Source organism: Micromonospora sp. WMMD961, from assembly GCF_029626145.1.
Classification (GTDB): Bacteria; Actinomycetota; Actinomycetes; order Mycobacteriales; family Micromonosporaceae; genus Micromonospora.
Map to the genome: position 1 here is coordinate 1,466,245 of NZ_JARUBJ010000002.1, position 56,027 is coordinate 1,522,271.

Below are 56,027 nucleotides of genomic sequence, written 5' to 3' on the forward strand. Positions count from 1 at the left end.
GCACATCGCCCGCTGTCGTTGTCGCGAGCCAGGCGCCCGCCGCACCGGGGGCAGTTCGCATGTGTCACCGGCGGCTCCGTCCGTCTCGCCTCATCGAGCCTATTCATTGAACAGGCTGCGTGGAGGGTTGGTATACGTGAGACGCATATCCGGGGTGACAGCAGTTGCTCAAGCCGGGCGTACCAACCGCAACGTCTCGATGACCACGCCCCATCGCTCTGGTGAGTTCAGCGGTTTCCCGTCCGCCACGACCACGCCGGCAGCGCGCAGCACCTCCAGGTGACCCGCGTACGCCGGATGCGCCGCCAACTCGTCCTTGGTGTGCGGGAACGCGATGATCGGCAGTCCCGCTCCCAGTGATTCGTTGAGGACGCCGAGCGCCAGTGTGTCGTTGATGCCCAGCGCCCACTTCGTCACCGTGTTGAACGTGACCGGCGCGGCCACCACCACGTCAGCCGGAGGATGCGGCTCGGGGTCGCCGGGCATGCGCCACTCGACGCGTACCAGATAACCGGTTTTGTTCTGGAGCGCCTCCCGGTCGAGCCACGGCGCGGCGGTCGGGCTGACGATCATGCACACCTGCCACCCGTCGGCGATCAGTAGATCGACCAACTCGTGGATGTGTTCCGCCGGGCCCGCGGCGCAGACGACCAGATACAGCACCGGACGTTCCGTCATGCCCGCAGTCTGCCCGACTCGGCGGAGGCGTGGTCGAGCGCATACCGATTCCGCATGCCGCCCACGATCACCGTGACATGCCGTATCGCCTGGTCAAGCGCGAGAGTCGACGCATGGCCCGGGGCGGGTGCTCGGTCCTGGAGTTGCGCCGGCCCCCGTAACGGCGCAGCTTTCCCCGCCCGCCCCGGTGCCACTCAACTCGTCACCATCCTGGAGCCGCCATGCCCACCCTGACCGCCGCCTGGGCTTCGGTCGACGATCGGGCCGCCGGTGACTTCTGGTGCACACTCGAAGACCGCCAGCCCGGCCTGCTTCCGCACCGGGACGCGCCGCTGTTCTTCACCGCGTTGGGCCGCCTCGCGGTCGGCGGCGACGACCCGGCGAACCGGGCGGCGCTGCTCAGGGTGCTCGGCCGCGCGTACCGTCACTTCGACCTGCTCCCGCACGCCACCACCATCGGCGACGCGCTGCTCGCGACAGTCGCCCGCCACGTCCACCCACTGTGGACGCCGCAGCTCGCCGCCACCGCCGAGCGCGCCCTGCGCCGATCCACAGACGCCGTGCGCCGCGCCGCCAGACAGGCCGGCGACGGCTCGGCCTGGTGGCACGTCCAGGTGATCGGCCACGACCGGCCGTCTCCCGACATCGCCATCCTGACGGTACGTCCCTGGCGGCGACTGCCCTTCCAGCCAGGTCAGGCCGTGCCGGTCTGCACACCCCGCCTGCCCGGGCACTGGCGCTGGCTCTCACCAGCCAACGCCCCACGCGCCGATGGCACCGTCGAGCTGCACGTCCGCGCCGTGCCCGGCGGCACCGTCTCCCACGACCTGGTTCATCGGGTACGCCCCGGCGAGCTGCTCTGGCTCGGCCCGCCCGTCGACACCGGGCTGAGCCTCGACCCGGCGAGCACCAACGATCTGCTGCTCGTCGCCGGTGGCACCGGCCTGGCACCACTGCGCGCCCTGGTCGAGCAGGTCGCCGCCGCACCGGACGGTCGACGGGTGACGCTTGTCGTCGGCGCGCGCACGTTCACCGACCTGTACGACGCGATCGCACTCGACAAGCTGCAATGCGCCCACGACTGGCTGACCATCGTGCCGGCGCTCTCCGACGACCTCTGCGCCGAGCCGGCCGAGCGGGGCGACGCCCTAAGCATCGCTCTCGATCAGTATCAGCCTGGCCAGGACATCTACCTCTGCGGCCCGCCCGCGATGCTGGCCAATGCGCGGCTACGGCTGTGTACCCTCGGCATCCCCGTCGCGCGCATCCACCTGCCCAGGGCGCCAGAGGGTCGGGAATAGTTCGCCGAGAAGCGTGATGCCGGTGAGGCATCAAGATGACTCACCAGCATCACGCTCGTCAGGACCAAGCCTGCCGGACCCGGGTCACACCCCCCGGCGCGCGGTCAGGTGTTCGTGTCGCCGAACTCGCGTACCCCGTCGACGTCAAGCGTGATCCGCCCGTTCTCGGTCCACTGGCCGGTGGCGGCGAGCCAACTCGGGTCGTCGCGCTCGTCGATGGTGCTCCAGCTGTGCCGGTGATGCCGTAGCTGGATCGGCCCTGTCGACTGGCCCGGCGCGAGCGTCCCACCGGTGAAGGTCAGCTCCACCCAACCGGGGACGGCAGTGCCCGGCGGGGGATACGGCGGCGCCGGTGTCGACATCGCCGACGGCGGCCCGCCCGGTGGGACGAAGAACTGCACGGTCTGGCGGATCCGGTCGCAGCCCAGCGCCGCCCAGTCGCAGTTCGGCACCAGCGAGGTGTTGCCGCCCTCGAAGCGCAGGTGGTAGCGCACCTGCACAGTGCTCAGGTCGAGCGGCCCGGTGCCCGTGTTGGTGACCCGCAGGAGGTGCTGGATCTGGTTGTTCGTCGGGGACCAGTCGAGATTGAGGTAGCTGACCGTCGCGCGGCCGCTGGCCGTGCGCACTGTGGTGGCGGCCGAGGAGTCGGAGTAGCCGCCGAGCGCGCGGGCGGCAACCGCGATGCGGTACGTCGTGCCGGGCGCCAGGTCGGTCAGCGTGATCGTGGTGTCCACTGTGGTGCCGAGCCAGCGGTACGTGTTGGGGCCCAGTGGCACCTGCACCTCGTAGTTGATGGGCTGACCGGTGCCCTGCCCGTCGACCCAGGTGGACGGCGCCCAGGTGAGCGTGAGCTGGTGAGGTTCGTTGACCACCACCGTCGGGCTGCCAGGGGTGCTGATCGCCGGGCCGTCGTCGGCATGGGCGACGCTGACGGCGAGCAGGCTCGCCAGCGCGGCGACGGCTACGACGGCGATGGCGCGGCGAGGGGACATGAGGCGAATGCTAGGGCCGTGCCCGCAAAACCGATAGTCAACAGTCAATATGTGGTTCGCCGGCAACTGGTCCGACACGGCGTACGCCATCTGCGCCACGGCGTAGCGACGAGTGTTACGTGTGGCCGCCCCGGCGCTTCGGGGGCGGCCACACCGGCTGACTGGTCGGCTCAGGAGCTGCCTTGCCGCTGGATCCGCCCGTCGCCCGAGACCTTGGCCCGGCCCAGGTCGCGTTCGGTGCCGGCCGGGCCGGTCGCGGTACGGCGGTGCCGTTGGTCGGGCGAGTGCTCCACGGTCGAGCCCTGGCGGCCCGGAGCGCCGCTGCCCGGATGCCGCCGCCCACGTGCCGATTCGCCGCCGCTGTCGTGTTTGTTCTGCTTGTGGCTACCCATGGATCGCGCGTACCCGGTCACTGTGCGGCTAGTCCTGAGCCTTCGTCAGCGCCACGGGAGCGAGCGGACTCACGGATTCCAGTAGACGAGGACGCTGGCCTGGTCGAAGCGTCGATCCCTCAGGTCGGCACGCTGGATCACCCAGTGGATGCTCGCGCCGCCCTGTCTGCCGCCGTGGAACTCGGCCAGCAGAACCCAGTCACCATGGTCCGGTGGCCCACCACCGCGCACCGGCCCGTCGTGGCCGGACCAGCCCGAGGGGTTGGCGCCCAACCAGGCGGGGTTGAAGCCGTTGCAGTCAGTGCCGTAGCCGCCCAACAGTAGCGGCGTCCAGCCTCGACGGGAGAACGGGCCGTCCGGCACTTTGCCAAGGACGTCCTGCCACACCTTGGTCATCTCTTCGAACGGGGGATCTCCCGGCAGCGGCGGTGACCACGGGGGCCCCGGGATCGTCTTGACGTAGGGAAGCGAGATGTCGACCGTGAGGTGCAGATCGCCCTGGGGGATCTTCGCGTAGACCTCGGCACACTCCTCGTCGTCCGGGGTGAAGCCCGGCGGATACTGTTCTCGCTCATCGACGGCGACGCCCGCCGGCACGTACATCACCTCGCCGTAGCCGTCTTCTTCGGGCCAGCCGAACAGCAGCAGTTGGCCGTCGGCCGGTAGCGGAAGGTCGGTCAGGTCCGCCGGAAGGGCAGCGCAGTCGATGGTGGCGATCAAGGGAAACCTGGGGTCCTCGGCGTCGGCCGGGAGCATGACCGGCCCACGGAGGGCGCCCACGACCGGCCCGTCACCCTGCTGTGTCAGGAGCGCAGACGGGCGGGCGAGCTCCAGCCAGCGCTCCACGTCGGCGGCGGGGATGTCGCGGCGCAGCGCCTCGGCGCGGACCTGATCGAGGATCTTCACGTTTCGGGAAAGCATGGGAGCACCGTAGGTCAACCGTGCGACGTTCACGGACCCGCCGGATATTGGCCGTCCGGAAGGCAGGCGCCCCTGCGATCGATACCGCGATTTGCCGTCCGCGGGCGGCGTGTGGGAGCACCCGGCCATAGCGTCCGAACCATGGAGTTCCGCGAGCGCGCGATCTTGAGGGAGGCGGCCGTGCAGGCGACGCAAGGTGTGGTGTTACCGGGCGAGCGAACCCCGGTCACTGTGCACACCGACCGCTGGCGGGCTGGGCTACCGCCGGGCGCGTGGCCCGCCGGCCTTCCGGCGAACGGCCAGCTCTGGCGGCGCGACGTCTTCGCGGTCGCCGACGCCTACCGGGCCGGGTCCGCGAGCCCACGGCAACTGCTGACCGCCGTGCTGGTCTGGGCCTACGGACCCATCGGGTACGGCCCGTGGCGTGCCGCCAGGTCACTCGACGCCGACCCGGACGGCAACCGCCTGGCGTACGCGCTGGAAGGGGTGGCCACGCCAGCACCCGACGAGGCCGCGCTGGGTACGGCGTACCGCCGCTTCCGCGACCCCGACCACGCTCGTCTGCCGTGGTTGGGGCCGGGCCTGTGCACGAAGGTCCTCTACTTTGCTGGCTACCGGCGCGGGGTGGGCGGTGTGCAGCCGTTGATCCTCGACCGTGTCGTGGCCAGCCATCTCCCCGCTGAGGCGGGGGTCGGCCGCGGCAACGGGTGGTCATCCGAGGAGTGGCTGGCCTACCTGCGGTGGGCGGCCGAGCAGGCTCGGGTCAGGGAAGTGGAGCCGGACGCGGTGGAGATGGCGGTCGTGCCCGACCGGTGAGAGGGCTATCGGGCGGCGCGGAGACGGGTGTCCAGCGCGTCGAGGTCGTCAACGAACCAGATCTGCCCACCCTGGTTCGACTCGTGCACCAGGGCGCGCAACGCGGAGCTCTCCGCAAGCTGCGCCGAGATGTCGCCGACGACGGCCAACCGCACCCGGTAGTTGACGAACTTCTGCATCACGTCGCCGGCGAAGCGGGTGCCCAGCGAGAAGAAGCGCTGGTCGAGCCGGTTGGCCGGGACGGCCACCACCTGGGCGCCGAGGAACGCCGCGCCGATCAGGTCCAGCGCGTCCTGCTCGGTGGCCAGTGGTGGGCCGTCGGGGTCGCAGACCAGCACCGGCACGCCGCCGCGTTCGTGGATCTGGTCAGGCATCGGAGACCTCCCGGTCGAGCAGGCCGTTGTCGGCGTTGAGGACGGCGTCGAGCAGGTGCAGCAACTCGGCGGTGGCGGCCGGGCCACCCAGGATGATGATTTTCATGCGGTGGCGTTCCTCGTCGTGCACCGTCTGCACCCTCAGCGGCCGGGCCTGGTCGTGGCCGGTGTTGGCGCTGGTGAGCACGAGCGTGCCGAGCCGGTCGGCGGCGGCTCGGTCTACACCATCGATCTGCACGATGCTCGACACCTCCGCCTGGCCCCTGCCCGGGCTGACGGCCGGAGCCTGCCCGGTCAGGGCGTCGAGATCGCTGGCGGCGATCCGATACTGCTTACCGATCCGCACCGCCCGCAGCCGGCCCGAGCGGATGTAACCCCGCACGGTGCGCACGTGCAGGCCGAGCCGGTCCGCGACCTGCTCGACCGAGTACATGTCTTCCTTCATCACTCCCTAAACTACCCCTTGCGTGCCTAACAAGCGAGGATAGGGTCTGATTCGTTTACGACATCAGCTCCATAGGCTTCCCGACCCGGGTGCGCCACCTGCGGCTGCTCGAACAACCCGCCCGCCCCTGTCGGACGGTTCCAGTACCGTCTGGAAACCATGGACGCGCGGCGCGGCGACGCGATCATCGGACGGGACCACCCCGCGGGTCTGCTGCGCGCCGAGATGGACCGGGCGGCGACCAGCCACGGCGGTCTCGTCCTGGTCACCGGCGAGCCGGGCATCGGCAAGACGACCCTCGTCACGGCCGCAGCCCGGGAGGCCCGGCAGCGTGGCGCGCTGGTCCTCGGCGCCGCCTGCTGGGATTCCGACAGCGCCCCCGGCTACTGGCCGTGGGTGCAGGTGCTTCGCGGCCTGCGACGCTCCGCCGACGACTGGGCAGTGGCGCGGCAGTCCGCGGAGCCGGCCCTCGCGGCCCTGCTCGGCGAGGCCGACACCAGTGGCGAGCAGGCTGGCCGCGCCGCCAGTTGGGCCGGCGTCGACACCGGCGGGGAGGTCGTCGACCGGGAGGCGTTCGCGCTGTTCGACGCGGTGACCGCCGCGCTGGTCGCGGTCTCCCAGCACCGGCCGGTCGTGGTGGTCCTCGACGATCTGCACTGGGCCGACCCCGCCTCACTGCGGCTGCTCAGCTTCGCCGCCCAGCACACCTGGTTCGAGCGGCTACTGCTGATCGGCACCTACCGTGACGCCGAGGTCGAGTCGGGAGAGCATCCGCTGCGCTCGCTGCTGATGCCGCTGGTCGCGAAGGCCACCAGCATCACCCTCACCGGGCTGGCCCGCGACGAGGTGGCCGCGTTGATGACCCGGACCGCCGGGCGGCAACCCGACGCCGGCCTCGTCGACGAAGTACACCGCCGCACCGGCGGGAACCCGTTCTTCATCGAGCAGACCGCGCGGTTGTGGCACGCCGACGACGCGGCCGACACCATCGCCCCCGGCGTACGGGAGGCGGTGCGCCGCCGTCTGGCCCAACTGCCACCGGCCGTGGCCGAGGCGCTCACCGTCGCCGCCGTACTCGGTCGCGAACTCCACCGTCAGGTCCTGGCGGCCTGCGTGGCGGCCCCGGTGGCGCAGGTCGACCGGCTGCTCGACCGGGCGGTGACGGCTCGGCTGATGGTCGCCCGGGGCGGCGGCCGGTTCGCCTTCGCCCACGACCTGGTCCGCGAGACCCTCTACGACGGGTTGTCCGACGACGATCGGCAGGCCCGGCATGGCGCGGTCGTTCGGGCGGTCGACCACGTGCGGGAACTCAGCGATCAGCTGATCCCCGCCGACCTGGCCCGCCACGCCTATCTGGCCGGCCCCGCACTCGACCGGGCCCGGGTGGCCACGTTGCTGGTCGCCGCCGGGCGGGACGCGTTCACCCGACTGGCCGCCGACGAGGCGGCGGTGCACTTCCGTCGGGCGTTGGAGGTGGTCGAAGACCCGGTGCAGCGAGTCCGGGTCCTCATCGAGTTCGGGGAGGCGCAATACCACCACGCCTCCCGGGACGAGGCCACCCAACTGCTCACCGAGGCGGGGGCGCTGGCCCGCACACTCGACGATCCGGTGCTGCTGGCCCGAGTCGCCCTCATCGTGAACCGCGCGCGGCAGGTGGAGATCGCCCACTCGGTCGAGGCGGCCGAGCTGGTCCGCGAGGCGTACCGGCGGTTGATCGGCGAACCGGCCGCCGGCGCGTCGGTCGGCACGCTGGTCGCCGACCTGATCACCGCCACCGAGACGATCGCCCGTCGAGGGCAGGACGACGAGGCGCTCACCTTCAGCCTCTGGGCCCGCCACGACACCACCTGGGGTCTGGGCACCGCGAAGGCCCGCGCCGCGCTGACCGCGGAAATCCGCGATGTGGCCCGCCGCACGGGAGACCGGGAAACCGAGCTGTGGGCCACCTCGCTGCGCTGGGTGGCACTGCTGGAGCTGGGCGACCCCCGCTTCAACGAGGAGTTCACCACCTTCGTCGGCGCGGACCGGGAGGGCGACCTCACCCGACACCGGATGGCAGCAGCCGTCGACAGCGGGATCATCGCGGCCTTCCGGGGCGACTTCGCCGAGGCCGACAAGAGGTTCGGCGACATCATCGACGTCGCCGATCCGAGCCATGCCGAGTTCGGGTTCATGGGCCACCACCTGCGCTGGTCGCGGCTGCTGCTCCAGGGCCGGTTCGCCGAAGCCGAGACCCTGCTGGACGGGCTCACCCCGATCGACTACCCCTACCACGAGTTGCTACGGGCGATCACCGCCGCCGAGCGGGGTGACGACGAGACGGCGATCCGACTGACCGCCGGGATCGAGGCCGCCACCATCCGGTACCCCCGCCCGGTGTCACCGCTGTGGTTACGGTTACGTGCCCAGGTCGCCGCCGCGTCCGCCGACCCGCAGCGCTGCGACACCGCGCGAGCCGCACTCGCCCCGCACCGTGGCGAATGGATGGTGGGCCTCTTCGGCTGCGACATCAGTGGCCCAGTCGACCACTGGCTGGCGCTGATCGACTCCGCCCAGGAGCGCTGGGACGACGCCATCGCCGGCTTCACCGCCGCCCGTGACTCCGCCGACCGGCTGGGCTCCCGGTCCTGGTCGGTTCTCGCCCGCGCCGGCATGCTGAACGCCCTGGCCGGCCGAGGCCACCCGGGCGACGCCGCGACGGTGGCCGGGCTGCGTGCGACCACCGCACAGGAGGCAACCGCTCTCGGCATGACGCAGGTGCTGCACCGGATCGCCGAACCGGCGCCCACCGGCGCGGCCGAGCAGACCGCCACCGCACGCCGGACCGCCGCGCCGGGGCAGGCTGTCCCGCCGGCCAACACCGGGCCAGGCCAGGCTTTCGCGCCCGGTCAGGTCGCGCCGGTCGCGCCAGCGATCGAGGGGTACGAGTTTCGGCGCGACGGGCCGGTCTGGCAACTCGCGTACGCGGGGGTCGTCGTGCACCTGCCCGACGCCAAGGGCCTGCACGACCTGCACCTGCTGATCAGTCGACCGGGCAGCGACGTACCCGCCGTGGAGTTGCTCGACCCGGCGGCCGGGCCGGAGCTGGTCGCGGCCCGGCAACTGGGTGCCGACCCGGTCCTCGACGACGAGGCGAAGGCCCGCTACCGGCGGCACCTGGCCCGCCTCGACGAGGAGATCGACCGGGCCGCCGCGCGCGACGACGACCGGAAGGTGGCCGTGCTGGACGCGGAGCGGGGTGCGCTGCTCGACGAGTTGCGTGCCGCGGCGGGGCTGGCCGGTCGCAGCCGCCGCCTGGGCGACGAGGCCGAGCGGGCCCGCAAGACGGTGACCGCGCGGATCCGGGACACGCTGCGCAAGCTCGACGGGCGGCACCCGACCCTCGCCGGCCACCTGCGCGAGTCCGTCTCGACCGGCAGCACCTGCCGCTATCTACCGCCCGAGCCGCTGCGCTGGCGGCTCTGACAATACGACGGGCACCGCCACAGCCGTGACGGTGCCCGTCGTTCTGACCAGTGTCAGCGGCGGTTGTACCTGTACATCGTCAGGGTGCCGAAAACGGCCAGGAAACCGGCGCTCCACACCAGCAGCCACATCGTGGCGGACGGGTCCGACTCGCCGCTCATCGCGCCGCGGATCGCGGCCACCAACTGCGTCACCGGGTTGACCTTGACGAACGCCTGGAGCCAGCCGGGCATGGTGCTCGGGTCGACGAAGACGTTGCTCAGGAACGTCAGCGGGAACAGCACCATCATGCTGACTCCCATCACCGACTTCTCGCTGCGCAGGATCAGCCCGAAGAACGTCCACACCCAGGAGAACGCGAACGAGAAGACCACCAGCAGCCCGATCCCGACGGCCGCGCCGACGACCCCGCCAGCGGGCCGGAACCCGAGCGCCAGCCCCAGGCCCAGGATCACCAGCGCGGCGAGAATGTAACGCAGCACGTCGCCGAAGATCATGCCGACCAGGGCGGACGGCCGCCAGACGGGCAGCGTCCGGAACCGGTCGAAGATTCCCTTCTCGATGTCGGTGTTGAGGCCGATACCGGTGTACATGGTGATCATCACGACGCTGGTCACCATGATGCCGGGCAGGAAGAACTGCAGGTATTCGCGCGGGCTGCCGGCGAGGGCGCCACCGAACAGGTACGTGAACATCAGCACCATGATGATCGGGAACGCGGTCACGTCGAAGAGCTGCTCCGGCACGTGCTTGATCTTCAGCATGGCGCGCCAGCCGAAGGTGAGTGACGCGCCCAGCGCGCTGGGCCGGGGCGGTCGGGCGCCGGGCGCGAGCACCGTCGCCAGCGCCTCGGCGGACGGGACGTAGACGGACGGGGCCCGTTCGGTGGTGGTGGTCGTGGTGTCGCTCATCGGGCTGCCTCCAGCTCGTCGTCGCGTTCGTCGGCGGGCACGGCGGGGTGGTCGGTCAGGGCCAGGAAGACCTCGTCCAGGCTCGGCTGGCCGAGGGAGAAGTTGTCCACGACGATGCCGGCGCGGGCCAGGTCGCTGAGCACGCGAGCGGCCTGCGCGCTGGCGTCGAGGTCGGTGCCGGCCTCACCGACCCGGGCGGTCAACGCGACCGGGTCGGCGGCGAGCTGCACCGGCACACCGAGCGCCTCGCGGAGCACCCGCTCCGCCTCGGGCCGCTGGCCCGGATCGCGTAGTCGCAGGTGGACGGTGCCGGAGCCGACCGACGACTTCAACTCCCCCGGGGTGCCCTCCGCGATCACCCGGCCGTGGTCTACGACCGCGATCCGCCCGGCGAGCTGGTCGGCCTCGTCGAGGTACTGGGTGGTCAGCAGCACCGTCGTGCCGTGCGACACCACCGCCCGGACGATCTCCCACACCTGGTTGCGGCTGCGCGGGTCGAGACCGGTCGTCGGCTCGTCGAGGAAGAGCAGATCCGGGGTGTTCAGGATGCTGGCGGCGATGTCGATGCGCCGCCGCATCCCACCGGAGTACTTCTTCACCTGCCGGTCGCTCGCGTCGGTCAGACCGAACGCGGCGAGCAGGGCCGCCGCGCGCTCCCGGGCGGCCGGCTTGCGCAGGCCGAGCAGGCGGGCCAGGAGCACCAGGTTCTCCGTGCCGGTCAGGTCCTCGTCGACCGAGGCGTACTGGCCGGTGAGGCTGACCCGGGAACGGACCTTGTCGGCCTCGGTGACCACGTCGTGACCGAAGACCCGGGCCGAGCCACCGTCGGGCCGCAGCAACGTGGCGAGCACCCGGACCGCTGTGGTCTTGCCCGCGCCGTTCGGCCCGAGCAGGCCGTAGACGGTGCCGGCCGGCACCCGCAGGTCGATCCCGGCCAGCGCCCGGGTGTCCCCGAACGAGCGGGTGAGCCCCTCCGCCTCGATGGCCAGCCCGGTGGTGCGTCTACTCATTGTTCTTACCTTCCGTCGGACGTGTTCAGGAGACGTAGGGCCGAGCCGCCCGGCCGTCGCGCAGGGCCAGACCCCACCAGCGGAGCTGGTCGAGCAGGACACCCGCGTCGCGGCGCAGCTCGTCGGTGCACTGCACGGTCGGCTCTCCGGCGAGCAGGTCGATCCCGACGACGTCGCGCACCGTCATCGCGTGCAGCGCGGTGAAGACCGTGCGCAACTGGTCGACGGCGTGCAGGCCGGTGGACCGACAGCCGTACGACACGAAGCCGACCGGTTTGGCCTGCCACTCGTCGTACGCGTAGTCGATTGCTTGTTTCAAGGGTGCCGGAAAGCTGTGGTTGTACTCGGGGGTGACCACGACGAACGCGTCCGCCCGGCCCACCTCGCTGACGAACGCCCGGACGGACGCGGTCGGCTCGGCGGGATAGCTGGCCGGGAAGTCGTAGTCGGTCAGGTCAACGACCGTCACCGCCAGGTCGTCGTGCCGCGCGGCCTGGTCGACGAACCAACCGGCGACCCGGTCGCCGGCCCGCCCTTCCCGGGTGCTGCCGACGATCACGGCGATCCGCAACTGTGTCATCGCCACCCCCCTTCCATCCTGAAGGCGCGAGATGACGAAACGCGCCCGCTAGATCAGATCTAGCGGGCCCGGATCGGGGCGGAATGTCGGCGCCGTCGGCTTGACTGGGGTCGACGAACAGGGGGCGGGATGGCACAGGTACGCATCGAGCCGTGGCACGAGGACGACCTCGACCTGCTGCGGCAGCTCAACTCACCGGACACCCGCAAGCACACCGGTGGCCCGGAGACCGACGAGCAGGTGCTCGCCCGGCACGACCGGTACGTGCACTTTGCCGACAGTGGGCAGGGTTGCATGTTCACGCTGGTGCTGCCAGACGGGGCGCGGGCGGGCAGCGTCGGCTACTGGGCCCGCGAGTGGCGCGAGCAACCGGTGTACGAGCTGGGCTGGGCGGTGCTGCCCGCGTACCGGGGAAAGGGCCTGGCCACCGCCGCGGTGCTCGCGGCCCTCGACGCGGCCCGCACCCGGCGGGACCGGCGCTACGCGCACGCCTACCCCTCGGTCGACAATCTCGCCTCGAACGCGGTCTGCCGCAAGGCGGGGTTCACGCTGCTCGGCGAAACCGGTTTCGAATACCCGCCGGGGCGGATGATGCGGGCCAACGACTGGCAGCTCGACCTGACCGCCCCACCGGCCGGGAGCTGAGGCCGGCGGGGCGGCCGGTGACAGGTCACCAGGTGGTGTCGAGGCGGTGCCGTTGCTCGGCGGTCAGCTCCAGGTCGACCGCTGCCAGGCTCTCCTCCAGTTGCGCCACCGACGAGGCGCCCACCAGCGGGATGCACGGCAGCTCGCCGCCGAGCAGCCAGGCGAGCACCACCTGGTTGACCGTCGCGCCGGTCTGCCCGGCCACCTCCCGCAGCGCGGCCAGTCGCCGGGGCGCGCTCGGCAGGTCGTACGCCGAGCTGAGCGGCTTGTCCGCCCGGGTGAACGCCCCCTTGAGCAGCGGTGAGTACGCCACCAGGGTCAGCTCCGGCTCGGCACGCAGGTAGCTGAGCAGGTCACCGCCGACGCCGCCCGGCTCGCCATCCGGGTCCAGTTCGCTGACCAGGTCCGTGCGGCTCGGCAGGTAACTGCGGTGGTACTGGAGCACCTCGTACCCCGGCAGGCCGGCGGCGGCGGCCAACGCGCGGGCCCGCTCCACCCGCCAGGCCCGGTGGTTGCTGGCCCCCAGCAGACCTACCGTGCCCTCGGCGACCAGTTCGGCGAAGCCCTCCACGGTCTCCTGGAGTGGCACGGTCCGGTCCTCGATGTGCGCGTACAGCAGGTCCAGCCGCTGCACCCCGAGCCGTTCCCGGCTGCGCTGCGCGGACTCGCGGATCACCTTGGCGGACAGCCCTTCGGCGTTGTCCAGGTAGCTCGTCCCCGGGGCCAACGGGCGGGCGCCCAGCTTGGTGGCGATGACGATCTCGGTGCCCACGCCCCGGCTGCGCCGCCACCGGCCGAGCAGCTCCTCGCTCTGCCCGCCCTGCCCACCGTCCACCCAGAACGCGTAGTTGTCCGACGTGTCGATGAACGTGCCGCCGGCCTCGACGTACCGGTCCAGGATTGCGTACGAGGTGGCCTCGTCGGTGGCGCTGCCGAAGAGCATCGCGCCGAGGCTGAGCACGCTGACCTCGCGCCGGGTCGCCGGATCGGTGCCGATCGTGCGGTGCCGCATGGGATCTCCTCTCACGCGCCCTACCGATGGGCGCACAGATCACCCTGCAAGCTGGAGCGCGCTCCAGGTCAAGCGCGGACTTTCGCGGCCCGGGGCCGTAACTGCCGCGAGCGCCGCACCGCACGGGTGCGGTACGGCGCTCGCCGGGACATGACCCGCCGGACGGCGGGCTCGGGTCAGTTGGGCAGGTAGGCGAAGGTGTCCGGGTTCGGGCCCTGCCGCCCGGCCTCGCCCTGGTTCAACGCGGTGATCCGCTCCATCGCCACGTCGTCCAGCTCGAAGTCGAAGATCCGGGTGTTCTCCTCGATCCGCTTCGGGGTGGTCGACTTCGGGAAGATGATGTCGCCGCGCTGCACGTGCCAGCGGAGCACCACCTGCGCCGGGGTCCGGCCGATCTGCTCGGCGAGGTCGACCACCGTCGGGTCGTTGAGCACCTTGCCCTGCGCGATGGGCGACCAGGCCTCGGTGAGGATGTTGTGCGCCTGACCGTAGGCGCGAACCTCGTCGTTGGTGAAGTACGGGTGCGCCTCGATCTGGTTCACCGCCGGCACGACGTTCGCCTCGGCGGCCAGCCGCTCCAGGTGCGCGACCTGGAAGTTCGACACGCCGATCGAGCGGGCCCGGCCGTCGCGCTGGAACTCCTCCAGCGTCTTCCAGGTCGAGACGTAGTCGCCGTCGTACAGGGTCGGCAGCGGCCAGTGGATCAGGAACAGGTCGATGTAGTCCATCTTCAGCGCCGCGAGCGTCGAGTCGAACGCCCGGCGGGCGTCGTCGGGGCGGTGGAAGGCGTTGCTCAGCTTGCTGGTCACGTAGACCGCGCTCCGGCCGAGGCCGGACACGCGTACCGCCTCGCCGACCTCGGCCTCGTTGCCGTACATCTCGGCGGTGTCGATGTGCCGGTAGCCCGTCTCCAGGGCGGTGGTCACCGCGGCGACGGTGTCCTTCGGCTCGATCTGGAACACCCCGAAGCCGAGCTGCGGAATGGTGGTGCCGTCGTTCAGGCTGATGTCGGGAATGGTGTTGGCCACTACGGCTCCTTCGCGTCATCGTCGTTGCCTGTCATCCATACCCGGGTGGCCTGTCGAATCACCGCACATCGGGAGGTGACGAGCGCAACGTCGGAATGGTTCACCCGGTCGTGTCGAAGAGCACCGGCCAGGGCCGCGCCGCCGGTGCCGACGTCGCGGCCGGCGTGGCGGGCTCGGCGTCGGCCAACACCTCGGCGGCGAGCTGCCCGAACATCGAGGCCGCCGGGTGCGCCGACCGGTCCGGCCAGGCCGCCGAGGTGCGTTTCGCCAGTGGCGCGTCGACGATCGGCCGCCAGGCGATCCGGGGCTCGCGACGGGCGACCGCCGCCGGTTCCACGGCCACCCCACCCCCGGCCAGCACCAACCCGAAGAGGAACTCCGGGTTACGGGCCGGGCGCACCCGGGCCGGTCGCCAACCGTGCTGTCGGCACACCGCCAGCAGGTGGTCGTGCCAGCCGGGCGCGGTGGCCCGGGGGACGGCCACCAGATCCAGACCGGCCAGCGCCGCGAGCGCCACCTCCCGACCGCGGGCCAGCGGCGAGGTGCGCGGCAGCAACACCCCCAGGGGTACGTCCACCGAGGCGCCGAAGCGCAGCCCGTCCGCCGCCACCGGGTGATGCACCAGCCCCACGTCCAGGGTCCGCTCGGCGAGCATGCGTACCTGCTCGGCAGTGGCCAGCTCGTGCAGCTCCACGTCCAGGCCCGGCGCCCGGGTGGTGAGCCCGTCCAGCAGCGCCCGCAGCGTCACCGCGGGCGTCTCCGGCGGCACCCCGGCCCGGAGGACGCCCAGCTCACCGGCGCGGACCTGGCCCATCAGGTTGCGCAGCCGACCCTCACCGGCGAGCAACTCCTCCGCCTCACCGAGCAGCAGCTCACCGGCGGTGGTGAGGCGTACCTGGCGGCGGGACCGGTCGAACAACTCGACCGTCAACTCCCGTTCCAGCCGCTGGATCGACTGGCTCAGCGGCGGCTGGGCCATCCCGAGCAGGTCGGCGGCCCGCCCGAAGTGCAACTCGTGTGCGACGACCACGAAGTGCCGCAGGTGCCGGAGCAGATCCACGGCCGCGACCCTACGCCAGCGCTGGTGCCGGGCCGCTGGATAGCGTGCTGCCGTGGACGTGGACGAACGCATCGAGGGCATCTTCGCCACCGCCGGGGTGACCGCCAGCCTGCACGCCGTCGACCTGGACGCCGTGGACCTGCACGCCGCCGACCTGGACGCGGCCGGCCGGGCGGGCGCTGCCCGGGAGGTCGGGGTGCGGGCCGACGAGCAGGTGGTGATCGCCTCGATCTTCAAGGTCCTGCTGGTGCTGGAGTTCGCCCGGCAGGTCGAGGCCGGCCAACTCGACCCGACCGAACGGGTAGTGGTCACCGCCGCCGACCGGCTCGGCGGGTGGGGACTGGCCGGCTGCACCGACGACGCCGAGGTGTCGCTGCGCGACCTCGCGTACTTCGCCATGTCGGTCAGCGACAACACGGCCGCCGACCTGCTGCTGCGCCGGGTCGGTGCGGATCTGCTCCCGATGCTCGCCGCCGAGCTGGGGCTGACCCGTACCCGCGTCCGGGGCGGCCCGCGCGAGCTGGTCGAGCTGATGCTCGCCGACGTGGGTGCCCGGACCGAGGCGGACTTCGCCCGGATCTTCCCCACGTTGCCGCCGGATCGGATCCGGGCGATGCGGGTCTTCGACCCCGAGCAGACCACCTCCAGCACCCCCCGGGAGATCACCCGGCTGCTCACCCTGATCTGGCGGGACGCGGCCGGGCCGGCGGCCGCCTGCGCGATGGTCCGCACCTGGATGGCCCGGCAGATCTTCTGGACCCGGCTGGCCGCCGGGTTCCCGCCCGGTGTCCGGGTCGCCGGTAAGACCGGCACCCTGCCCGGCCTGCACCTGGAGGCCGGGGTCGCGGAGTACCCCGACGGCGGCCGGTACGCGATAGCCGTCTTCGCCCGTGCCGACCAGTTGGCGTCGCGGCGGATCGACGTGGACCTGGCGATGGGAGAGGCCGCCCGGACCGCCGTGGAGGCGCTGCGCCGCGACTGATTTCGTGCCCGTCGGGCGCTGGCGCACGACCACTGGGCAGGCCCGATATGCGGCGGCGTATCGGAGCTGATCGCCCTCGATCTTGGACCGGGGCCGGGTCGCGCTGGTTGGCTCGTGCCGACCAATCGCCCGACCACGGGGAGTACACCCGCATGCCCAGCCTCGACCGTCGACGCTTCCTGCGCGACACCGCCGCCACCACCGCACTGGTCACCGCCGGAGGGCTCGCCGCCGGCCCGATCACCCCGACCCAGGCCGCGCCGCCCGCCACCACACCCGCCCCGACAACTCGCCGCAAGGGCGCGGTCAGCTTCCGCTGGTGGGGTACGGCCGGCTGGCGCGTCGACATCTCCGATCGCACGGTCCTCGTCGACCCGTTCCTCAGCCGGATCGACACCGGGCTGTTCAGAGGCGCGTTCAACCCGGCCAAGGCGTTGACAGTGCGCGCCGACGTGATCGACCCGCGCGTCGACCGGGCCATGACGGTGCTGGTCACGCACACCCACTGGGACCACTTCATGGACGTGCCGTACATCGCGAAGCGCACCGGCGCGCGGGTCTTCGGCACGCTGACCGCGTACCACCTGGGATTGGCGTACGGGCTGCCGTCGACGCAGCTCAGCGCCGTGAAGGGGGGCGAGGTGCTGGACTTCGGCGACCACTCCGTCGAGGTGGTCGGCTCGCTGCACAGCCGCAACGCGTCGTACTCGGTGGCCTTTCCCGGGGTGCGGGTGAGCCAGCCCGCGCAGCCGACGACCATCGCGGACCTGCCGGAGGGCGACACACTCGGCTACCTGCTGCGGGTCGACGGCGGCCCGTCGGTCTACTTCACCGGGGCCAGCGACGTCGCCGAACGGAACCTCACCGGCCTCGCGCCCGACGTGGCGATGGTGGCCATGCAGAGCGCCACCACGACCGGCGACTACCTGCCCCGCCTGCTGGCCGGGCTGGACTACCCGAAGGTCGTGGTGCCGGTGCACTACGACAACTTCGAGACGGAGTTGAAGAACCCACCGCCGGTAGCCGAGACCGACCGCACCCGGTTGAACGAGATGATCGCGGCGATCCGCCGGATCTCGCCGCGCAGCCGGGTGCTGGTGCCCGAGTACGAGACCGCATACCACTTCTAAGCAGCGCCGGTGGGGGTCGCGGGGACGCCACCCCCACCGGGGTCAACCGGCGGACAGCTCGGCCAGGGCCCGCACCGACTTCCAGTTGCGGGTGGTCGCCAGGACGCCGAGTTTCTTCTCCAGGTACGCGTTGGTGAACTTCGACCGGCCGTAGCCGCCGTCGACGTAGTGCAGGTAGACCTCCCGGCCGGTCACCGTGAACGACACGTTCTCCCCACCGGGCACGGTCAGCGCATCCGCAGCGGACTTCGCCGGCGCGGTCGCCAGGAAGGCCACCAGCAACCGCGTCGGGTCGTCCTCCCGGTCGGCGTACGGGTTGCCGCCGGCCACCGCCGCCAACTCCCGGCCACTGCGCACCAGCACCGGCACTGTCAACGCCAGCTCGTCGGTGAGCGCCCGCCCGATCCCGGCGGCCAGCTTCTCCGCGTCGCGCACGGCGCTGTCGAAGGCCACGTTGCCGCTCTGCAGGTACGTCTTCACGTCCTCGTGCCCGAGCTCGGTGACGATCCTGCGCAGGTCGGCCATCGCCAGCCGGGTGGCGCCGCCGACGTTGACCCCGCGCAACAGTGCGACGTACCGGGTCATTGCTCCTCCTCGGGTGGCGGCCAACCGGCTCAGCGTAGGCCGCCCGGCCCCACCAGGCCCGTCTCGTAGGCGACGATGACCAGTTGCGCGCGGTCCCGGACTCCCAGCTTGGTCAGCAGCCGACCGACGTGGGTCTTGACAGTGGCCTGGCTGAGACTGAGGTGCGTGGCCAACTCCGCGTTGGACAGACCCCGGGCGATCAACGCGAGCACCTCGCGTTCCCGTTCGGTCACCCCGTCCAGGTGACGGGGCAGCGGCCGGGTCGGCTCCGGTCGCCGGGCGAACTCGTCGATCAGCCGGCGGGTCACCGTCGGCGCGAGCAGCCCCTCACCGGCGGCGACCACCCGGATGCCGGTCAGCAGGTCCGCTGGTGGGGTGTCCTTGAGCAGGAACCCGCTGGCTCCGGCGCGCAGCGCACCGTAGACGTACTCGTCCAGGTCGAACGTGGTCAGGATGATGACCCGGGTGCCGGCCGTCGCCGGGGCGGCGCAGATCCGTCGGGTCGCCTCGATGCCGTCCATCTCCGGCATCCGTACGTCCATCAGCACCACGTCCGGCCGGTGCTGGCCGGTCATCGCGACGGCTTGCACACCGGTGCCCGCCTCGCCGACAGTGGTGCAGTCCGGGGCGAGATCGACCAGCAACCGGAAGCTGCCGCGCAGCAGCGCCTGGTCGTCGGCGATCAGCACGCGGATCACGCGGCCACCCGGTAGGGCAGGCTCGCCGTCACCGCGAAACCGCCGTCCGAGCGTGGCCCGGCGCGGAACTCCCCACCGTGCAACGCCACCCGTTCCCGCATACCGATCAACCCGTGCCCCTGCCCACCGGTCCCGACCGGACGCCGGCCGTCGTCGGTCACCTCCACCCGTACCTCGCCGGGCGTGACGGTCACCGTAGCCCGGCAGGCGGCCGGGGCCGCGTGCTTGACCACGTTGGTCACCGCCTCCTGCACGATCCGGTACGCCGCCAGGCCCACCGACTCCGGGACCACGATGCCCGGTGCCTCCCGCCGGACGTCGAGGCGTACGTCGACACCGCCGATCGCCGCCTGCCGCGCCAGCGCGGGCAACTCGTCCAACCCGGGTGTCGGCGCGTACGAGGTGCCCTCCCGCAGGACGCCCAGCACCCGACGGACGTCGGCCAGGGCGTCGCGGCCGGTCTGCTCGATCACCCGCAGGGCGGCGCCCGCCTCGCGGGGGTCCGCCTCGGCGACGTGATTGGCGACGGCCGCCTTCACCACGATGAGGCTCAGCGTGTGGGCGACCACGTCGTGCAGCTCGCGCGCCACCCGCAGTCGTTCCTCCGCGGTGGCCTGCCGGACCAGGTGGTCACTCTGCCGCGCGGCGAGGGCCCGTCGTTCCCGGACCAGCCACCCGATCACCCAGGCAGGCGCGATCATGACGACGGCGTAGACGACCGCACCGGTGCGCGACCAGAGATCGCCCGCCGTCAGCACCAGGGCGACGCTCACCAGCGCGAGACAACACACTGCGCAGAGCATCGACCGGCGGGTGGTCGTCGACACCGCGACCGTGTAGAAGGACAGGCCGATGGCGAGCGCCGGCGCGGCGGCGGCGAAGTTCGGGACCACCCCGGTGATCAGGGCGACGGTGGCGACTGAGCTGATCACGGCGGCCACCGTCATCGGCCACCGGCGGCGTACCGCCAGCGGCAGCCCGAGGGCCATCCCGACGAGCACGGACACCCAGAGCGGTTCGCGTACGCCCCCGTGCAGCGGTGACTCCAGTGCCGCGTACGGGCAGAGCAGCCCACCGACCGCCACCGCCAGCATGGCATCCACGATGTACAGATCCACTGGCCGCAGCCGTCGGGTCAGTAGGAGAGCGGTCACCTGTCCGACCGTAACGGCCGGCTGGCCGGGCCGCGTCCACCCACGGGCGGTCATCCCGGAGGACGACGTGCCGGCAGCTCCGGGCCTTCGACTCCACCCGGGGGAGGGGCGGAAACTGTCCGCGCCGGCACGACGCGCGGCACCTGCCCCAGTCGGCACTGTGGTGGTCATGACCACACACACGGTGACCCTGACGGGGCTGCGCGCGGTGTACGGCACCGGAACCCGGCGGGTGACGGCGCTGGACGGCGTGACGACGAGCTTCGCGAGTGGGACGTTCACGGCGGTGATGGGCCCCTCCGGCTCGGGAAAGTCCACCCTGCTGCACTGCGCGGCGGGGTTGGACAGCCCGACCGAGGGGACCGTCACGATCGACGGCGTCCGCCTCGACGAACTCGGCGAGGACGACGTGACCCGGCTGCGGCGGGACCGGATCGGGTTCGTGTTCCAGGCGTTCAACCTGGTGTCCACGCTGAGCGCCGCGCAGAACGTCGAGTTGCCGTTGCGGCTGGCCGGTCGCCGCCCACCGGCCCGGGACGTCACCGCCGCCCTCGACGCGGTGGGACTGGCCGACCGGGCCGGGCACCGGCCGAGCGAGTTGTCCGGCGGTGAGCAGCAGCGCGTCGCAGTGGCGCGAGCGTTGATCACCCGCCCGGCGGTGGTCTTCGCCGACGAGCCGACCGGGGCGCTGGACAGCGGGGCGTCCCGGCAGGTGCTCCGGCTGCTGCGCGCGCTCGTCGACGACCACGGCCAGACCGTGGTGATGGTGACCCACGAACCCAGCGCCGCCGCGTACGCCGATCGGGTCCTCCTGCTCGCCGACGGCCGCGTCGTCGACGAGTTGGCCGGCGAGATCTCCGCGGCGGTCGTCGCCGCGCGGATCGCCGAGCGGGAGGCGGACGCGGCGGGCTCGTCGCGGCACTCCGTCGAGACGGCCGGGGAGCGGTCATGCTGAGCGTCCGGCGGTCGACCAGCGCATTCGTGGCCGTCGCCATCGGGGTCGCGCTGGTCGCGACCGCCACCCTGCTGCTCGCCTCCGGACGCCCGCAGGTGCCGGACCGGCTGGCACGGGCCGCGGTGGTGGTGCAGAGCCCCGAAGCGGGCGCCTCGGCCGACCAGTTCGTCCCGACCCGGCCGTGGTCCGCCACCACGGCGGCGGGACTCGTCGGCAGGCTGGCCGGTCTGCCGGGCGTCGTGGCGGCGGTACCGGACCGGACCTTCTACGCCCAACCGCTCGTCGACGGCAGACCCTCCGCCGCCGACAGCCGGCGGGAGGACGCCCAGCAGGGACACGGCTGGTCCAGCGCACAGCTCGGTGGATTGCGCCTCACCGCCGGCGAGCCGCCGCGCAGGACCGGCGAGGTGGTGGTCGACCGCGCGCTCGGACTGCGCACCGGCGCGCCGGTCACAGTGCTGACGGCGGCGGGGCCGGAGGCGTACACCGTCACCGGTCTGGTCGACGGGCCCGGCGTCCATGTCGCGGACGAGGTCGCCGCCACGCTCGCCCCCGGCGTCCGGGCCATCGGGCTGGTCCTCGCGGCGGACGCCGACCCGGAGCGGGTCGCCGCGACGGCTCGCGGTGTCGTCGGCGGCGACGGTCGGGTGCTGACCGGCGAGGAGCGCGGCGCGTTGGAGCCGCGCAACGACGCCCGGACCCGGTGGATCGGCATGCAGGTGCTCACCGCCACGGCAGCCCTCGCCGGCTTCGTCACGGTGTTCGTGGTCTCCTCGACCTTCGCGTTCACCATCACGCAGCGCCGCCGCGAGCTGGGCCTGCTGCGCGCCGTCGGCGCCACCGGACGTCAGGTCCGCCGCATGGTGTACGCCGAGGCGCTCGTCGTCGGCGTCAGCGCCGGGCTGGTCGGTCTGCTGGTCGGCGTGGTGCTCGCCCCGGGGCTGGGTCGACTGCTTGTCGACGTCGGCTACGAACCGGCGACCTTCCGGGTCCGCTACGCCCTCTGGCCGGTCGCGGTCTCGCTCGCGGCCGGGCCGGTGATCGCGTTGTTGGCGGTCTGGTCGGCGTCGCGCCGGGCGGCGCGGGTCCGCCCGTTGGAGGCGCTCCGCGAGGCCGCTGTCGAGCAGCGACCGATCGGGCGGGCCCGAGTCGCCACCGGGGCGCTGCTCGTCGCGGCGGGAATCGCCCTGAGCGTCGGCACGGCGACCGCCGACGAGGCCCGCGTGGCGGCGTCGTACGCCCTGTACGCGGTGATGGCCCTGGTGGCCGGTGCCACAGTGCTCTCTCCGGTGGTGGTCGGGCCGGTGGTGCGGCTGCTGCGGTTGCCGGTGCGACAGCCCGGTGGGGCGATCGGGATGCTGGTCCGGGCCGGGGCGTTGACCGCCACCCGGCGGACCGCCTCGATCGCCGCGCCGGTGCTGCTCACTGTCGCCTTCGCGGTGCTGGTGTCCGGGATGGTGCGGACCACCACCGCCGCGTACGCGGCGGGTCGGGCGGACAACGTGAACGCCGGCTGGATCGTCGTACCGGACCGGGCGCCCGGTCTGTCGGACGCGGCGGTCGCCGCGACCGGCGGGACCGCCCTCCTGCCGACCACCGTGTTCCGCACCGATCCCGCGACGCAGACGGTGAACCGGCCGCTGACCGCGCTCGGTGTCGACCCGACGGGTTTCGCTGCCGCGAACCGGGCGCTCACCGTCGTCGCCGGCTCCCTGCAGGACCTGCGTGGCGACGACACGGTGGTGGTCACCGCCTCGGCGAACCTGCCGCCGTCCGCGCCGTACGAGCTGGTCTTCGCCGACGGGACGGCGGTGTCGCTGCGCGTCGTCGCTGTCGTCACCGACAGTTCGCTCCCCGGCGACCTGCTCGTGCCCCGGGCCGTGGTGCGGGCGCACGACCCGTCCGCGTTGACCTCCACGGTGTACGTCCGGGACCGGATCGATCCGCCGGTCGGCGCGCGGATCGTCGACGTCGCCACCTGGGCGGCCGAGGCGGACGCCGCCGAGGACCGTCTCGTCTGGCTGTTCACGCTGCTGCTGATCGGTGTGTCGGCCGGCTACGGGGCCATCGCGGTGGCCAACACGCTGCTGCTGTCAGCCGCCGGCCGGGTCGCGGACCTGCGGCTGATCCGGTTGGCCGGGGCGACCCGACGGCAGGTCGTCTGGTTGGTCACCGCCGAGTCCGCCCTGGTGGTGCTGATCGGCGCGCTGCTCGGTGGCGCGGTCGCGTTCGTCGGTCTGCTCAGCATCCGCGCCGGCCTGGCCGAACAGGTCGGCGCGTCGGTCGACCTGGTGGTGCCCTGGTCGGTGGTCGCCGGTGTGGTGGGGCTGTGCCTGCTGCTAGCCGTGCTGGCGAGCGTGTTGCCGACGTGGCGGTCGCTGCGGCACCGCCCCGCGCGGGCCCCGGTCGGCGTCGTCGGATGACCCGTCCGCTCATTCGACGACCGGCAGCACGACCTCGTTGCGGCGCAGGAACCACGGCTTCCACGGCAGGTCGAAGCGTGCGTACCGGACGGCGCCGGTGGGTTGCAGCCCGGCCGCGGTCACCGACCGGCCGAGCATGGTGGCCCGTTGGCCGAACGTCTGCTCGGTCCACCGCCCGGAGAAGCGCATCGCCGCCGCCAGTTGTGCCGCAACCTCGCGGACCCGTACCCGGGCGTCCACCGGCTCGGGCACGGTCGCGGCGGTGAGGGTGGCCGGCAGGACGAACTGGATCAGGTACGCGCCCGGCCAGTCGCCCTCGATCTGGACCACCGGAACGGTCATGGCGATCTTCTCCGAGCCGCTGACCGCCGAGGTTGTCGGCTCGGCCGCGCCGACCGGGTGGCGGGCCCGGTTGGCGCCGCCGAGGTAGCCGGCCAGCGGTCGGAACGCCTCGATCGGCGCCCGGGTGAACGAGGCCTGGACCTGCATCTCGGCCACCAGGTGCGCGGGGTAGCGACGCAGCTCGAACCCGGGGTGTCGGGACACCACCCGGTACGGCTGCTGTTCGGTCATCGTGCGGCTCCCACTGTCTGCTGGGACCGACGCTACCGCCCGTCCGGCTCCCGCTCGGCCGAAGTCGACTGCTCCGGCTCCGCGGTCACCGCCCGCGCGGTCAGCCGCCAGTACTGCCGCTTGTCCTCGTCGCGCAGCACGACCCCGAGCAGGCCCAACTCCCGCCGCAACTCGCGGGCGTCGTCGCGGCGGTCCCGGTCGATCGCCCGTTCGCGGGCCCGCAGCAGCGCGTCCGCGCCGGCCGGCAACCCGGGCAGGTCGGGCACCCACAGCCGGTACGCCGACCGGTGCGGGTCGTCGTCCGCCCAACCCCAGCCGTGTGTCCGGAACGCCGCCGCCAACTGCCCGGCCGGCAGGTCCGTCGGCTCCCGGACCAGTTCCGCGCCGTCGCCGTCGAGCAGCACCAGGTGCTTGTCGGCGAGGAAGACGACCCGGGTGTCGACCCGGGCGACGGCCCGCTCCTGGTCGGAGCGGCGGAGCCGGACCTGTGCCGGGTCGACGGTGACGATCAGCCGTTCGGCGGTGCCGATCCCGGCGATGACCAGGCCGGCGAGGACTCCCACGGCGACGGTGCCGGCGGTGGCCTGCGGCTCGGGCAGCCGGTCCAGCCACTCGACCAGGTCGCCGAACGGCACCCAGGGCAGCCGGTTGAGCCAGCCCGTCGCCGCCGCGAGGAGCCACCCGGCGCCCGCGCCGAGGAGCGGGAAGCCACCCCACAGGATTGCCAGCTCCAGCGGGCCGCCGCTGACCACGGTGCGGGGTCGGTAGCCGGCCGTGTCCATGGTCAGGACACCTCGCGGCGCAGCGTCCGGAACAGCCCGGCGGCCAGCGGCAGCACCATCCAGACCAGCAGGGACACCGCCATTCGTCCCCACTGCTCGCCGGTGACGTGGCTGGTGAACAACGGCTCCATGGTCCGGCTGGTGTCCAGCCAGCCGGCCGCACCGCGCAGGGGTCGGACCAGTTCGCCGAGCACCGACCAGAGGGTCGGCAGCAGCAGGTAGCCGACGATGGCCAACGGCGGGTTGAGCAGCAGCAGGCCGAAGGCGGCACCCATCAGCACGCCGGCGACCTGGACGATCGCCCCGTTCACGATCAGCGTCGCGTCGACCTGCCAGGTGCCCGCACCGCCGGTGGCGGACGCCACGAGCGTCCCGACGCTGGCGACGGCCACTGTGACCAGCACAGAGGCGAGCGCGGCCAGCACCACCGCGATCAGCTTCGCGGCCACCACCCGCTCCCGCCGGGGCACCAGCGCGTACGTGGTGAGGGCGGTGCGCTGGGACCACTCGCTGGTGATCGACAGGATGCCCAGCACCGGCAGGAGCACGTTGACGGGCAACAGGGAGGTGACGAAGAAGGTGAAGAAGGTCTGTTCGGAGTCCTCGGCGTAGATCAACAGGAGGGTGACGATCGCGACGACGACCAGGCCGATGGTGATCAGCAGCCAACGGCCGGCCCGGGTGTCGACGAGCTTGCGCAGCTCCACACCGGTGAGCCGGAGCAGCGACGGGCGGCGTACCGGGGCACGGTGGTGGGGCGCGACAGCGGTGGCGGGCGCGGTGGCGGTGGTCATCGGACGGCCTCCTTGGTGGATTCGCCGGCGGTCAGGGTGAGGAAGAGCTGTTCGAGGCCACCGCCGCCGGCGGGGCGCAGCTCGGCCAGCGCGACACCGGCGTCGGCGGCGGCCTGACCGACCGCTTCCGCGTCGGCCTGCACGAGCAGGCCGTCAGGGCTGTCGGCAGCGGTCAGGTTGGCGGCGTCCAGCGCCCGGCGCAGCGCCGCGCCGTCGCGGGCCCGGACCACGGTCCCGCCGCCGGCCAGCAGCTCGTTCTTGTCGCCCTGGGCCACGATCCGGCCACCCCCGATCACCACCAGCCGGTCCGCGACCGCCTCCACCTCGCGCAGCAGGTGGGAGGAGAGCAGCACCGTGCCGCCCCGGTCGGCGAAGTCGCGCAGCAGCCCGCGCATCCAGAAGATGCCCTCCGGGTCCAGGCCGTTGGCCGGCTCGTCGAGGATCAACACCCGGGGGTCACCGAGCATCGCCTGCGCCAGGCCGAGCCGCTGCCGCATGCCCAACGAGTACGCCCGTACCCGCCGCTTCGCCGCCACCGCGTTCAACCCGACCAGGTCGAGCTTCGCGGCGACCTCGCGCTTGTCCAGACCCATGGTGTACGCGGACAGCGTCAACGCCTCGCGGCCGGTGCGCCCGGCGTGCTGGGCGGAGGCGTCCAGCAGCACACCGACCTCCCGCCCCGGGTTGGGCAGCTCCCGGTACGGGTGCCCGGAGACGGTGGCGCGGCCGGCCGTCGGTGCGGTGAGCCCGCAGATCATGCGCATGGTGGTCGACTTGCCGGCGCCGTTCGGGCCGAGGAAGCCGGTGACGGTTCCCGGCTCGCACCGGAACGACACGTCCTCCACAGCCGGGTGTGGCCCGTACCGCTTGGTGAGGTTCTCTACGACGATCATGTGGTGCAGCGTGCCGGGGCCGCCCGGCCATCCGCTGCGGCCACCGGTCGGTGCCATGTCGACCTTGGTCGACCGGCGGGTCTCGACTTTGGTAGCTGGTCGTGTCGCCGGTCGCCTGCCTAGCATGGCGTCGTGACCAGCATCGCCGTCCCGGAGCACCCCTGGCTGCTGCCGGGGGAGCTGGTGGTGCCGGCTGAGCGTGACCGGGCGCGCCCGCGCCGCACCACCCGCGACTGGGTGGTGGACAGCCTGGCGTTCCTGATCGGGCTGCTCTGGGTGCTGTTCGTCACCGCCGACGGTCTGTCGCCGAACCCGGAGACGGCGATCCCGCTGCCGCACGACTGGATGGTCGGCGCGGACGCGCTGATCGGGCTGGTCTGCTGCGGGCTGCTCTGGGTGCGTCGGCGGTGGCCGCTCGGGTTGGCGGTGGCCACCCTGCCGCTGAACCTGTTCTCGATGGCCGCCGCCATTCCGCTGTTGATCCTCTACTTCACCGTTGTGGTGCACCGCCGGACCGCCGTCGCGATCGCGATCACCGGCGCCGGGCTCCTCACCAACCTGGTCTTCAGCTGGGCTCGTCCGGATCCGGCCATGCCCTATTGGGCCACCGTCGCCTGGGGCGTCGTGATCACCCTCGCCGTGCTGGCCTGGGGGATGTTCGTCCGGGCTCGCCGACAGTTGATCGTGTCGCTGCGGGAGCGGGCCGAGCGGGCCGAGGCGGAGCAGCAGCTCCGGGTCGCCCAGGCCCGCCACCTCGAACGCACCCGGATCGCCCGGGAGATGCACGACGTGCTGGCCCACCGGATCTCACTGCTCAGCCTGCACGCGGGTGCCCTGGAGTTCCGCCCGGACGCGCCGGCCGACGAGGTGGCCCGGGCCGCCGGGGTGATCCGGGGCAGTGCCCACGCCGCCCTGCAGGACCTGCGCGAGGTCATCGGGGTGCTCCGCGCCGAGGACGGCGGCGACGACGTGCCGGAGCCGCCCCAGCCCACCCTCGCCGACTTGCCGACGCTGATCGCCGAGTCGCGGTCGGCCGGGGTGCGGGTCAACGTCAGCGACAGTGTCGCCGAGCCGGGTGAGGTGCCGGCGGCGCTGGGCCGGGCCGCGTACCGGATCGTGCAGGAGGGGCTGACCAACGCCCGCAAGCACGCAGCCGGCGCGGCGGTCACCGTGGACGTGGCCGGCGGGCCGGGCGCCGGCCTGACCGTGGCGATCGGCAACCGGTGGCCGGTCGGTGCGCCGTCCGGCGGCACCCTGCCGGGTGCGGGCACCGGCCTGGTCGGCATCAGCGAACGGGTCACCCTGGCCGGCGGCCGGCTCGCCTACGGTCGGGACGACGCCGGCGACTTCCGGCTGGCCGCCTGGCTGCCGTGGCCGGCGTGACCGGCCCGCCAGACGCGGCCGGCCCTTCCCACGCGGCCGGCCCTTGCGGGGTGACCCGGCCTTCCGGTGCGGGTGGACCTCTCGGTGCGGCCGGCCCGTCCGGCGAGATCGGCCCTTCCGGTGCGACGGGGCCGGACTCGGTCGTGCCGTCGGTGCGCGTGCTGATCGTGGACGACGACGCACTGGTCCGGGCGGGGCTCTCGATGATCCTCGGCGGCCTGCCGGACCTGACCGTGGTCGGCGAGGCGGCCGACGGTGGCGAGGTGCCCGCAGCCGTCGCCGCGTACGCCCCGGACGTGGTGCTGATGGACATCAGGATGCCCCGGGTGGACGGGCTGACCGCCACCGAGGCGCTGCGCGCCCAGCCGCACCCGCCGGAGGTGCTGGTGCTGACCACCTTCGACGCCGACGAGCAGGTGCTGCGGGCGCTGCGCGCCGGGGCGGCCGGGTTCCTGCTCAAGGACACCCCGCCGGCGGAGATCGTGCACGCCGTGCGCCGGGTGGCGGCCGGTGAGGCGACGCTCTCCCCGACGGTGACCCGGACGCTGATCGCCCACGTGACCGCCGCCGCCCCCGGTCCGGTCGGCCCCGACCCGCGCCGGGAGCGGGCGCTGCGGCTGCTCACCGGGCTCAGCGAGCGGGAGCGGCAGGTGGCGGTCGCGCTGGGGCGGGGCCACACCAACGCGGAGATCGCCGGGGAGTTGTTCATGAGTGTGGCGACGGTGAAGGCATACGTGTCCCGACTGCTGACCCGCCTCGACCTCAACAACCGGGTCCAGGTGGCCCTGCTCGTCCACGACGCCGGCCTGGTCTGAGGGGGCGGTTCCGCCGGGCCACATGATCGGGCGCAACACGGACGAGCTTGCCCTCATTCTTGGTTGTTCCATTTTTGGAAGTATCAGGGGTGATCGTGGACGGCCTTGTCGGACGCGACCGGGGCTCCACCTTCTGGACGGCATGCTCTCTCGGGTGCGACATCGAGCGCGGGCGAGGTGACCTGACCCTGGGCCGGATCGTCCGGTCATGGGCGTCCTGGCGCGGGAGAGCCGTCGAACCTGTCGTCCGAGAGGCGCTGCGCCGGCTTCCCGGTGCCGACGAAACGGTTCCGGCCGTTGCCGTGTCCCGCAGCGGCACCGCCGTCGACGGGTTCCGCGTGCTGTCGCCGGAGGATCTGCTTGCCGCGTACCGGGATTGAACTTTCGTCCGACGTCTCCCGTACCAGTGGACGAGGATGTCGGTGCGGTGAGTCCGCCGTACCGCTGCCGAGCTGCGGGAGGCCTGCCGTGCGAGTTGGTGAGCAGTCGACGGATCCCATCGACCAGGTACTGGGTGAGGTGCCAATGCCGGCACCATTGACCCCGGAGGATGTTCGGCTCGCGGTCCGGGCGGTGGTCGTACACACCGCCGAGGAGTGGCCCACCGGGCCGCTGTGCCGCAACGACGGTGCCTCCTACCCGTGCCGCCTGCACCGCTGGGGGCGGCGCGTGTTGGAGACACACGGGCTCAACGAACGGCAGATCGAGGCGTTGATCCGGCACGGCAACCCGTTCGTGCACGTGCCCTTCCCGTTCACGGCGACCGGGCCGTCCCCGGCACGTCCCGCGGGCAGCCGGCCGGCGACGACCGGCTACCCGGCCCCGGCCGGGCGCACCGGCGGGTTGCCGGCGCGGCAGCAGGCCGCGCGGGTCGTCCCACCGGGCGTACGACCCACCGCTGCCGGTCGGCCGGTGACCGCCCCCGTCACCGCGCCGCGCTGGCCCCGGGCGAGCTGAGCGCGCCACCCCTCCGCCGGCATACCCCGGGGCGACATGACGTCGGCCCGGCGCGGAGATCCTCTCTCCGCGTCGGGCCGACGTCGCGCCGACCGTTGGCTCAGTCGTTGCCGGCTCCGATGCCGCAGTCCGGCGCGGACCAGTTCGTCGTGTTCGAGCTGCGGTCGCTGTTGTTCTCCCGACGCGAGTCGACGTGCACGTGGTCGTCGTGGTCGGGGTAGCCCGGCCCGTAGATCCCGCTGAACCCGCTGTTACGGGCGCTGCGGGCGACCTGGCACAGCGACGACGTCCGTGAGGTGAGGTCGGCCGCGTTGCCGTAGAGGTGTTGGCTGTCCGACGCGCCGCCGACCTGGTTGTTGCAGGCGCGGCTACGGAAACCACTGGACACGTACAGAGGCTTGTCGCCGAGGCTCTTGCGCAGCGCCTCCAGCTTCCACATGGTGCGCAGCGCGTTCTGCTTGGTCTGGGCCTCCGACAGCGGGCCGCCGCTCCACCCGCTGCCCCCGCAGCCGTTGTCCATTTCGCTGTAGCTGAAGTGGGCGGGCGTGCAGTCGTTGTCCTGGAGTTGGTAGAGCTTGGCGTAGGTCTGTGGGCCGGCGATGCCGTCGGCGCGTAGCCCGTACGCCTGCTGGAACCGCTTGACCGCGGCGGCGGTCTTCGGCCCGTAGCGGCCGTCGTTCTCCACGATGTCCCGGTAGCCGGCCCACCCGGCGACCCGGATCTGCAACTGCCGTACGTCGTCGCCGGAGCGCCCCTGGGTCAGGGTGCGGTTCCACGTGTAGCAGCCGTCCGCATGCGCCGCCGGCGCGGCGACCACCGCGGCGATCGCTGCCCCGGGCAGTGCCAGGGCGAATGCGATGGCAGCACGCTTCAAGGTGTTTACGCGCACAGAAGTCCTCCCGATAGGAGAGCGATTGGGGTGGTCACGGGACATCGACCGAGAAGTCCCGCGATTTCCACCCTGACACTGATCGGGGCGGTTGGAGGCGATTAACGAGAATCGTCCTCACAAACTGTTGTGCCTGGGTGTTGGCTGGGAATTCGACTGATTTACGAAACAGTCATTTCCTGCCGATCGGCTACTGTTCCGGTCAACAGCACCGAACGTCGCAATCAACCACACCGAGGGTGATGTTGCCTGGCCGTCGGGGGCCGGTAACGTCAGCCCGGGCGGCGGACTGGCGGAGGTGCTCGTGGCACGCGGTGGCGTCTTCTGTGTCGAGGGTCAATGGCACCGCGACCTCAACGAGCGAGGCTCCGTGCTGCCCACCCTGGAGCTGCTGGAGCGGCTGGGCAAGATCCGTTTCATCCACAAGGACGCGGCCACCCGCGACGAGCTGTTCTACTTCCTGGACCGCTGGCTGCTCAAGCAGTACGCCGACCACCGGGTCGGCTTCTTCGCGATGCACGGCGAGCCGAGCCGACTCTGCCTCACCGACTGGCAGTCCGTGGAGCTGAACGAGGTGGCCGATCTGATGGCCGGCCGCGCCGAGGGGCGACGACTCTATTTCGGCAGCTGCTCGGTCCTGCGGGCCTCCGACGCTGTGCTGCGCGAGTTCCTGGAGGTCACCGGGGCCGCCCTGATCTGCGGTTTCACCCGCGAAGTCGACTGGGTCGAATCGGCGGCCTTCGAAACCGTGCTCCTCGACGTGCTCGCCAACGGCCAGCGCCACAATGCCGCCGAGCTGCGAATGGGCTCGGCCCACTGGGCGCCGCTCGCGTCGTACCTCGGCTTCCGGGTGATCTACGCCAACGGCCGGGCCTGGCGCCCGTCCGGCCGCCCCCGGGTGCCCACCCAGGCGGTGCACCGCTCCACGGCCCGCCCCCGCTGACCCGCCGCCGGCGCTGCGCCCGTGCCCTGGTAGGAACGACGAATGGCGCGCAGCATCGCACGGAACACCCGGGTCGACCGGGATGACCTGCTCGACTTCCTCCGGCCACGACACCGCGTCGTGCTGATGACCACCCGAGCCGACGGGCGACCGCAGTCCTCCCCGGTCTCCGCGGGCATCGACGGGCAGGGTCGGCTGGTCGTCTCGACCTACCCGGAGCGGGCCAAGGTGACCAACATCCGCCGGGACCCCCGGGTCTCGGCGTGCGTACTCAGCGACGACTGGAACGGCCCCTGGGTGCAGATCGACGGCACCGCCGAGGTGCTCGACCTGCCGGAGGCGCTGGAGCCGCTGGTCGAGTACTTCCGCAGCATCTCCGGCGAGCACCCGGACTGGGACGACTACCGGGCGGCGATGGTGCGCCAGGGCAAGTCGCTGATCCGGGTCACCATCGACGCGTGGGGCCCGATCGCCACCGGAGGCTTCCCCGCCCGCCTCGCCGACTGACCCCTTCGTTCGGTGGATCTACGAGCTGGCGCTCTTCGACTACGGTGAGCCAGGCAAGATCCAATGACACGAACGGGGACCTCGTGAACCATCTCTCCGCCCCTCGCCGGCTGCTCGCCTGGGCGGTGCCGGCCACTCTGGCGCTCGCCGTCGTCGCCCCGGCCCTGCCGGCCCAGGCCGCACCGGCCGACACCCCGACCAGCGCTGCCACCGGCCCAGTGGACAAGGACCTCAACGGCGACGGCGTACCGGACCTGGTGACCGCCGGCGGCCCCACGACGGGCCTCGACTCCGGCGTCTGGGCGGCGCGGGGCCGGGTCGGCGCGACCACCGGCGTCGGCACCGGCCGGGTCAAGGTCCCGGCGGTGAACATCGGCATCTACGGCACCGGGGTCACCGGCAACGACGACCCGGCCGCGGATTTCGACGGCGCCCAAGTGATCACCGGCCGCTTCTTCGGCACCGCGAACCAGGACTTCCTGGCCTACTACCCCAGCGGCGTCAACGCCGGTGGTGGCAGCTTCATCGCGGGCACCGGCGACGGCACGATGGCCAAGCCCAATGGTGGCAGCGCACAGGTCACTCTCATCCGCGAATACCTTCTCGACGAGCACGGCAACTCTCCGATCCAGCTCGTCAACGGGTTCACGGCGGACGGCGCCGACACCGGCATCCCGGACCTGCTGGGCATCGTCGGCGACGCGAGCAATGGCTACCGCCTGGCCTACTACCCGAACTACTGGGCGACGAGCCTCTACCTTCCGCTGCCCCAGGGCAACGCCACCCCGACCGGGGGCAGCGACTGGCAGAACTGGACCCTGGCCAGCACCGAGCTGACCTCGGGGATGGCGCTGGTGCTGCGGAACGCCACCACCGGCGACCTGTACCTGTGGCAGGGCGTCACCATGACCGACAACGGCGACGGAACCGGCACGCTGTCCTACACCCAGTACCGGCTCGCCTCCGGCTGGAACACCGGCGCGGCGATCAGCAGCCTCATCGCCGCCGACCTGAACGCCGACGGCGTGGCCGACCTGTGGGCGGTGTTCCCCGACGGCAGCGTGCGGGCGTACCTGATCTCGAACCTCTCCACCACCAAGCCGGCGAGGGTCCGCGCGGTCCAGGCGCAGCAGCTCAACTGAGCTGAGGTGTGGGGTCCGTCAGCCGAGAGCGGCGGACCCCGCACCGTTCAGTCGACAAGCGCCGCGTAGACGAGTTGGCGTAGCTGGGAGCGGAGCGGGTAGGTGCTCGACGGCATCAGTTGGGTGAACAGCAGCGCGGTGATCTCCTCGGCCGGGTCCACCCAGAACGCGGTGCTGGCCACCCCACCCCAGTAGTACTCGCCGACGCTGCTCGGCACCCGGCTGGGGATCGGGTCGTCGACGACCGCGAAGCCGAGGCCGAAGCCGATCCCGTCCAGTGTCGTCTCGGCGAAGCCACCGGTGGACAGGGTGCCCAGGTCCTGGCCCCCGGGCAGGTGGTTGCGGGTCATGAAGCGCACCGTTCGGGGGCCGAGCAACCGGACGCCGTCCAGCTCGCCGCCGCGCAGCAGCATCTGCGTGAAGCGGTGGTAGTCGGCGGCGCCGGAGATCAGACCGCCTCCTCCGGACAGCAGGGCGGGCTTGCGCAACGCGAGCGCGCCGAGGCTGTCGTAGCGGACGGCCTTTCCGCTCCGCGGCTCCGGTACGTAGAGCGCCGCCAGCCGGTCGGCCTCCTCGCCCTCCACCCACCAGCGGGTGTCGGTCATGCCCAGCGGGCCGAAGATCCGGTCGGCGAAGAACGCGTCGAGGCTCTGCCCGGAGATCACCTCGACGAGCCGGCCGAGCACGTCGGTGGCGACCGAGTAGCCCCAGGCGGAACCGGGCTGGAACAGCAGCGGCAGCTCACCGAAGGCCACGCAGGCGCTGGCCAGGTCGACGTCCGCCGGCGGGTACAGGTCGTAACCGGCGGCGCGGTACAGGCCGTCGACCACCGAGGTCTGCATGAAACCGTACGTCAGGCCGGACGTGTGGGTGAGCAGGTGCCAGACCCGGATCGGCTCGGTCGCCGGCACGGTGTACGGCTTGAGCATCGACCCCTTCGAGTAGACCCGAAGGTCGGCGAACTCCGGCAGCCAGCGGCTGATCTCGTCGGTCAGCTCGAACCGGCCCTCCTCCCAGAGCATCATCGCCGCGACGGAGGTGACCGGCTTGGTCATCGAGTAGATCCGCCAGAGCGTGTCGGTTTCGACCGGCGCGCCCGACTCCCGGTCCCGCAGCCCGTACGTCGAGGAGTGCGCCACCTCGCCGCGGCGGGTGACCACCACCTGCCAGCCGGCCAGTCGGCCGTCGTCCACGTACCGGCCGAAGTGCTCGTCGATCCGCGCCAACCGTGCCGGGTCGAAACCGACCTGATCCGGGTCCTTGCTTCGGGCCACACTCACGCCGCCGAACCTACTCGCCGGTATGGCCGTACCGGAAGGGGGGTCGACACCGGTCGGACCGGCCGCCGGCTGTCGTTGGTGACCACTAGCCTGGCCGGATGCCGGAGTTGACCGAGGATGCGACCTTCCGCAACGAGGACTGGTACGGCGAGGAGCTGACCGACCGGCACTTCGTCAGTTGCGAGTTCTTCGACGTGGACCTGACCGAGGCGGTGAGCCGGGGAGCGGTCTTCACCGGGTGCACGTTCGGCAACGTCAGGTTCAACGCGTCCCGGCATGTCGACTCGGCCTTCACCCGTTGCGTCTTCCGCCGGTGCAACTTCTTCGAGGCCGAGTTCACCGGCTGCAAGTTGGTCGGCAGCACGTTCGTCGACTGCGACCTGCGCCCGTTGGCTGTCGACGGCGGTGACTGGTCCTTCGTCGCGATGCCCGGCGCGGACCTGCGGGGCGTCCGGCTGACCGGGGTGCGGATGCGGGAGGTGGACCTGACCCGGGCCAATCTGACCGGTGCCACCGTCACAGGCGTCGACCTGTCCGGGGCGCAACTGCTCAACGTGCGGCTCGGCGGCGCCGACCTGCGGGGCAGCGATCTCACCGCCCTCGACCCGACGGCCGTCGAGCGGGCCGGCGCCATCGTCGACGTCGGGCAGGCCGTGGTCATCGCACAGTTGCTCGGTTTTCGGATCGGCTGACCCCGAACGGCGCTCGTGGCCTGCCGAAGTGGCCACCCGCGCGGGGCGGGCCACCGTTGGCGTCCGGCTGCGGGCTGGACACGTCCGGCAGTCCGGATCTAGCGTGTCGTCCACACCGGTACGAACGCGAAACGGCCCACAGTGGACGGTGTGATCCGCTGTGGTGGGCGGCGGCCGGGTGGTGGAGTTGGAGGGGTCGGTGGCGGACGAAGACCGCACGCGGACTGATTCGGGTGCTGGCGACGCATCGGCGAAGCACCGCTCGGGTGCCCTCACCTCCGGGCAGACCCGCGCCGCGCTGCGCCGGGTCGCCCGTGCCCGACAGCGACGACGCTGGGCGGTGGAGGGGGTCGCCGCACTCGCCTGCCTGGCGGCGCTGATCTCGTACCTGAGCATCCGCTCGGACCCGGCGCCCGAGGACGACCAGGCGGGTCGCCCGGGCGGTGTGACCGGAGTCGCCGCCCGTTCTCCCGGTTTCCCGGGCACCGACGGGCGTACCGGTGACGCGGGGCCGGCGGAGCCCGGCCTGCGTCCGCGCCAGCGCCCGCCCTCGCCCGACCCGACACCGTCGACGACCGCGCCGGCCCCACCGCCGCCGTCACCCCGGTCGCCGGCGCTGTCGGTGACCCGGGGGGAGATGCCCGCCGAGGTCGACCTGACCGCGGTGGGCACCCGCGACTGGGTGCACTGGGGGCAGCGTGGGGGCACCTCGACGGTCCGCAAGCGTGCCGGCTCCGGGGAGATCGTCGACGAGGGTGGTGCCGGCACACGGGTCGCCTGGGACGGCAACCAGGAGCACGTGCGGTGGTCCGACGGCTCGTCGCAGCGGTCGGCGCGGGACAGCTCCGAGGGCGTCTACACCTGTGGTACCGGCAACGGGTTCTCGCTCGCCGTCGCGGGCAGCGGTGAGTCGCGCACGGTCCAGCTCTTCGGCGGTATCTGGATGGCCCGGGGGCGTCTGGAGGCGCGGCTGTCCACCGGCGGACCCGCCAGCAGCGTGGTGCTGGAGGACCCGTACACGAGTCAGAGCGCGCAGTTCACCATCCGGTTCACGGTGCCGAAGGGCGCTCGACTGCTGCTGACCTGGAAAGTCGAGAAGGTCTTCACTCCGCACTGCGGCAACGTCGGCCTCCAGGCTGTGGCGGTGCGCTGACCGACCAGTCGCTGCGCGGCCGCACAGCGGGACAGTTTGTCCGTCGCCCACGGTCGAGGAGGTCGTAGCTTTCTGCTGTCCCCATCCGACCATCCAGTGTGGAGGCAGCGGAGATGAGTAGTAGTACCGCCCACCGCGTCCGTCGCGCCGCTTCGGCCGGTGCCGGTGAAGCGTCCGGAGAGGTGCTCCGCGACATCCCCCTGCCACCGTACGTGACCGGCGAGGACACCCAGTTCGCGGTGCGGGCGGTCGTGGTGCACGCCCCCCGGCGGTGGTCCGGTGGAGTGGTGTGCCGCAACGATGCCAGCCCGCACCCGTGCCGCCTGCACCGTTGGGGCACTCGGGTGCTGGCGCTTCGCGGGCTGCGGGCTGCCGAGATCGCCGCGCTCATCGAGCGCGGCGACCCGACGGCGGTGGTCCCCCCACCGGACCGTCCGGCCTGAGCGCGCGTCCGGCCGGGAGGCAGCAGCCCGCGCCTCCCGGCCGCCGCTCAGCAGGTGATGGGCTTCACCCAGGAACACTCCACACCCTCCGGGGTCCGAGGAATCTCCGGCACGGCTGGCGGCGCCATCCGCGTGGTGCTCGTACCGCCCGTGCGGAAGCCGGCAAGTGCCACCGCGATCTGGTCCTCCAACGGCTTGACCGACGCCGTCAGGTAGTTGTTCAGCAGGATGGCGAACGCCAGCAGCCGGCCGTCGGCGCTGGTGACGTAGCCAGAGAGGCCGGAGACACCGGTCAGGCTGCCGGTCTTCGCGTGCACGTTGCCCGCCGCCGGGGTGCCGGCCATCCGGCTCCGGAGAGTGCCGCCGACGAACCGCTCGGGTTGCCCGGCGATCGGTAGGGCCGCGTACCAGGTCCCGAACCACGGTTCGGCGCGGACGGCGCTCAGCAGGTTCACGAACTCCGCCGCCGGTACCAGGTTGCGCCGGGACAGCCCCGATCCGTCGCGCTGGCGCAGCCGCCCGGTGTCCATCCCGGTGTCGGCGACGTACTCGCTGATCGCGGTCGTGCCGGCCGTCCAGGTACCCGAACCGTTCAGCACCCGGCCGATCTCCTTGGTCAGCACCTCGGCGTGCCCGTTGTTGGAGAGCTTGAGGAACGGTGTCATCAGCTCGCCGAGGCTCATCGAGTCGTGCCGGGCCACCGGGTGGGCCGTCTCCGGGGTGGGCTGGCCCAGTACGGTTCGGCCGATCACCCGGACGCCGTGCCGGTGCAACGCCGCCCGGAACACGTCGGCCGCGTAGCCGGTGGGTTCCCAGACGGTCACCCAGTCGCTGGCGGGCTCGTCCCCGAGGGCGATCTGGCCGGTCACCACCACGGTGTTGCCGCCGTGTTCGCGCTCGATCGAGATCGAGGTCTCGCCCTCGGCGACGGTCACGGCCCGGTTGTCGACGCGGACGTACCCGGTGGGTGGGGTGGTGCTGACCACCGGCGGGGCGCCGGCCCGGCCGGCGGGTGCGGCCCGCACGATCACCGTCCCCGCGTCGTAGTCGGTGTCCGGGGCGACGGTGAGCGCGGAGACCTGCGCGGCGTAGTAGTAGGGCTCGTCGTCCCAGGCCCAGTCGGGGCCGAGGCGGGTGCTGTCGTAGCGGGTGTCGTCGGCGACCAGGTTGCCGGTGACCACCCGTACGCCGTCAGCGGCGACCTGGGCGGCGAGCGCGTCGTAGTCGGCGGCGAGCATGGTCGGGTCACCGCCACCGCGCAGGTAGAGGTTGCCGGTGAGCAGGCCCGCGTGGCGCTTGCCGCTGGTGTGCACGTCGGTGGTGAATCGGTGCCCCGGGCCGAGCAGCCCGAGGGCCGCCGTCGAGGTCATCAGCTTGGTGTTGGAGGCCGGGATCAGCCGACGGTCGCCGTTGCGGTCGTAGAGCGTCTGTCCCGTGCTGGTGTCGACCACGACCACCGACGCCTGCGCCCCGCTGAGGCGGGCGTCGCCGAGGATCGTGTCGATGGTGTCGTGCAGTCGGGTCGTCGCGGGGGTGGGCGACTCGGCCGTGGCACCCGGCGCGCCGGCGGTGGCCGCGGTGGCGACCAGCGTGAGTAGTGCGAGGGCCCGGACAAAGTGACGGCGATGCATGCGCTGATGCTGCCACGAAGATATTCGCCGGAGAAGAGCCGCAAGCGAAAGATAATGCCAACCGGACTAGGTGGGCTGCCCGGCCGACTTCTCGTGGCCGCCCCAGTAGTGCCGCTGCGTCCCCATGACCAAGGGTGCCACCAGGGCGGCGAGCGCCCCGCCGAGCAGCGGGAAGACGATGAACACCCAGAGCTGCCGCAGGGCGACGCCGCCCTCGAAGACCGCCGGGCCGAACGCCCGGGCCGGGTTGACTGCCGCGCCGGTCAGCGTCAGACCGACCAGTTGGGTAGCGGCGAGGGCCAACCCGATGGCCACCCCGGCGGTCCCCGGGTTCTCGCTGCGACTGGTCACCACCAGGACGACGAGGACGAACAGGAAGGTCAGCACGACCTCCAGCACCGCCGCTCCACCTCGGTTGATGTGTGCGCCGTAGCCGTTGGTGCCCAGTGCCCCGGTCTGGTCCGCGACGTCGCCCCACCGGGTCAGCGCCCAGAGCACGAAGGCGGCCACCGTCGCGCCCACGAACTGGGCGATCCAGTACGCCACCGCGCCGAGCACCGAGATCTTTCCGGAGAGCAGGACACCTAGTGTCACCGCCGGGTTGACGTGACTGCCGGAGAGCGGGCCGATCGTGTAGACGAGAGCGAGCAGCACGAACCCGAAGGACAACGCGACCACCACGACGCCGCCCTGAACCCGTGCGGCGACGGCGCTGCCCACTCCGAAGAAGACCAGCACCAGAGTGCCGAGGAACTCTGCCGCGTACCGACGGAAGTCGCTCATTCGCTCAGCGTAGGTGCTGGTCAGGGAGGCATTACCGGAAATTCTGTGATCGACGCGACGGCCGATCGCGGGCACAGCGGTGCCGGACACGGTGTTGTACACCGCGTGGACACCCACTCCGCGGACGTCGTGGTGATCGGCGCCGGTCAGGCCGGCCTGAGCGCCGGCTACCACCTGCGCCGGACCGGGTTCCTGCCCGGCAGCGGCTTCGTCATCCTCGACGGCGACGACGGGCCGGGAGGGGCCTGGCAGCACCGCTGGCCAACGCTCGTCTTCGACCGGGTGCACGGCTTCCACGACCTGCCCGGGCTGCCGCTCCCGCCCGCCGAACCCAAGCGCCCGGCGGCCGAGCAGGTGAGCGCCTACTTCGCCGCGTACGAGAGGGCATTCGAGCTGCCGGTACGACGGCCGGTGCGGGTCCGCGCGGTGCGGTCCCGCCCGGACGGGCGGCTGGACGTGCAGACCGACGGGGACCGGTGGATCGCCCGGGCTCTGATCAACGCGACCGGCACCTGGACGAGGCCCTTCTGGCCGCACTACCCCGGTCGGGCGTCGTTCCGGGGCCGGCAACTGCACACCGCCGACTACCGGGGGCCGGCCGAGTTCGCCGGACTGCGGGTGGTGGTCGTCGGTGGGGGCACCTCCGCCGTGCAGCTGCTCGGAGAAATCTCCACCGTTGCGGCGGCCACCACCTGGGTGACCCGCCGGCCGCCGGAGTTCCGCGACGAGGAGTTCGGCCCGGAGTTGGGTCGCGCCGCGGTGGCCCGGGTGGACGAGACGGTACGGGAGGGCCGCCCACCGGGCAGTGTGGTGGGCGTGACCGGGCTGCCGGTCACGCCGGAGGTGCGCCGGCTGCGTGAGCGGGGCGTCCTGGACCGGCTACCCGTGTTCGACCGGATCACACCCGACGGGGTGGCCTGGGCGGACGGGAGGTTCGTCCCGGCGGACGTGATCCTCTGGTGCACCGGCTTCCGCGCCGCCATCGACCACCTCGCCCCGCTGGGTCTGCGCGCACCGGGCGGCGGTATCACGATGGACGGCACCCGGGTGGTCGCCGACGAGCGGGTTCACCTGGTCGGCTACGGACCCTCGGCCAGCACGATCGGTGCCAACCGGGCCGGCCGCGCGGCGGTCAACGAGATTCGCGCCTGGCTGGCCCCGACCCCCGCTCTCGACTGACCTGGCTCTATTTGACGGATCGCCGGTCAACGGGCACGGTGGAGGAGGCGGGGCCCTCAGCTGCCCCGATCCGATGCGACGGCGATGACCGTTCGCCCCTTCTGTCGCCTCCCAGGTGTGCTCGTACGACGGGCCGATCATCCGGCCTGTGAGGGTTCCGACCGGGAGCCGAGATTCCACGAGGAGTTCCGCTCATGCTCACCATGACCGACAATGCCGTGCTCGTCATCCGTGACCTCGCCAACCAGCAGGACGTCGCCGAGGGCGGCGGCGTGCGTATCGCCGCCGACACCGAGGCCGGCTCGCTCTCGGTGGAGTTGGTGCCCGAGCCGGTGCAGGGCGACCAGGTGGTCGACAACCAGGGCGCCCGCATCTTCCTGGACGAGGATGCCGCCGAACTCCTCGGCGACGCCTCGGTGGACGCCACCGTCGACGACGAGGGCATCATCCAGTTCGGGTTCACCGAGAGGCAGTAACCATCCGTCTCACCGCAGCGAGCGTCCGCGCTGTGGCGGACCGGGCCGAGGGTGCCACCTCGGCGCGGTGTCGTCGTCCGGGCGCGACAGCGTGGCGAGCACGTACGCCAGGTGGTGTGAGGTGCTCCAGGCCGCCCAGTTGGCGGCCGATCCGGCACCGGCACCCCGGCGGGCCCGGCGTAGCAGCTCGTGGTCACCCCAGGAGAACGCCGCCCCGGTGCTCGGCCAGTGCGGGGCCGACACCAGCGTGCGGCACAGGTCGGCGAACCGTTCCTCGCCCCGGCCCCCTCGCCGCGCCCAGCGGTAGATCCACCAGCTGCCGTCGTCGGTGTACCGCACCGTCGGCAGCCGGTCACCCGGGCCACCCGTGCCGGGCACGGCCGGGTGGACGCCGTAGTCGCCGTAGTCGACCCCGGCGTCGGCCAGCCGTCGCCAGAGCTGCCAGTCCCAGCGGTCCAGGCGGATCGGCTCGTCGGTCGGTAGCCGGGACAACGTCGGCGGCATCCCGCCCGCCGCCACCGTCACCGACCGCCAGGCGTGCCGGCGTGCCCAGTCGAGCAGCCGGCGCACCCGAGGTTCGGCCGCCCGCACATCCGCCGGGCAGCACACGTCCCCCGCGTCCACCACCAGGTCGCACTCCTCCGGGGCGAGGTCGGTGAACCGCCAGACCCGTTCGGCGGCGGCGGTGCTTCCGTCCGGCCCGGCACGGTCCTGTCCGGCCCGTAGGCGGATCAGCGCCCGTCGGCCGCACGCCCGTGCCGCGGCACCGTGCGCGACCAGCCGGTGGTCGCCCTCCGCGAGACCGATGACCGGCACCAGAGGTACGCCCCAACGGCTCAGCTCCGCTGCGCGGCTGTCGGGGAGGGCGCTGACGTCGACGGCCGGCAGTAGCCCGGGTGGTAGCCGGCGCAGACCGTCCAGGGTGGATCTGTCCACGGCACCGATCTCCAGGATCGGGGCGACCAGCGCGCTGGCGGTGAGGTCGAGGTGGCTCAGGGCATCCAGCTCACCGCGGCGACAGGCGAGGATGGGGCGGTAGACCGGTTCCGCCGCCCGGCTCCCGGGGGCGGGCACCATACTTAAATCTAGCCAGGCATGGGCATGTGTCACAGCTTGTGGAGCCGGAATTCGATTGCTCGACTGTCGCCTCCACGACTACTTTCCTCCGATGCCTGCGCCGACCCACCGATACCGTTCCGACGACGAGGACAGCGGCCGGTGGGCCGGGTTCCCGTTCCGCGACGGCGACATCGTGATCAGCACCCGGTCCAAGAGCGGCACCACCTGGATGCAGATGATCTGCGCGCTGCTGGTGCTGGGCACTGCGGAGCTGCCGGCACCGCTGAACGTGCTGTCGCCCTGGCTGGACTGGCTGGCCGAGCCCCGTGACGTGGTGTTCGACAAGTTGGCCGCGCAATCGCACCGGCGGTTCATCAAGACACACACCCCACTGGACGGGGTGCCCCTCGACCCCCGGGTGCACTACGTGGTGGTGGCCCGGCATCCGCTGGACATGGCGGTCTCCCTCTACCACCAGGCGGGCAACCTGGACCGGGTACGCCTCGCCGAGCTGACCGGCCAGCCGGCCCCGGCCGGGCCGACCCAGGAGCGTGTGCCGGTGGAGCAGTGGCTGCGGAGCTGGGTCGAGCAGGAGGCGGACCCACGCGCCGAGCTGGATTCGCTGCCCGGCGTGATGCTCCACCTGAACGACGCCTGGGCGCGGCGACGCGAGCCGAACGTCGAGCTGGTGCACTACGACGACCTGGTGACCGACCTGGGAGCTGAGATGCGCCGGCTCGCCGACCGGTGGGACCTCCCGAGGCCGGGGCCGGAACTGGTCGAGGCGGCGACCTTCGGTCGGATGCGGGAGCGTGCCGACCGGCTCGCTCCGGACACGCTCGGTGTGCTGCGGGACCGCCGGGCCTTCTTCCGCCAGGGCGGCTCAGGCCAGGGCCGCGCACTGCTGAACGCCGAGGCACACGCCCGCTACGAACAGCGCGTGGCCGCGCTGGCCCCGCCCGACCTGCTCACCTGGCTGCACCGCTGACCGATCCCGTTGCCCTCCGGCGCCCGCCGCGGCTCTCCGCCCGGTCGATCATGGAGTCGTGGTGCCTGGTTTGGTGCTATCGCAGCTACTTCGTCCCCACCACAACTCCATGATCGACGGGGCGGGGTGGGGTGGGGTGGGGTGGGGTGGGGCGGGGTGGGGTGAGGTGGGACGAGCGCGCGGCGCCGTTGGACCGTGGTCGCAACGTCGCCGCGCTCTGGCCGTCTCCCACCACCGCAGCCGTTCGGCGGTACGCCGGCGGGGACCTGGCTCGACCGGCCGTTGGTGCCGGTCGGGTTGTCGATCCCCGGTCTGCGCGGATCCAAACCCGCCGGACGTGGGGAATTCCACCATCTGCGAGTCCCGGCGTGGCGCGCTGCCGAACGGGGTATGAGCGTCGGCATGGAGCATTTCACGATCGCGACAGTCGCCGAGAAGAGCCCGGATTTCCGGCGGGTGCTGTGGACCGGTGAGCACACCCAGCTGGTCATCATGACCATCCCCGCCGGTGGCGAGATCGGCGAGGAGGTCCACGACGGCATCGACCAGATCCTGACGTTCGTCAGCGGCGTCGGCGAGGCCCGGGTAGCCGGTGCGAAGCGGAAGGTCGTCGCGGGCGACCTGGTCGTGGTGCCGTCCGGCACCAAGCACAACTTCGTCAACACCGGGCCCAACCCGCTGGTGCTGTACACCGTCTACGGCCCGCCGGAGCACGCCGACCAGGCCGTGCACCGGACCAAGGAGGAGGCCGACGCGGCCGAGGCGGCAGGCGAGGACGAGCCACCGACGGAGTGACGAGGCCGCCGGCTGCCTGATCCGGCCCGATGGGGGTACCCGCGGCGGGTGGAGCAGCAGCCGGCGATCTCCGACTACGCATTCCTCTCGGACTCTCGTTCCGGTGCCCTGGTCGGCAAGGACGGGTCGATCGACTGGTGGTGCCCGCACCGGTTCGACGGGGCGTCCGTGTTCGGGCGGCTGCTGGACCCGGGCGCCGGGCACTTCAAGCTGGCTCCGGTGGGCGTCGGCGGACCGGGGTATCGGATGGAGCGGGCGTACCTGCCTGACTCCTTGGTGCTGCGGACTGTGCACCACACGCCGCAGGGCAGTGTGGCGGTCACCGACGCCCTCGCCGCCGAGGTCGGGGCACGCGCGCACGAGCTGGGCAAGAATTCACCCGCCGTGCTGATCCGAGTGGTGCAGGGGCTGTCCGGGCGGGTACGGATGGCGTTGGACTTCGCGCCCCGACCGGAGTACGGCCTGCTCACGCCGTACCTGCACGAGCAGCCGGACGGCGGGGTGCTGGCCGGCGCGGGGCCGGTGGTGCTGGTGTTGCGCGCCGGCGATCTGCACCTGCGGGCGGGCGTCGACCGGGTGAAGCACGAGTTCGAGGTCTCCGCCGGTCAGGTGATCGGGATGGACGTGGCGTTCGGTGAGGTGTACGGCACCCCGCCAGCGCGGGTCGAGCCGCTGGCCGCCCTCGCCGAGACGACGCGGGCGTGGCAGGCGTTCCGGGACACGCACATATACAAGGGGCGGTACCCCGAACTCGTCCGGCACAGCGCGACGGTCCTGACCGGCCTCACGTACTCCCGCAGTGGAGCGGTCGCCGCGGCGTTGACCAGTTCGCTGCCCGAGCAGATCGGCGGCGACCGCAACTACGACTACCGGTACTCCTGGCTGCGCGATTTCTCGTTGACCATGCGCGCGCTCTGGGTGGCGGCCTGTCCGGAGGAGACGTCGCGGCTGTTCGCCTGGGCGGCCCGCTCGATCGGCCGGTTCGGCGACGAACCCGTGCCCGTGCTCTTCGGGTTGGAGGGTGAGCGGGACATCTCCGAGCACCACTGCGACCACCTGCGCGGGTACCGTGACAGCCGGCCGGTCCGGGTCGGCAACGACGCGTGGCGGCAGCGGCAGCTCGACGTGCCGGGTGAGGTGATGTCGGCGGTGTGGCGGTTGCGCGACTACCTCGGCGCGACGTTCGACGGCGAGCTGCGGGAGATGGTGCTGGGGCTGGCCGAGCAGGTGGCCGCGACGTGGCGGCTGCCGGACCGGGGGATCTGGGAGACCCGGGACGAGGAGCGCCACTACGTCTCGTCCAAGGTGTCCTGCTGGCTGGCCCTGGACCGGGCGGTGGGGCTCGCCGACCGGCTCGGCGACCGGGCCGACCCGCGCCGCTGGGCCGGGGTACGCGACGAGATCCGCGGCACCGTGCTGCGCGAGGGGTGGAACGACCGGATCGGGGCGTTCACCGGCGCGTTCGGATCGGCGGAGCTGGACGCCTCGGTGCTCGCCATGCCGGTGGCGCGTTTCCTGCCGGCCACCGACCCGCGGATGCGCTCCACCATCGAGATGGTGGAGCGTGAGCTGGGCACCGAGGGCGGGTTGCTACGGCGGTGGACGACCGACCCGGCGGGCTTCCTGCTGTGCTCGTTCTGGCTGGTGGAGTGCCTGGTGATGGCAGGTGAGCCGAAGCGCGCCGAGGCGCTGTTCGAGCGGGTGGTCGGCTACTCCAACGACGTGGGGCTGTTCACCGAGCAGGTCGACCTGACCACCGGGATGCAGCTCGGCAACACCCCGCAGGCGCTCTCGCACATCGGGCTGATCAACGCGGCCTGGCGGTTGACCGAGCCGGAGAGTTTCTGATCGCTCGGGGACGTCTCCCGGTCGAAATCCTGCAACAGACCTGCAAGCGTCAGGCATTGACGGTGATGCTTGCGCAGTCCTAGCCTCGAAGCAGCGGGAAAGCCCTTTCCCAAGGTCTTTTCTCCCGCTTCGCTCCGCTTCGGATCCCGGGCATCCGACCGGGGCGCGCACCGATCCCAGACGAAGGCACCGCCGTGTCGACACGTCCCCAGGCGGTCGTCGAGGGATCGCCACCACACGCGTCAAGGAGGACAACTGTGCAGAAAAGACGATCCCCCGGCCGACGACCACTCCTGCTGGCGGTGGGCGTCGGCGTGACGGTGGCAGCCCTTGCCGCCGGCATGACCTCGGCCTTCGCGGCCACCGTCTTCAGCGACGACTTCAACGACGGCAACACGTCCGGCTGGTCCAAGTCCGGCGGCACCTGGACCGTCGACGGCTCGGGCGTGCTCAACCAGTCCAACGCCGGCAGCGAACTGGCCCGGCAGTTCGCCGGCCAGACCAGTTGGACCAACTACTCCGTGCAGGCCCGGGTGCGGCCGGCGAGCTTCGGCTCGTCCAGCGCCCTGGTCGGGCTGGCCGCGCGGTCCAGCAGCAGCACCAAGATGTACCGGCTGGCCCTGCTCGGCTCCGGCCGGGCCGAGCTGCAGGCGGTCAACGGCAGCTCCCTCACCGCGATCGGGTCCGCATCGCTGGGCGTCGGCACCGGCACCTGGTACACCCTGCGCATCGAGGTCAGCGGCAGCACCATCCGCGGCTTCGTCAACGGCACGCAGATCGCCGCAGGCAGCAACAGCCTGGTCGGCGCGGGCCGGATCGGCCTGGTCACCGCGTACGCCGGCGGCGGCTTCGACGACGTGCTGGTCGACTCCGCCGGTGGCGGCACGCCGAGCACTCCGCCGCCCACCACCACGCCGCCGCCGACCAGTCCGCCGCCGACCACGCCGCCGCCGACCAGTCCGCCGCCGCCTGCGGGTTGGCCGACGCCCACCGGCAACCAGAAGGTGGACGCCACGATCCCGGTGTCCGGGAGCTTCGACGGCGGGCTCAAGCGCTACTACGGCATCGGTGACGGCGGGCAGAGCGAGAGCCAGGACCCGATGTTCGAACTGGCCGCCGGCGCCACCCTCCGCAATGTGATCATCGGTGCGCCGGCCGGTGACGGCGTGCACTGCGAGGGCGACTGCACGCTGGTCAACGTCTGGTGGGAGGACGTCGGCGAGGACGCCGCCACCTTCCGCGGCGGCACCACGTACACCGTCGACGGCGGCGGCGCCCGCTCGGCCAGCGACAAGGTCTTCCAGCACAACGGTTCGGGCACCGTCTACATCAAGAACTTCCGGGTGGAGAACGCCGGGAAGCTCTACCGCGCCTGCGGCAACTGCTCGACGTCGTACCAGCGGCACGTGGTGATCGACAACGTGTCGGTGCGGAACACCGACGCGATCGCCGGCATCAACACCAACTGGGGCGACACCGCCCGGTTCAGCCGGATCACCATCATCGGCGACCCGGATCGGGAGACCTCGATCTGCGTGAAGTACAAGGGCGTGCCGAAGGGGAGCGAGCCGACCGAGATCGGCGAGGGCGCGGACGGGGTCAACTGCCTCTACTCACCCTCCGACATCACCTACCAGTAGGCACCGCACGCCGGCACCCCGCCGCCCGCGGGGTGCCGGCTCTCACCCCAGCACGGGTACGCCGGACACGTCGACGGTGTCCGGATACTTCAGTCCCGCGCCGGTGTTGAGCACCACCACCCGTTCGCCGGCCCGGATCCACCCGCCGGCGCGCAGATGCCGCGCCGCCGTCAGGCAGGCCGCACCCTCCGGGCAGAGCAGCAGCCCCTCCCGACCGGCGAACTCCCGAAGGTCGGCCAGCAGGTCGGCGTCGTCGACGGCCACGGCGGTGCCGGACGACTCCCGCACCGCCGCCAGGATCAGCTCGTCACCCAGCGGGGCCGGCACCGTGATGCCGAACGCCACGGTGTGTGCGCCCTCCCACGGCCGCGCCCGATCCTCACCCTCGGCGAACGCCCGCACGATCGGCGCGCAGCCGGTCGACTGCACCGCCACCAGTCGGGGCAGCTTGTCGCCGATCCAGCCCAGCTCGCGCAGCTCGTGCATCGCCTTGTGGATGCCGATCAGGCCGACACCGCCGCCGGTCGGATAGATGATCACGTCCGGGATCTGCCAGCCGAGCTGCTCGACGATCTCGTACCCCATCGTCTTCTTGCCCTCGAGCCGGTAGGGCTCGCGCAGCGTGCCGGCGTCGAAGATCGTCCCGTTCGATTCCGCGATCAGCTCTGCCACCCGCCGACCGGCGTCGCTGATCAGCCCGTCCACCAGGCGAAGGTCGGCGCCGGCGGCGACGCACTCGCGTCGGCAGATGCTCGGCGCGTCCAGCGGCATGACGATGGTGGCGCCCATTCCGGCCCGCGCGGCGTACGTGGCCCAGGCCGATCCGGCGTTGCCGTTGGTGGGCATGGCGATCCGCTCGACGCCCAGCTCGCGGGCGCGGCTCACCCCGACCGCCGCGCCGCGTGCCTTGAACGAGCCGGTCGGGATCAACCCCTCGTCCTTGATCATGAGGTCCGTGATGCCGATCTCGGCGCCGTAGGCCGGGGCGCGCAGCAGCGGCGTCCAGCCCTCACCGAGCGTCGTGACGTGCCGTGGATCGCCGACCGGCAACAGCTCCCGGTAGCGCCACAGGTCGGCCGGGCGCAGCGGGAAGCGTTCCGGGGTGACCGCCTTCGCCACCGCCGGCAGGTCGTAGCGGGCCAGCACCGGGGAGCCGCACTCGCAGAGGTTCTGCAACTGGTCGGCGGCGTGCTCCCGCCCGCAGCGCGGGCAGTCCAGGTGGGTCAGGTACACGTCGCTCCTCGCCGTCAGACCGCCTCGGCGCTCAGCCAGTGCCGGCCGCGCCGCCCCGGCTCGTAGGCCGAGTCCAGCCGCGTGCCGACCGCGCCCGGCAGATCCTGCTCCTGCCCGGCGCGCAGGGCCTCGTCGCCCGCGCCGGGGAACCACGGCGGAGTCTGCCAGTGCGTACCCGCCAAGGCCAGCCCATCGAGCAGATCCCGGCGTTGCGCGTACGGCGCGTCGACGCTGCCCACGCCCTCCAACCCCGGCACACCCGCGTACTCCGGCAGGCCGGAGCGTCGCGCTGGCCGCCGGAGTGTCCGTTCGCTCGGCAGCAGGCGGCTCGGCGGGGTAGAACGGACCTCATGGACCTCACCGACCAGCCCGCCGCCCTGCTCCCCGGTGACGTGCGGATGCCCCTGCTCGGCTTCGGCACCTGGCAGGCCACCGGCCAGGCCGGCTACGACGCCGTGCTGGCCGCGCTCGACACCGGCTACCGGCACATCGACACCGCGACCGTGTACGGCAACGAGCGGGAGGTCGGTCGGGCGGTGCAGGAGAGCGGGCTGCGCCGCGAGGACATCTTCATCACCACCAAGCTCCCGCCGAACAGGGTGGGTCAGGAGCGTGCGACGTTGGAGGCCAGTCTGGAGGCGCTCGGTGTCGACCACCTGGACCTCTGGTTGATCCACTGGCCGCCGTCGTCGCCGACGGACAGCATTCCGCTGTGGCGCGAGTTGCTGGCCGCCCGCGACGAGAACCTGACCCGGGCGATCGGCGTCAGCAACTACAGCACCGGGCAGATCGACGAGTTGATCCAGTCGACCGAGGAGAACCCGGCGGTCAACCAGATCGAGTGGAGTCCGGCGTTGTACGACCGGCAGCGGCACGCCGAGCACCGGGACCGGGGAGTGGTGCTGGAGGGGTACAGCCCGTTCAAGACCAGCGACCTCAGTGACCCGGTGCTGACCAGGATCGCGGCGGCGCACGACGTCTCCCCGGCGCAGGTGGTGCTGCGCTGGCACATCGACCACGAGATCGTGGCGATTCCGAAGTCGGTGACACCGGAGCGGATCACCGCCAACTTCGACGTCTTCCACTTCTCGCTGACCGCGGAGGAGATGCGCGACATCGACGCGCTCGGCGACGCCTGAATCGGCGGTTTCCTTCAGATCCTGCCTTGGTGATGAAGGGTATCGACATCGACGTTCGTGACGGTATACCGTGCCCGTCATCACGATCGTCGATCCGTTCGTGCCCGCCGTCGCTGGAGGATCGCCATGACCCGATCACCATCCATCCGTCTACGCCGCCGCGGGGTGCTCGGCATCCCCGCCCTGGTGGCCGCCGCGCTGACCGTCGTCGCCCGACCCACCGCGGCGAGCGCCGCACCGAAGGCCGAGTGCCTCGCCGACCTGCTCCAGGACGCCTGATGGCGACCATTCCCTGGCTCGTGGACGTGTTGCGCGGCGCCGGGGTCCAGGTCGTGGTCGAGGGCGACTGGCTCAACCGGATGCGGCCCGGCTCCTTCGACCCGATCGGCGTGCTCTGGCACCACACCGCCTCCACCAGCAGCGCCAGCAACCCGCACCCGGCGCTCGGCATCTGCATAAACGGCCGATCCGACCTGCCCGGGCCGCTGTGCCAGGCGCTCGTCGACTACCACGGCGTCTTCCACGTCATCTCCGCCGGCCGGTGCAACCACGCCGGCGTCAGCGGCGGCAGCGGGCCGATCCCGTCGGGAGACGGCAACACCCTGATGATCGGGTGGGAGATCGACTACAACGGCGTCAACCAGGAGATGACCGCCGCGCAGTACAACGCGTCGATCGCCGCCACCGCCGCCGTGCTCACCCGCCTCGGCCGGGACAGCAGCTACGCCCGGGGGCACCGGGAGACCAGCACCACCGGCAAGATCGACCCCTCCTTCATCGACCTGAACGTGATGCGGGCCGACGTCGCGGCGAAGATGGCCGGCAGCGGCACGGCATGGTCTTCCACGGTGGACAACACCACCGCCGGCCGGTTCACCGCCAGCGCCAATTGGGGTGTCTCGACGTACTCCAGCCAGCGCTACGGTGCCGACTACCGGTACGCCGATCCGGTGGCCGCCAGCGACCCCGCCTGGTACCGGTTCAACGTGCCGGCGGCGGGCAACTACCGGGTCGAGGCCTGGTGGCCGACGAACAGCGGCTACAACAGCGCCACCCCGTACATCGTCGCCACCAGCTCCGGCAACCGGACCGTCTACGTCGACCAGCGGGCGACCGGCGGGCAGTGGCGACTCCTCGGCACGTTCGCACTGCCGGCCGGTGACGCCAACCGGGTGGCGGTGAGCCGGTGGAGCAACGCCACCGGTCTGGTGATCGCCGACGCCGTACGTCTCACCCGAGTCTGACCGCATCCGCCGCCCGACGGAATCGGGCGGCGGATGTCGGTCCGTTGATCTAAGGTCATCGCTCCATCTCACGAAGGAGCACGTACGACGATCCGGCGACCAGCTTCGGCAAGCTGTCCCGGACGCGGAGCGTCCCGCCGGCCGCCTGAGCGGACCGGGAGTGACACCGGGGCCGTGCGGTGGTCACCAGCTGGTCACCACCGCACGGCCCCGGCCGTGTCGCTCAGTTACGCGAGCAGGTGGCCCCGTTGAGCGTGAAGCTCGTCGGTGACGAGTACGACCCGTTCAGCGTCCCCTGATATCCGAAGCTGGCCGTGCCGCCGGGCGCGATGGACCCGTTGTGGCCGACGTTGCGGGCGGTCACCGCGGAGCCGCTCTGGTTGACCGTGGCGTTCCACGCGTTGGTGACGGTCTGCCCGCTGGGCAGGCTGTAGTTCAGCGTCCAGCCGTTGATCGCGCTGGACCCGGTGTTGGTGACCTGCACGTCGGCCGTGAAGCCGTTGTTCCACGAGTTGGCCGTGTACTTCACCGCGCAGCTCGCGCCACCGCTCGGCGGCGGGGTGGTCGGCGGCGGGTTGGTGGGGTTACCACCGCCGTTGACGTTCGCCGAGAACGACGTCACCGCGAGGCCGACGCCACCCTGCCACGGCTCGAAGCCGGCCTGGATGCTGGTCAGGTACCAGGAGTTGGTGATCGCGCCCCGGTTGCGGGTGTCGTTGATGAAGTCCAGCACGCTGAAGTTCAGGCTGGAGATCGCGGACGGCGCGACGTAGGAGATGACGTTGTTGGAGCCGTTGCTGCCCCGCCAGACCTCCCAGGTGCGGCCGGCGAGGTTGGTGGTGCCGACCACCGAGCCGATGGGCTGGATCGGGCCCTGCCGGTTGAGCCAGATCATGATCTCCATCTGGTTCACCCCGTCCCGTTTCGGCGACGGGTCCAACCAGATGTCGTACGACGCGTTGTAGGTGGCGCCGCTGACGTACCGGTAGGAGATGCTGCTGGTGGCGCTGCTGATCTGACTCACCTGGATCGGCAGGTTCGTGCCGGGGGAGCAGTTGGTGTAGTGACAACCGAAAAACACCGAGGGGTACGCCGTGGGCGCGCCATTGGTCGGGCTGCTGCCGTTCAGGGTGGTGATCTCGAAGCCGTTGTTGGTGACGTTGATGCACTGCTGGGCGGTGGTGCCCCAACGGTTGTTCTGCACCACGTAGCGGCCCTGGATGGTGGTCGAGCCGTACTGCTCACAGATCAGGGTGTCGGCGGAGGCGGTGCCGCCGAGGGCCACGGCAACCAGTGAGCTGGTGAGGAGGAGCCCGGCGGCGGCCAGGGCCCGAAGTTGACGTTTCATGACGCTCCTTGACTCGGCGCATGCCGGGCGCCGGATGTGGTGGGGTGGTGCGGGAGCGCTCCCACGCTCAACGACACATTTACATGCTTGAAACTAGGGCGCAACTGCATGCGTCAAACTGGCGAATTGTGAGGATTGCCACGCCCCCGCCGGACGGCTGCCGACCGACGGCCAGCTAAGCGCCGCGAACCGCCGACGGGCGCCCCCGAGACGGCCGATCGGGGCCTGGTGTGGGCCGATAGCTCCGAGTAGCGTGTTGCCTCCAACGCGTTCCGCTCCCCCTCCGGAGGCGTACACCACCATGGGTGGCTCCCCCCTGCGCATCCTCGTCGTCGGCGCGGGCATCGCCGGCCTGGCCGTCGCCCGGGCGCTGCGCCTGGCGGGCTTCCGGCCGGACGTCACCGACAAGCTGCCGCCCGGGGAGTCCACCGAAACCGGCCTCTACCTGCCCGGCAATGCCGCCCGCGCGCTGCGCCGGCTCGACCTGCACGACCCGGTCCGTCCGCTCGGGCAGGTGATCCGCCGGCAGCACTTCTTCGACGCCGCAGGCGCCCGGCTCTGCGAGGTCGACCTCGACACCCTCTGGGCCGGCGTCGGCGAGTGCCGGGCGCTGCCCCGGGCCGATCTGCACCGGGTGTTGCTCAGCGGCGCCGGCGGCGCCGTCCGGCACGGCGCCGAGGTCCGCACCCTGGAGCTGCTGCCGGGCGCGGTCGGCGTGACCTTCACCGACGGCACCACCACCGAGTACGACCTGGTCATCGGCGCCGACGGACCGCGTTCCTCGGTGCGGGCGCTGGCCGCGCTCGGTGGGCCGCCCCGCCCGGTCGGGCAGGTGGTCTACCGGGCCGTGCTGCGGGACGGCCCGCCGGTCACCGAGTGGACCGCACTGCTCGGCCAGCGGTCCGGTTTCCTCATGGTGCCGATCGGCGCCGGGCGGCTGCACCTGTACGCCGACGAGGCCGGCACCGAGGAACCCGCCGACCCCCTCGCGCGGCTGCGGGAGCTCTTCGCCGACTACCGGGGCCCGGTGCCCGAGGTGCTGGCCGCGCTCGACGACGTGCACGTCGGGATCACCGACGAGGTGGAGCTGGGTCGCTGGCACCGGGGACGCGTGCTGCTGGTCGGCGACGCCGCGCACGCCACCGCCCCCACCCTGTCCCAGGGTGCGGCGATGGCACTGGAGGATGCGGTGGTGCTGGCCGAGTCGCTGCGTGCCGCCAACAGTGTGGAGGCGGCCCTGGTGGCGTACGAGAGTCGTCGCCGTCCGCGTACCCGCTGGGTGGCCGACCGGACCCGGGACCGCAACCGGACCAGGGACGTCCCGCCGGCGCTGCGCGACCCCCTGCTGCGCGGCCGCGGCGGCCGGATCTTCGGGGAGCACTACCGGTTGCTGCTCGGCCCGCTGTAGCCCCGTTGTAGATCGTGTCACGCCACCCCACGCGGCGCTGCGACCTGCCGGGGACTATCCTCCTTGCGGATGACGGCCCGCCGATAACCAGCGTGTGCCGAGCGGGACAACCGAGAACCGGAGGCCACTCGTGACCACCGTCGCACCCAAGCCGGTCGTGACCCGGCCCTGGCCGGTCCGGGAGCCGGTCAAGGGGTCGGCCATCGCGCGGCTGCTGCGAACCACGGACGCGAAGCAGATCGGGATCATGTATATGATCACCGCGTTCGCGTTCTTCATGATCGGTGGCCTGATGGCCCTGATCATGCGGGCTGAGCTGGCCCGACCCGGGCTGCAGTTCCTGTCGCCGGAGCAGTACAACCAGCTCTTCACGATGCACGGCACGATCATGTTGCTGTTCTTCGCGACGCCGATCGTGTTCGCCTTCGCGAACTACATCGTGCCGATCCAGATCGGCGCGCCCGACGTCTCCTTCCCCCGACTGAACAGCTTCGCCTACTGGCTGTACCTGTTCGGCGGCACGATGGCGACCGCCGGTTTCCTCACCCCGGGTGGCGCCGCCGACTTCGGCTGGTTCGCGTACGCGCCGCTGAGCAGCGTCGAGCACTCGCCCGGCGTCGGCGCGAACATGTGGATCATGGGTCTGGCCATCTCCGGTCTGGGTACCATCCTCGGCGCGGTAAACATGATCACCACGGTGCTGACCCTGCGCGCGCCCGGCATGACCATGTTCCGGATGCCGATCTTCACGTGGAACATCCTGGTCACCAGCCTCCTGGTGATCCTGGTCTTCCCGCTGCTGGCCGCCGCGCTGTTCGCGCTCGCCGCGGACCGCATCCTCGGTGCCCACGTGTACGACCCCGCGACCGGCGGGCCGATGCTCTGGCAGCACCTGTTCTGGTTCTTCGGGCACCCCGAGGTGTACATCGTCGCGCTGCCGTTCTTCGGCATCATCAGCGAGGTCATCCCGGTCTTCTCCCGCAAGCCGATCTTCGGTTACAAGGGTCTGGTCGCCGCGACCGTCGCGATCGCCGCGCTCTCGATGAGCGTCTGGGCGCACCACATGTTCGCCACCGGCCAGGTGCTGCTGCCGTTCTTCAGCTTCCTGAGCTACCTGATCGCCGTGCCGACCGGTATGAAGTTCTTCAACTGGATCGGCACCATGTGGCGGGGCCAGATCAGCTTCGAGACGCCGATGCTCTGGGCGGTCGGCTTCCTGGTCACCTTCCTCTTCGGTGGTCTGACCGGTGTGCTGCTGGCCAGCCCGCCGATCGACTTCCACGTGTCGGACTCGTACTTCGTGGTGGCGCACTTCCACTACGTGCTCTTCGGCACGATCGTGTTCGCGGTGTTCGCCGGCATCTACTTCTGGTTCCCGAAGATGTTCGGCCGGATGCTCGACGAGCGCCTCGGCAAGGTGCACTTCTGGCTCACCATGATCGGCTTCCACACCACGTTCCTGGTGCAGCACTGGCTCGGCAACGAGGGCATGCCCCGTCGGTACGCCGACTACCTGCCCGGTGACGGCTTCACCACGCTGAACATGATCTCCACGATCGGCGCGTTCATCACCGGTATCTCCACGCTGCCGTTCATCTACAACTGCTGGAAGTCGTACAAGACCGGCCCGGTGGTCGAGGTGAACGACCCCTGGGGTCACGGCAACTCGCTGGAGTGGGCGACCAGCAGCCCGCCGCCGCTGCGCAACTTCGACCGGATGCCGCGCATCCGCTCCGAGCGGCCGGCGTTCGACGCGAAGTTCCCGGAACTGGCCGCCGGCGGTCAGAGTCTCGCCGGCCCGCCGGAGGGCGGTTCGAAGCCGCTCACCAGCGAGTCGGACGGCGGGGCCAGCTACCGCGAGGACACCGCCAGCGACATCGACCGGCACTGACACTCGGGCTCAGCAGCACGAAGGGCGCCGCCCCCGGGACCACCCCGGGAGCGGCGCCCTTCGCCGTGTGCGGTGTCGCCCTGCTCTCGTTACACCCTGGGCGCTGTCCAGCCTGGCGGCTGCCGGGAACCATGTCCTGACGAGCGTGATTCCGCTGGGGCATCTTGATTCCGCTGTGGCATCGCGGTCCCCGGGGTGCGCGCCATCGGACGACGGTCGCCCATCGGACGACGGTCGCCCATCGAACGACGGCAGGGCCGCCGGGTGATCTGTCAGTGGGCGACGGGGGTGAGGTCCGGCTCGACGGGCGGCGGGATGGCCGCAGCGACGCGGTGGCGACGCAGTTCGATCGGGAGCACCACCAGGGTGACCAGCGCACCGAGTGCTCCGGTGACCACGAAACCCCAGATCGGCGAGCTTGCGTCGATCACCGCGCCGGCGAGCGGCGCACCGATCGCGATGCCGACGGTGACCGCAGACCCGTGCAGCCCCATCGCCTCACCGCGTACCTGCGCAGGGACCAGGCGGCTGACCGCGTCGGAGCCGGCTGCGATGGTCGGCG

At 71.8% G+C, this 56,027-nt stretch carries 56 protein-coding genes and 1 pseudogene (1 of these 57 running past the window's edge); 29 read left to right on the plus strand and 28 right to left on the minus strand.

Annotated elements, in window-relative coordinates:
* Positions 1–168: 168 nt before the first annotated feature.
* Positions 169–678, minus strand: a complete 510-nt coding sequence (locus tag O7614_RS07030; RefSeq protein ID WP_278137658.1) for a flavoprotein — start codon at positions 676–678, stop codon at positions 169–171.
* A 221-nt stretch (positions 679–899) separates the two neighbouring features.
* Here O7614_RS07030 and O7614_RS07035 point away from each other — a divergent pair, with 221 nt between their 5' ends.
* Positions 900–1,979: an FAD-binding oxidoreductase gene (locus tag O7614_RS07035; RefSeq protein WP_278137659.1), complete on the plus strand. Its 1,080-nt coding sequence runs from the start codon at positions 900–902 to the stop codon at positions 1,977–1,979.
* 104 nt (positions 1,980–2,083) lie between these two features.
* On the opposite strand, the gene O7614_RS07040 is transcribed toward O7614_RS07035, so the two are convergent.
* From O7614_RS07040 to O7614_RS07050, 3 genes are all read right to left on the minus strand, one after another.
* Positions 2,084–2,971, minus strand: coding sequence for a cellulose binding domain-containing protein (locus tag O7614_RS07040; RefSeq protein WP_278137660.1), 888 nt, complete (start codon positions 2,969–2,971; stop codon positions 2,084–2,086).
* A gap of 170 nt (positions 2,972–3,141) precedes the next feature.
* Positions 3,142–3,363, minus strand: a complete 222-nt coding sequence (locus tag O7614_RS07045; RefSeq protein WP_278137661.1) for a hypothetical protein — start codon at positions 3,361–3,363, stop codon at positions 3,142–3,144.
* 69 nt (positions 3,364–3,432) lie between these two features.
* Positions 3,433–4,284, minus strand: a complete 852-nt coding sequence (locus tag O7614_RS07050; protein ID WP_278137662.1) for a hypothetical protein — start codon at positions 4,282–4,284, stop codon at positions 3,433–3,435.
* Positions 4,285–4,464: 180 nt separating this feature from the next.
* On the opposite strand from O7614_RS07050, the gene O7614_RS07055 reads away from it, so the two are divergent.
* Complete coding sequence (locus tag O7614_RS07055) at positions 4,465–5,100, plus strand: hypothetical protein (protein ID WP_278137663.1); 636 nt, start codon at positions 4,465–4,467, stop codon at positions 5,098–5,100.
* A 5-nt stretch (positions 5,101–5,105) separates the two neighbouring features.
* Here the strand turns inward: O7614_RS07055 and O7614_RS07060 are convergent, their stop codons facing one another.
* A complete protein-coding gene (locus O7614_RS07060; RefSeq protein WP_278137664.1) occupies positions 5,106–5,474 on the minus strand; it encodes a DUF4180 domain-containing protein in 369 nt (122 codons plus the stop codon).
* Entirely contained in the window at positions 5,467–5,919 is a 453-nt protein-coding gene (locus O7614_RS07065) for a helix-turn-helix domain-containing protein (RefSeq protein ID WP_278137665.1), read from the minus strand. The genes O7614_RS07060 and O7614_RS07065 overlap by 8 nt, the downstream gene beginning before the upstream one ends.
* A gap of 159 nt (positions 5,920–6,078) precedes the next feature.
* Here O7614_RS07065 and O7614_RS07070 point away from each other — a divergent pair, with 159 nt between their 5' ends.
* Positions 6,079–9,384 (plus strand): AAA family ATPase, encoded by a 3,306-nt coding sequence (locus O7614_RS07070; protein WP_278137666.1) that lies wholly within the window; start codon positions 6,079–6,081, stop codon positions 9,382–9,384.
* 53 nt (positions 9,385–9,437) lie between these two features.
* Here the strand turns inward: O7614_RS07070 and O7614_RS07075 are convergent, their stop codons facing one another.
* Genes O7614_RS07075 through O7614_RS07085 form a run of 3 tightly spaced genes read right to left on the minus strand, consistent with a single transcriptional unit; the run spans position 9,438 to position 11,885 of the window.
* A complete protein-coding gene (locus O7614_RS07075) occupies positions 9,438–10,295 on the minus strand; it encodes an ABC transporter permease (RefSeq protein WP_278137667.1) in 858 nt (285 codons plus the stop codon).
* Entirely contained in the window at positions 10,292–11,305 is a 1,014-nt protein-coding gene (locus tag O7614_RS07080; RefSeq protein ID WP_278137668.1) for an ATP-binding cassette domain-containing protein, read from the minus strand. Before O7614_RS07080 ends, O7614_RS07075 begins: the two co-directional genes overlap by 4 nt.
* 25 nt (positions 11,306–11,330) lie before the next feature.
* Entirely contained in the window at positions 11,331–11,885 is a 555-nt protein-coding gene (locus tag O7614_RS07085; RefSeq protein ID WP_278137669.1) for an NAD(P)H-dependent oxidoreductase, read from the minus strand.
* A 129-nt stretch (positions 11,886–12,014) separates the two neighbouring features.
* Between O7614_RS07085 and O7614_RS07090 the strand changes: the two genes are divergently transcribed.
* Positions 12,015–12,530 (plus strand): GNAT family N-acetyltransferase, encoded by a 516-nt coding sequence (locus O7614_RS07090; protein ID WP_278137670.1) that lies wholly within the window; start codon positions 12,015–12,017, stop codon positions 12,528–12,530.
* Positions 12,531–12,555: 25 nt separating this feature from the next.
* Here the strand turns inward: O7614_RS07090 and O7614_RS07095 are convergent, their stop codons facing one another.
* The 3 genes from O7614_RS07095 to O7614_RS07105 form a co-directional block, all read right to left on the minus strand.
* Positions 12,556–13,542 carry an aldo/keto reductase gene (locus O7614_RS07095; RefSeq protein WP_278137671.1) on the minus strand — a complete coding sequence of 329 codons (987 nt, stop codon included), beginning with the start codon at positions 13,540–13,542 and terminating at the stop codon, positions 12,556–12,558.
* A gap of 176 nt (positions 13,543–13,718) precedes the next feature.
* Positions 13,719–14,570: an aldo/keto reductase gene (locus O7614_RS07100; RefSeq protein ID WP_278137672.1), complete on the minus strand. Its 852-nt coding sequence runs from the start codon at positions 14,568–14,570 to the stop codon at positions 13,719–13,721.
* 100 nt (positions 14,571–14,670) lie between these two features.
* The gene (locus O7614_RS07105) at positions 14,671–15,630 is read right to left on the minus strand and encodes a LysR family transcriptional regulator (RefSeq protein ID WP_278137673.1); all 960 of its coding nucleotides are present in this window, start codon (positions 15,628–15,630) and stop codon (positions 14,671–14,673) included.
* Positions 15,631–15,682: 52 nt separating this feature from the next.
* Here O7614_RS07105 and O7614_RS07110 point away from each other — a divergent pair, with 52 nt between their 5' ends.
* Together O7614_RS07110 and O7614_RS07115 are read left to right on the plus strand one after the other, a co-directional pair.
* A complete protein-coding gene (locus tag O7614_RS07110; protein ID WP_278137674.1) occupies positions 15,683–16,612 on the plus strand; it encodes a serine hydrolase in 930 nt (309 codons plus the stop codon).
* A gap of 152 nt (positions 16,613–16,764) precedes the next feature.
* On the plus strand, positions 16,765–17,742 hold the full coding sequence (locus O7614_RS07115; RefSeq protein ID WP_278137675.1) for an MBL fold metallo-hydrolase: 978 nt from the start codon (positions 16,765–16,767) through the stop codon (positions 17,740–17,742).
* A gap of 42 nt (positions 17,743–17,784) precedes the next feature.
* On the opposite strand, the gene O7614_RS07120 is transcribed toward O7614_RS07115, so the two are convergent.
* Genes O7614_RS07120 through O7614_RS07130 form a run of 3 tightly spaced genes read right to left on the minus strand, consistent with a single transcriptional unit; the run spans position 17,785 to position 20,179 of the window.
* Positions 17,785–18,327 (minus strand): DUF1697 domain-containing protein, encoded by a 543-nt coding sequence (locus tag O7614_RS07120; protein WP_278137676.1) that lies wholly within the window; start codon positions 18,325–18,327, stop codon positions 17,785–17,787.
* A 29-nt stretch (positions 18,328–18,356) separates the two neighbouring features.
* Positions 18,357–19,025: a response regulator transcription factor gene (locus O7614_RS07125; RefSeq protein WP_278137677.1), complete on the minus strand. Its 669-nt coding sequence runs from the start codon at positions 19,023–19,025 to the stop codon at positions 18,357–18,359.
* Positions 19,022–20,179 (minus strand): sensor histidine kinase, encoded by a 1,158-nt coding sequence (locus tag O7614_RS07130; RefSeq protein WP_278137678.1) that lies wholly within the window; start codon positions 20,177–20,179, stop codon positions 19,022–19,024. The genes O7614_RS07125 and O7614_RS07130 overlap by 4 nt, the downstream gene beginning before the upstream one ends.
* 169 nt (positions 20,180–20,348) lie before the next feature.
* Here O7614_RS07130 and O7614_RS07135 point away from each other — a divergent pair, with 169 nt between their 5' ends.
* The gene (locus O7614_RS07135) at positions 20,349–21,134 is read left to right on the plus strand and encodes an ABC transporter ATP-binding protein (RefSeq protein WP_278137679.1); all 786 of its coding nucleotides are present in this window, start codon (positions 20,349–20,351) and stop codon (positions 21,132–21,134) included.
* Positions 21,128–23,557: an FtsX-like permease family protein gene (locus O7614_RS07140; protein ID WP_278137680.1), complete on the plus strand. Its 2,430-nt coding sequence runs from the start codon at positions 21,128–21,130 to the stop codon at positions 23,555–23,557. Before O7614_RS07135 ends, O7614_RS07140 begins: the two co-directional genes overlap by 7 nt.
* 9 nt (positions 23,558–23,566) lie before the next feature.
* On the opposite strand, the gene O7614_RS07145 is transcribed toward O7614_RS07140, so the two are convergent.
* From O7614_RS07145 to O7614_RS07160, 4 genes are read right to left on the minus strand one after another with little or no spacing between them, the layout of a single operon-like run.
* Positions 23,567–24,130: a heme-binding protein gene (locus O7614_RS07145; RefSeq protein WP_278137681.1), complete on the minus strand. Its 564-nt coding sequence runs from the start codon at positions 24,128–24,130 to the stop codon at positions 23,567–23,569.
* 32 nt (positions 24,131–24,162) lie between these two features.
* Positions 24,163–24,912, minus strand: coding sequence for a hypothetical protein (locus O7614_RS07150; protein WP_278137682.1), 750 nt, complete (start codon positions 24,910–24,912; stop codon positions 24,163–24,165).
* A 2-nt stretch (positions 24,913–24,914) separates the two neighbouring features.
* Positions 24,915–25,706, minus strand: coding sequence for an ABC transporter permease (locus O7614_RS07155; RefSeq protein ID WP_278137683.1), 792 nt, complete (start codon positions 25,704–25,706; stop codon positions 24,915–24,917).
* On the minus strand, positions 25,703–26,599 hold the full coding sequence (locus tag O7614_RS07160) for an ATP-binding cassette domain-containing protein (RefSeq protein WP_278137684.1): 897 nt from the start codon (positions 26,597–26,599) through the stop codon (positions 25,703–25,705). Before O7614_RS07160 ends, O7614_RS07155 begins: the two co-directional genes overlap by 4 nt.
* 132 nt (positions 26,600–26,731) lie before the next feature.
* Here O7614_RS07160 and O7614_RS07165 point away from each other — a divergent pair, with 132 nt between their 5' ends.
* The 4 genes from O7614_RS07165 (at position 26,732) to O7614_RS07180 (ending at position 29,754) form a co-directional block, all read left to right on the plus strand.
* Complete coding sequence (locus O7614_RS07165) at positions 26,732–27,982, plus strand: histidine kinase (protein WP_278137686.1); 1,251 nt, start codon at positions 26,732–26,734, stop codon at positions 27,980–27,982.
* A gap of 107 nt (positions 27,983–28,089) precedes the next feature.
* Complete coding sequence (locus tag O7614_RS07170) at positions 28,090–28,797, plus strand: response regulator transcription factor (RefSeq protein ID WP_278142182.1); 708 nt, start codon at positions 28,090–28,092, stop codon at positions 28,795–28,797.
* Positions 28,798–28,892: 95 nt separating this feature from the next.
* A complete protein-coding gene (locus O7614_RS07175) occupies positions 28,893–29,177 on the plus strand; it encodes a hypothetical protein (protein WP_278137687.1) in 285 nt (94 codons plus the stop codon).
* A gap of 145 nt (positions 29,178–29,322) precedes the next feature.
* The gene (locus tag O7614_RS07180; protein WP_278137688.1) at positions 29,323–29,754 is read left to right on the plus strand and encodes a hypothetical protein; all 432 of its coding nucleotides are present in this window, start codon (positions 29,323–29,325) and stop codon (positions 29,752–29,754) included.
* A gap of 100 nt (positions 29,755–29,854) precedes the next feature.
* Here O7614_RS07180 and O7614_RS07185 read toward each other — a convergent pair whose 3' ends face one another.
* The gene (locus O7614_RS07185; RefSeq protein WP_278137689.1) at positions 29,855–30,643 is read right to left on the minus strand and encodes a D-Ala-D-Ala carboxypeptidase family metallohydrolase; all 789 of its coding nucleotides are present in this window, start codon (positions 30,641–30,643) and stop codon (positions 29,855–29,857) included.
* A gap of 304 nt (positions 30,644–30,947) precedes the next feature.
* On the opposite strand from O7614_RS07185, the gene O7614_RS07190 reads away from it, so the two are divergent.
* From O7614_RS07190 to O7614_RS07200, 3 genes are all read left to right on the plus strand, one after another.
* Positions 30,948–31,586, plus strand: coding sequence for a hypothetical protein (locus O7614_RS07190; protein WP_238645255.1), 639 nt, complete (start codon positions 30,948–30,950; stop codon positions 31,584–31,586).
* Between the two features lie 42 nt (positions 31,587–31,628).
* A complete protein-coding gene (locus O7614_RS07195) occupies positions 31,629–32,093 on the plus strand; it encodes a PPOX class F420-dependent oxidoreductase (protein ID WP_278137690.1) in 465 nt (154 codons plus the stop codon).
* An 83-nt stretch (positions 32,094–32,176) separates the two neighbouring features.
* A complete protein-coding gene (locus O7614_RS07200; RefSeq protein WP_278137691.1) occupies positions 32,177–33,235 on the plus strand; it encodes a hypothetical protein in 1,059 nt (352 codons plus the stop codon).
* Between the two features lie 47 nt (positions 33,236–33,282).
* Here O7614_RS07200 and O7614_RS07205 read toward each other — a convergent pair whose 3' ends face one another.
* Entirely contained in the window at positions 33,283–34,515 is a 1,233-nt protein-coding gene (locus O7614_RS07205) for a serine hydrolase domain-containing protein (protein ID WP_278137692.1), read from the minus strand.
* Between the two features lie 98 nt (positions 34,516–34,613).
* On the opposite strand from O7614_RS07205, the gene O7614_RS07210 reads away from it, so the two are divergent.
* From O7614_RS07210 to O7614_RS07220, 3 genes are all read left to right on the plus strand, one after another.
* On the plus strand, positions 34,614–35,207 hold the full coding sequence (locus tag O7614_RS07210) for a pentapeptide repeat-containing protein (protein WP_278137693.1): 594 nt from the start codon (positions 34,614–34,616) through the stop codon (positions 35,205–35,207).
* Between the two features lie 199 nt (positions 35,208–35,406).
* The gene (locus O7614_RS07215; RefSeq protein ID WP_278137694.1) at positions 35,407–36,360 is read left to right on the plus strand and encodes a hypothetical protein; all 954 of its coding nucleotides are present in this window, start codon (positions 35,407–35,409) and stop codon (positions 36,358–36,360) included.
* Between the two features lie 113 nt (positions 36,361–36,473).
* Entirely contained in the window at positions 36,474–36,803 is a 330-nt protein-coding gene (locus O7614_RS07220) for a hypothetical protein (RefSeq protein ID WP_278137695.1), read from the plus strand.
* Between the two features lie 47 nt (positions 36,804–36,850).
* Here the strand turns inward: O7614_RS07220 and dacB are convergent, their stop codons facing one another.
* Entirely contained in the window at positions 36,851–38,434 is a 1,584-nt protein-coding gene (dacB, locus tag O7614_RS07225) for a D-alanyl-D-alanine carboxypeptidase/D-alanyl-D-alanine-endopeptidase (RefSeq protein ID WP_278137696.1), read from the minus strand.
* A gap of 66 nt (positions 38,435–38,500) precedes the next feature.
* Positions 38,501–39,217 carry an aquaporin gene (locus O7614_RS07230; RefSeq protein WP_278137697.1) on the minus strand — a complete coding sequence of 239 codons (717 nt, stop codon included), beginning with the start codon at positions 39,215–39,217 and terminating at the stop codon, positions 38,501–38,503.
* Between the two features lie 105 nt (positions 39,218–39,322).
* Between O7614_RS07230 and O7614_RS07235 the strand changes: the two genes are divergently transcribed.
* A complete protein-coding gene (locus O7614_RS07235; RefSeq protein WP_278137698.1) occupies positions 39,323–40,396 on the plus strand; it encodes an NAD(P)-binding domain-containing protein in 1,074 nt (357 codons plus the stop codon).
* A gap of 194 nt (positions 40,397–40,590) precedes the next feature.
* On the plus strand, positions 40,591–40,872 hold the full coding sequence (locus O7614_RS07240; protein WP_278137699.1) for an adhesin: 282 nt from the start codon (positions 40,591–40,593) through the stop codon (positions 40,870–40,872).
* A gap of 9 nt (positions 40,873–40,881) precedes the next feature.
* On the opposite strand, the gene O7614_RS07245 is transcribed toward O7614_RS07240, so the two are convergent.
* Entirely contained in the window at positions 40,882–41,949 is a 1,068-nt protein-coding gene (locus O7614_RS07245) for a hypothetical protein (protein WP_278137700.1), read from the minus strand.
* A gap of 91 nt (positions 41,950–42,040) precedes the next feature.
* On the opposite strand from O7614_RS07245, the gene O7614_RS07250 reads away from it, so the two are divergent.
* The 4 genes from O7614_RS07250 (at position 42,041) to O7614_RS07265 (ending at position 47,202) form a co-directional block, all read left to right on the plus strand.
* Positions 42,041–42,919, plus strand: coding sequence for a sulfotransferase domain-containing protein (locus tag O7614_RS07250; RefSeq protein ID WP_278137701.1), 879 nt, complete (start codon positions 42,041–42,043; stop codon positions 42,917–42,919).
* Positions 42,920–43,321: 402 nt separating this feature from the next.
* Complete coding sequence (locus tag O7614_RS07255) at positions 43,322–43,714, plus strand: cupin domain-containing protein (protein WP_278137702.1); 393 nt, start codon at positions 43,322–43,324, stop codon at positions 43,712–43,714.
* 48 nt (positions 43,715–43,762) lie between these two features.
* Positions 43,763–45,562 (plus strand): glycoside hydrolase family 15 protein, encoded by a 1,800-nt coding sequence (locus tag O7614_RS07260; protein WP_278137703.1) that lies wholly within the window; start codon positions 43,763–43,765, stop codon positions 45,560–45,562.
* A gap of 257 nt (positions 45,563–45,819) precedes the next feature.
* Positions 45,820–47,202: a pectate lyase gene (locus tag O7614_RS07265; protein WP_278137704.1), complete on the plus strand. Its 1,383-nt coding sequence runs from the start codon at positions 45,820–45,822 to the stop codon at positions 47,200–47,202.
* 42 nt (positions 47,203–47,244) lie between these two features.
* Here the strand turns inward: O7614_RS07265 and O7614_RS07270 are convergent, their stop codons facing one another.
* Together O7614_RS07270 and O7614_RS07275 are read right to left on the minus strand one after the other, a co-directional pair.
* Positions 47,245–48,435: a threonine synthase gene (locus O7614_RS07270; RefSeq protein WP_278137705.1), complete on the minus strand. Its 1,191-nt coding sequence runs from the start codon at positions 48,433–48,435 to the stop codon at positions 47,245–47,247.
* 14 nt (positions 48,436–48,449) lie between these two features.
* Positions 48,450–48,683: pseudogene (locus O7614_RS07275) on the minus strand (ATP-dependent DNA ligase); the annotation flags it as partial.
* A gap of 102 nt (positions 48,684–48,785) precedes the next feature.
* Between O7614_RS07275 and O7614_RS07280 the strand changes: the two are divergent.
* The 3 genes from O7614_RS07280 (at position 48,786) to O7614_RS07290 (ending at position 50,818) form a co-directional block, all read left to right on the plus strand.
* Positions 48,786–49,574 carry an aldo/keto reductase gene (locus O7614_RS07280; RefSeq protein WP_145785282.1) on the plus strand — a complete coding sequence of 263 codons (789 nt, stop codon included), beginning with the start codon at positions 48,786–48,788 and terminating at the stop codon, positions 49,572–49,574.
* Between the two features lie 126 nt (positions 49,575–49,700).
* Positions 49,701–49,853, plus strand: a complete 153-nt coding sequence (locus O7614_RS07285) for a hypothetical protein (RefSeq protein WP_278137706.1) — start codon at positions 49,701–49,703, stop codon at positions 49,851–49,853.
* Positions 49,853–50,818: an N-acetylmuramoyl-L-alanine amidase gene (locus O7614_RS07290; protein WP_278137707.1), complete on the plus strand. Its 966-nt coding sequence runs from the start codon at positions 49,853–49,855 to the stop codon at positions 50,816–50,818. Before O7614_RS07285 ends, O7614_RS07290 begins: the two co-directional genes overlap by 1 nt.
* A 223-nt stretch (positions 50,819–51,041) precedes the next feature.
* On the opposite strand, the gene O7614_RS07295 is transcribed toward O7614_RS07290, so the two are convergent.
* On the minus strand, positions 51,042–52,166 hold the full coding sequence (locus O7614_RS07295) for a cellulose binding domain-containing protein (RefSeq protein WP_278137708.1): 1,125 nt from the start codon (positions 52,164–52,166) through the stop codon (positions 51,042–51,044).
* Positions 52,167–52,467: 301 nt separating this feature from the next.
* Here O7614_RS07295 and O7614_RS07300 point away from each other — a divergent pair, with 301 nt between their 5' ends.
* Together O7614_RS07300 and ctaD are read left to right on the plus strand one after the other, a co-directional pair.
* Entirely contained in the window at positions 52,468–53,574 is a 1,107-nt protein-coding gene (locus O7614_RS07300) for an FAD-dependent monooxygenase (RefSeq protein WP_278137709.1), read from the plus strand.
* Between the two features lie 130 nt (positions 53,575–53,704).
* Positions 53,705–55,465, plus strand: a complete 1,761-nt coding sequence (gene ctaD, locus O7614_RS07305) for a cytochrome c oxidase subunit I (RefSeq protein WP_278137710.1) — start codon at positions 53,705–53,707, stop codon at positions 55,463–55,465.
* A gap of 272 nt (positions 55,466–55,737) precedes the next feature.
* Here the strand turns inward: ctaD and O7614_RS07310 are convergent, their stop codons facing one another.
* Positions 55,738–56,027: the end of an MFS transporter gene (locus O7614_RS07310; protein ID WP_278137711.1), read on the minus strand. It continues 958 nt past the right edge of the window; 290 of the gene's 1,248 nt are visible here — the last part of the coding sequence; the start codon falls outside the window, past its right edge — the gene reads right to left on this strand; it ends in the stop codon at positions 55,738–55,740.

Coding starts and splice junctions, on each gene's coding strand:
- O7614_RS07290 (WP_278137707.1), top strand. CDS start 49,853: ATGGCGACCATTCCCTGGCTCGTGGACGTGTTGCGCGGCGCCGGGGTC.
- O7614_RS07095 (WP_278137671.1), bottom strand. CDS start 13,542: ATGCGGCACCGCACGATCGGCACCGATCCGGCGACCCGGCGCGAGGTC.
- O7614_RS07030 (WP_278137658.1), bottom strand. CDS start 678: ATGACGGAACGTCCGGTGCTGTATCTGGTCGTCTGCGCCGCGGGCCCG.
- O7614_RS07160 (WP_278137684.1), bottom strand. CDS start 26,599: ATGATCGTCGTAGAGAACCTCACCAAGCGGTACGGGCCACACCCGGCT.
- O7614_RS07155 (WP_278137683.1), bottom strand. CDS start 25,706: ATGACCACCGCCACCGCGCCCGCCACCGCTGTCGCGCCCCACCACCGT.
- O7614_RS07300 (WP_278137709.1), top strand. CDS start 52,468: ATGGGTGGCTCCCCCCTGCGCATCCTCGTCGTCGGCGCGGGCATCGCC.
- O7614_RS07295 (WP_278137708.1), bottom strand. CDS start 52,166: ATGAAACGTCAACTTCGGGCCCTGGCCGCCGCCGGGCTCCTCCTCACC.
- O7614_RS07140 (WP_278137680.1), top strand. CDS start 21,128: ATGCTGAGCGTCCGGCGGTCGACCAGCGCATTCGTGGCCGTCGCCATC.
- O7614_RS07065 (WP_278137665.1), bottom strand. CDS start 5,919: ATGAAGGAAGACATGTACTCGGTCGAGCAGGTCGCGGACCGGCTCGGC.
- O7614_RS07195 (WP_278137690.1), top strand. CDS start 31,629: ATGGCGCGCAGCATCGCACGGAACACCCGGGTCGACCGGGATGACCTG.
- O7614_RS07085 (WP_278137669.1), bottom strand. CDS start 11,885: ATGACACAGTTGCGGATCGCCGTGATCGTCGGCAGCACCCGGGAAGGG.
- O7614_RS07210 (WP_278137693.1), top strand. CDS start 34,614: ATGCCGGAGTTGACCGAGGATGCGACCTTCCGCAACGAGGACTGGTAC.
- O7614_RS07280 (WP_145785282.1), top strand. CDS start 48,786: ATGGACCTCACCGACCAGCCCGCCGCCCTGCTCCCCGGTGACGTGCGG.
- O7614_RS07220 (WP_278137695.1), top strand. CDS start 36,474: ATGAGTAGTAGTACCGCCCACCGCGTCCGTCGCGCCGCTTCGGCCGGT.
- O7614_RS07090 (WP_278137670.1), top strand. CDS start 12,015: ATGGCACAGGTACGCATCGAGCCGTGGCACGAGGACGACCTCGACCTG.
- O7614_RS07285 (WP_278137706.1), top strand. CDS start 49,701: ATGACCCGATCACCATCCATCCGTCTACGCCGCCGCGGGGTGCTCGGC.
- O7614_RS07230 (WP_278137697.1), bottom strand. CDS start 39,217: ATGAGCGACTTCCGTCGGTACGCGGCAGAGTTCCTCGGCACTCTGGTG.
- O7614_RS07145 (WP_278137681.1), bottom strand. CDS start 24,130: ATGACCGAACAGCAGCCGTACCGGGTGGTGTCCCGACACCCCGGGTTC.
- O7614_RS07075 (WP_278137667.1), bottom strand. CDS start 10,295: ATGAGCGACACCACGACCACCACCACCGAACGGGCCCCGTCCGTCTAC.
- O7614_RS07240 (WP_278137699.1), top strand. CDS start 40,591: ATGCTCACCATGACCGACAATGCCGTGCTCGTCATCCGTGACCTCGCC.
- O7614_RS07250 (WP_278137701.1), top strand. CDS start 42,041: ATGCCTGCGCCGACCCACCGATACCGTTCCGACGACGAGGACAGCGGC.
- O7614_RS07120 (WP_278137676.1), bottom strand. CDS start 18,327: ATGACCCGGTACGTCGCACTGTTGCGCGGGGTCAACGTCGGCGGCGCC.
- O7614_RS07060 (WP_278137664.1), bottom strand. CDS start 5,474: ATGCCTGACCAGATCCACGAACGCGGCGGCGTGCCGGTGCTGGTCTGC.
- dacB (WP_278137696.1), bottom strand. CDS start 38,434: ATGCATCGCCGTCACTTTGTCCGGGCCCTCGCACTACTCACGCTGGTC.
- O7614_RS07255 (WP_278137702.1), top strand. CDS start 43,322: ATGGAGCATTTCACGATCGCGACAGTCGCCGAGAAGAGCCCGGATTTC.
- O7614_RS07115 (WP_278137675.1), top strand. CDS start 16,765: ATGCCCAGCCTCGACCGTCGACGCTTCCTGCGCGACACCGCCGCCACC.
- O7614_RS07135 (WP_278137679.1), top strand. CDS start 20,349: ATGACCACACACACGGTGACCCTGACGGGGCTGCGCGCGGTGTACGGC.
- O7614_RS07180 (WP_278137688.1), top strand. CDS start 29,323: ATGCCGGCACCATTGACCCCGGAGGATGTTCGGCTCGCGGTCCGGGCG.
- O7614_RS07035 (WP_278137659.1), top strand. CDS start 900: ATGCCCACCCTGACCGCCGCCTGGGCTTCGGTCGACGATCGGGCCGCC.
- O7614_RS07080 (WP_278137668.1), bottom strand. CDS start 11,305: ATGAGTAGACGCACCACCGGGCTGGCCATCGAGGCGGAGGGGCTCACC.
- O7614_RS07070 (WP_278137666.1), top strand. CDS start 6,079: ATGGACGCGCGGCGCGGCGACGCGATCATCGGACGGGACCACCCCGCG.
- O7614_RS07050 (WP_278137662.1), bottom strand. CDS start 4,284: ATGCTTTCCCGAAACGTGAAGATCCTCGATCAGGTCCGCGCCGAGGCG.
- O7614_RS07040 (WP_278137660.1), bottom strand. CDS start 2,971: ATGTCCCCTCGCCGCGCCATCGCCGTCGTAGCCGTCGCCGCGCTGGCG.
- O7614_RS07245 (WP_278137700.1), bottom strand. CDS start 41,949: ATGGTGCCCGCCCCCGGGAGCCGGGCGGCGGAACCGGTCTACCGCCCC.
- O7614_RS07150 (WP_278137682.1), bottom strand. CDS start 24,912: ATGGACACGGCCGGCTACCGACCCCGCACCGTGGTCAGCGGCGGCCCG.
- O7614_RS07045 (WP_278137661.1), bottom strand. CDS start 3,363: ATGGGTAGCCACAAGCAGAACAAACACGACAGCGGCGGCGAATCGGCA.